Source organism: Streptomyces sp. CRCS-T-1 (assembly GCF_024442335.1).
Lineage (GTDB): Bacteria > Actinomycetota > Actinomycetes > Streptomycetales > Streptomycetaceae > Streptomyces > Streptomyces koelreuteriae.
In genome coordinates this window covers 6431239-6486262 of record NZ_CP101651.1, presented here as the reverse complement: position 1 = coordinate 6486262, position 55024 = coordinate 6431239, and the positions used below count along the sequence as shown (strand labels likewise).

The 55024-nt window shown below is 71.4% G+C and carries 56 protein-coding genes (2 of these 56 running past the window's edge); 24 read left to right on the top strand and 32 right to left on the bottom strand.

What is annotated here, in order from left to right; all coding sequences use genetic code 11:
* Window positions 1-2833, bottom strand: partial view of an excinuclease ABC subunit UvrA gene (gene uvrA, locus NNW99_RS29355; RefSeq protein WP_215122180.1) — the 5' portion only. It extends 158 nt beyond the left edge of the window; 2833 of the gene's 2991 nt are visible here — the first part of the coding sequence; it begins with the start codon at window positions 2831-2833; its stop codon lies beyond the left edge, outside the window.
* Window positions 2834-3056: 223 nt separating this feature from the next.
* Between uvrA and NNW99_RS29350 the strand changes: the two genes are divergently transcribed.
* The 5 genes from NNW99_RS29350 (at window position 3057) to NNW99_RS29330 (ending at window position 7254) form a co-directional block, all read left to right on the top strand.
* Window positions 3057-3746 (top strand): maleylpyruvate isomerase family mycothiol-dependent enzyme, encoded by a 690-nt coding sequence (locus NNW99_RS29350; RefSeq protein WP_215122179.1) that lies wholly within the window; start codon window positions 3057-3059, stop codon window positions 3744-3746.
* 35 nt (window positions 3747-3781) lie between these two features.
* The gene (locus NNW99_RS29345) at window positions 3782-4438 is read left to right on the top strand and encodes an MBL fold metallo-hydrolase (protein WP_215122178.1); all 657 of its coding nucleotides are present in this window, start codon (window positions 3782-3784) and stop codon (window positions 4436-4438) included.
* Between the two features lie 292 nt (window positions 4439-4730).
* A complete protein-coding gene (locus tag NNW99_RS29340) occupies window positions 4731-5603 on the top strand; it encodes an ABC transporter substrate-binding protein (protein WP_215122177.1) in 873 nt (290 codons plus the stop codon).
* Between the two features lie 2 nt (window positions 5604-5605).
* The gene (locus tag NNW99_RS29335) at window positions 5606-6505 is read left to right on the top strand and encodes an amino acid ABC transporter permease (RefSeq protein WP_370869212.1); all 900 of its coding nucleotides are present in this window, start codon (window positions 5606-5608) and stop codon (window positions 6503-6505) included.
* Window positions 6502-7254 (top strand): amino acid ABC transporter ATP-binding protein, encoded by a 753-nt coding sequence (locus NNW99_RS29330; protein ID WP_215122175.1) that lies wholly within the window; start codon window positions 6502-6504, stop codon window positions 7252-7254. Before NNW99_RS29335 ends, NNW99_RS29330 begins: the two co-directional genes overlap by 4 nt.
* Before the next feature lie 71 nt (window positions 7255-7325).
* Here the strand turns inward: NNW99_RS29330 and aroQ are convergent, their stop codons facing one another.
* Window positions 7326-7799, bottom strand: coding sequence for a type II 3-dehydroquinate dehydratase (aroQ, locus tag NNW99_RS29325; protein WP_215122174.1), 474 nt, complete (start codon window positions 7797-7799; stop codon window positions 7326-7328).
* A gap of 103 nt (window positions 7800-7902) precedes the next feature.
* Between aroQ and NNW99_RS29320 the strand changes: the two genes are divergently transcribed.
* Together NNW99_RS29320 and NNW99_RS29315 are read left to right on the top strand one after the other, a co-directional pair.
* Complete coding sequence (locus tag NNW99_RS29320) at window positions 7903-8949, top strand: S66 peptidase family protein (RefSeq protein WP_215122173.1); 1047 nt, start codon at window positions 7903-7905, stop codon at window positions 8947-8949.
* Between the two features lie 93 nt (window positions 8950-9042).
* Entirely contained in the window at window positions 9043-10365 is a 1323-nt protein-coding gene (locus tag NNW99_RS29315) for an MFS transporter (protein WP_215122172.1), read from the top strand.
* Here the strand turns inward: NNW99_RS29315 and NNW99_RS29310 are convergent.
* From NNW99_RS29310 to NNW99_RS29280, 7 genes are all read right to left on the bottom strand, one after another.
* Window positions 10355-11455, bottom strand: a complete 1101-nt coding sequence (locus NNW99_RS29310) for a calcium:proton antiporter (protein ID WP_215122171.1) — start codon at window positions 11453-11455, stop codon at window positions 10355-10357. The genes NNW99_RS29315 and NNW99_RS29310 overlap by 11 nt on opposite strands.
* 61 nt (window positions 11456-11516) lie before the next feature.
* On the bottom strand, window positions 11517-11819 hold the full coding sequence (locus NNW99_RS29305) for a hypothetical protein (RefSeq protein ID WP_215122170.1): 303 nt from the start codon (window positions 11817-11819) through the stop codon (window positions 11517-11519).
* Window positions 11820-11952: 133 nt separating this feature from the next.
* Window positions 11953-12954, bottom strand: a complete 1002-nt coding sequence (locus NNW99_RS29300; RefSeq protein ID WP_215122169.1) for a TerC/Alx family metal homeostasis membrane protein — start codon at window positions 12952-12954, stop codon at window positions 11953-11955.
* Window positions 12955-13178: 224 nt separating this feature from the next.
* Complete coding sequence (locus tag NNW99_RS29295) at window positions 13179-15197, bottom strand: TerD family protein (protein WP_215122168.1); 2019 nt, start codon at window positions 15195-15197, stop codon at window positions 13179-13181.
* 79 nt (window positions 15198-15276) lie between these two features.
* A complete protein-coding gene (locus NNW99_RS29290; protein ID WP_215122167.1) occupies window positions 15277-15855 on the bottom strand; it encodes a TerD family protein in 579 nt (192 codons plus the stop codon).
* A gap of 139 nt (window positions 15856-15994) precedes the next feature.
* On the bottom strand, window positions 15995-18142 hold the full coding sequence (uvrB, locus tag NNW99_RS29285) for an excinuclease ABC subunit UvrB (protein WP_215122166.1): 2148 nt from the start codon (window positions 18140-18142) through the stop codon (window positions 15995-15997).
* A 40-nt stretch (window positions 18143-18182) separates the two neighbouring features.
* Window positions 18183-19055, bottom strand: a complete 873-nt coding sequence (locus NNW99_RS29280) for an MHYT domain-containing protein (RefSeq protein WP_215122165.1) — start codon at window positions 19053-19055, stop codon at window positions 18183-18185.
* A 285-nt stretch (window positions 19056-19340) separates the two neighbouring features.
* Here NNW99_RS29280 and NNW99_RS29275 point away from each other — a divergent pair, with 285 nt between their 5' ends.
* Together NNW99_RS29275 and NNW99_RS29270 are read left to right on the top strand one after the other, a co-directional pair.
* Window positions 19341-20213: a glycerophosphodiester phosphodiesterase family protein gene (locus tag NNW99_RS29275; RefSeq protein WP_215122164.1), complete on the top strand. Its 873-nt coding sequence runs from the start codon at window positions 19341-19343 to the stop codon at window positions 20211-20213.
* A 47-nt stretch (window positions 20214-20260) separates the two neighbouring features.
* Window positions 20261-20815: a methylated-DNA--[protein]-cysteine S-methyltransferase gene (locus NNW99_RS29270; RefSeq protein WP_215122163.1), complete on the top strand. Its 555-nt coding sequence runs from the start codon at window positions 20261-20263 to the stop codon at window positions 20813-20815.
* A 60-nt stretch (window positions 20816-20875) separates the two neighbouring features.
* Here NNW99_RS29270 and NNW99_RS29265 read toward each other — a convergent pair whose 3' ends face one another.
* Window positions 20876-21304 carry a VOC family protein gene (locus NNW99_RS29265; RefSeq protein ID WP_215122162.1) on the bottom strand — a complete coding sequence of 143 codons (429 nt, stop codon included), beginning with the start codon at window positions 21302-21304 and terminating at the stop codon, window positions 20876-20878.
* A 97-nt stretch (window positions 21305-21401) separates the two neighbouring features.
* Between NNW99_RS29265 and NNW99_RS29260 the strand changes: the two genes are divergently transcribed.
* Both NNW99_RS29260 and NNW99_RS29255 read left to right on the top strand, forming a co-directional pair.
* Complete coding sequence (locus NNW99_RS29260) at window positions 21402-22310, top strand: pseudouridine-5'-phosphate glycosidase (RefSeq protein WP_215122161.1); 909 nt, start codon at window positions 21402-21404, stop codon at window positions 22308-22310.
* The gene (locus NNW99_RS29255) at window positions 22307-23260 is read left to right on the top strand and encodes a carbohydrate kinase family protein (protein WP_215122160.1); all 954 of its coding nucleotides are present in this window, start codon (window positions 22307-22309) and stop codon (window positions 23258-23260) included. The genes NNW99_RS29260 and NNW99_RS29255 overlap by 4 nt, the downstream gene beginning before the upstream one ends.
* A gap of 77 nt (window positions 23261-23337) precedes the next feature.
* On the opposite strand, the gene NNW99_RS29250 is transcribed toward NNW99_RS29255, so the two are convergent.
* Window positions 23338-24132 (bottom strand): methyltransferase domain-containing protein, encoded by a 795-nt coding sequence (locus NNW99_RS29250; protein ID WP_215122159.1) that lies wholly within the window; start codon window positions 24130-24132, stop codon window positions 23338-23340.
* 242 nt (window positions 24133-24374) lie between these two features.
* Here NNW99_RS29250 and NNW99_RS29245 point away from each other — a divergent pair, with 242 nt between their 5' ends.
* Window positions 24375-25502: a magnesium and cobalt transport protein CorA gene (locus NNW99_RS29245; RefSeq protein ID WP_215122158.1), complete on the top strand. Its 1128-nt coding sequence runs from the start codon at window positions 24375-24377 to the stop codon at window positions 25500-25502.
* A 21-nt stretch (window positions 25503-25523) separates the two neighbouring features.
* On the opposite strand, the gene NNW99_RS29240 is transcribed toward NNW99_RS29245, so the two are convergent.
* Entirely contained in the window at window positions 25524-25949 is a 426-nt protein-coding gene (locus NNW99_RS29240) for a CBS domain-containing protein (protein ID WP_215122157.1), read from the bottom strand.
* A 149-nt stretch (window positions 25950-26098) separates the two neighbouring features.
* Window positions 26099-26731: a uridine kinase gene (locus NNW99_RS29235; protein WP_215122156.1), complete on the bottom strand. Its 633-nt coding sequence runs from the start codon at window positions 26729-26731 to the stop codon at window positions 26099-26101.
* Between the two features lie 156 nt (window positions 26732-26887).
* Here NNW99_RS29235 and NNW99_RS29230 point away from each other — a divergent pair, with 156 nt between their 5' ends.
* From NNW99_RS29230 to NNW99_RS29220, 3 genes are all read left to right on the top strand, one after another.
* The gene (locus NNW99_RS29230) at window positions 26888-27586 is read left to right on the top strand and encodes a DUF2293 domain-containing protein (RefSeq protein ID WP_215122155.1); all 699 of its coding nucleotides are present in this window, start codon (window positions 26888-26890) and stop codon (window positions 27584-27586) included.
* Window positions 27587-27833: 247 nt separating this feature from the next.
* Window positions 27834-28313, top strand: coding sequence for a DUF1772 domain-containing protein (locus NNW99_RS29225; protein WP_215122154.1), 480 nt, complete (start codon window positions 27834-27836; stop codon window positions 28311-28313).
* 119 nt (window positions 28314-28432) lie between these two features.
* Window positions 28433-29923, top strand: coding sequence for a glutamate synthase subunit beta (locus NNW99_RS29220; RefSeq protein WP_215122153.1), 1491 nt, complete (start codon window positions 28433-28435; stop codon window positions 29921-29923).
* A 23-nt stretch (window positions 29924-29946) separates the two neighbouring features.
* Here NNW99_RS29220 and NNW99_RS29215 read toward each other — a convergent pair whose 3' ends face one another.
* Entirely contained in the window at window positions 29947-30453 is a 507-nt protein-coding gene (locus NNW99_RS29215; RefSeq protein ID WP_215122152.1) for a carboxymuconolactone decarboxylase family protein, read from the bottom strand.
* A 47-nt stretch (window positions 30454-30500) separates the two neighbouring features.
* On the opposite strand from NNW99_RS29215, the gene NNW99_RS29210 reads away from it, so the two are divergent.
* On the top strand, window positions 30501-31913 hold the full coding sequence (locus NNW99_RS29210) for a PLP-dependent aminotransferase family protein (RefSeq protein ID WP_215122151.1): 1413 nt from the start codon (window positions 30501-30503) through the stop codon (window positions 31911-31913).
* A gap of 24 nt (window positions 31914-31937) precedes the next feature.
* Here NNW99_RS29210 and NNW99_RS29205 read toward each other — a convergent pair whose 3' ends face one another.
* The 3 genes from NNW99_RS29205 to NNW99_RS29195 all read right to left on the bottom strand — a co-directional run bounded on the left by NNW99_RS29205 (window position 31938) and on the right by NNW99_RS29195 (window position 33965).
* A complete protein-coding gene (locus NNW99_RS29205; protein ID WP_215122150.1) occupies window positions 31938-32750 on the bottom strand; it encodes an SAM-dependent methyltransferase in 813 nt (270 codons plus the stop codon).
* A gap of 99 nt (window positions 32751-32849) precedes the next feature.
* Window positions 32850-33104 (bottom strand): DUF397 domain-containing protein, encoded by a 255-nt coding sequence (locus NNW99_RS29200; protein ID WP_184596785.1) that lies wholly within the window; start codon window positions 33102-33104, stop codon window positions 32850-32852.
* Window positions 33105-33965 (bottom strand): helix-turn-helix transcriptional regulator, encoded by an 861-nt coding sequence (locus tag NNW99_RS29195; RefSeq protein ID WP_215122149.1) that lies wholly within the window; start codon window positions 33963-33965, stop codon window positions 33105-33107.
* A 245-nt stretch (window positions 33966-34210) separates the two neighbouring features.
* Here NNW99_RS29195 and NNW99_RS29190 point away from each other — a divergent pair, with 245 nt between their 5' ends.
* From NNW99_RS29190 to NNW99_RS29180, 3 genes are all read left to right on the top strand, one after another.
* Window positions 34211-34885, top strand: coding sequence for an ATP-binding protein (locus NNW99_RS29190; protein ID WP_370869167.1), 675 nt, complete (start codon window positions 34211-34213; stop codon window positions 34883-34885).
* On the top strand, window positions 34882-35316 hold the full coding sequence (locus tag NNW99_RS29185) for a hypothetical protein (protein ID WP_215122147.1): 435 nt from the start codon (window positions 34882-34884) through the stop codon (window positions 35314-35316). Before NNW99_RS29190 ends, NNW99_RS29185 begins: the two co-directional genes overlap by 4 nt.
* 525 nt (window positions 35317-35841) lie before the next feature.
* Window positions 35842-37869 carry an ABC transporter ATP-binding protein gene (locus tag NNW99_RS29180; RefSeq protein WP_215122146.1) on the top strand — a complete coding sequence of 676 codons (2028 nt, stop codon included), beginning with the start codon at window positions 35842-35844 and terminating at the stop codon, window positions 37867-37869.
* Between the two features lie 24 nt (window positions 37870-37893).
* Here NNW99_RS29180 and NNW99_RS29175 read toward each other — a convergent pair whose 3' ends face one another.
* The 4 genes from NNW99_RS29175 to NNW99_RS29160 all read right to left on the bottom strand — a co-directional run bounded on the left by NNW99_RS29175 (window position 37894) and on the right by NNW99_RS29160 (window position 42310).
* Window positions 37894-38076, bottom strand: a complete 183-nt coding sequence (locus NNW99_RS29175; protein ID WP_189728827.1) for a hypothetical protein — start codon at window positions 38074-38076, stop codon at window positions 37894-37896.
* Between the two features lie 158 nt (window positions 38077-38234).
* On the bottom strand, window positions 38235-38924 hold the full coding sequence (locus NNW99_RS29170; RefSeq protein WP_215122145.1) for a DUF899 domain-containing protein: 690 nt from the start codon (window positions 38922-38924) through the stop codon (window positions 38235-38237).
* A gap of 100 nt (window positions 38925-39024) precedes the next feature.
* Window positions 39025-40389 carry an amidohydrolase gene (locus NNW99_RS29165; protein ID WP_215122144.1) on the bottom strand — a complete coding sequence of 455 codons (1365 nt, stop codon included), beginning with the start codon at window positions 40387-40389 and terminating at the stop codon, window positions 39025-39027.
* Between the two features lie 22 nt (window positions 40390-40411).
* Window positions 40412-42310, bottom strand: coding sequence for an FUSC family protein (locus tag NNW99_RS29160; RefSeq protein ID WP_215122143.1), 1899 nt, complete (start codon window positions 42308-42310; stop codon window positions 40412-40414).
* Window positions 42311-42682: 372 nt separating this feature from the next.
* Here NNW99_RS29160 and NNW99_RS29155 point away from each other — a divergent pair, with 372 nt between their 5' ends.
* The gene (locus NNW99_RS29155) at window positions 42683-43096 is read left to right on the top strand and encodes a RidA family protein (protein WP_215122142.1); all 414 of its coding nucleotides are present in this window, start codon (window positions 42683-42685) and stop codon (window positions 43094-43096) included.
* 10 nt (window positions 43097-43106) lie between these two features.
* Entirely contained in the window at window positions 43107-43712 is a 606-nt protein-coding gene (locus NNW99_RS29150) for a gamma carbonic anhydrase family protein (protein WP_215122141.1), read from the top strand.
* A gap of 1 nt (window position 43713) precedes the next feature.
* On the opposite strand, the gene NNW99_RS29145 is transcribed toward NNW99_RS29150, so the two are convergent.
* Both NNW99_RS29145 and NNW99_RS29140 read right to left on the bottom strand, forming a co-directional pair.
* Window positions 43714-44436 carry an aspartate/glutamate racemase family protein gene (locus tag NNW99_RS29145; protein WP_215122140.1) on the bottom strand — a complete coding sequence of 241 codons (723 nt, stop codon included), beginning with the start codon at window positions 44434-44436 and terminating at the stop codon, window positions 43714-43716.
* A gap of 5 nt (window positions 44437-44441) precedes the next feature.
* Window positions 44442-45905 carry an NCS1 family nucleobase:cation symporter-1 gene (locus NNW99_RS29140; protein ID WP_215122139.1) on the bottom strand — a complete coding sequence of 488 codons (1464 nt, stop codon included), beginning with the start codon at window positions 45903-45905 and terminating at the stop codon, window positions 44442-44444.
* Window positions 45906-46076: 171 nt separating this feature from the next.
* On the opposite strand from NNW99_RS29140, the gene NNW99_RS29135 reads away from it, so the two are divergent.
* Window positions 46077-46733, top strand: a complete 657-nt coding sequence (locus NNW99_RS29135; RefSeq protein ID WP_215122138.1) for a GntR family transcriptional regulator — start codon at window positions 46077-46079, stop codon at window positions 46731-46733.
* A 4-nt stretch (window positions 46734-46737) separates the two neighbouring features.
* On the opposite strand, the gene NNW99_RS29130 is transcribed toward NNW99_RS29135, so the two are convergent.
* From NNW99_RS29130 to NNW99_RS29120, 3 genes are read right to left on the bottom strand one after another with little or no spacing between them, the layout of a single operon-like run.
* Window positions 46738-47439 carry a uracil-DNA glycosylase gene (locus NNW99_RS29130; RefSeq protein ID WP_215122137.1) on the bottom strand — a complete coding sequence of 234 codons (702 nt, stop codon included), beginning with the start codon at window positions 47437-47439 and terminating at the stop codon, window positions 46738-46740.
* Window positions 47439-48809, bottom strand: a complete 1371-nt coding sequence (locus tag NNW99_RS29125) for an MFS transporter (RefSeq protein ID WP_215122136.1) — start codon at window positions 48807-48809, stop codon at window positions 47439-47441. The genes NNW99_RS29130 and NNW99_RS29125 overlap by 1 nt, the downstream gene beginning before the upstream one ends.
* The gene (locus NNW99_RS29120; RefSeq protein ID WP_215122135.1) at window positions 48806-49477 is read right to left on the bottom strand and encodes a helix-turn-helix transcriptional regulator; all 672 of its coding nucleotides are present in this window, start codon (window positions 49475-49477) and stop codon (window positions 48806-48808) included. The genes NNW99_RS29125 and NNW99_RS29120 overlap by 4 nt, the downstream gene beginning before the upstream one ends.
* 124 nt (window positions 49478-49601) lie before the next feature.
* On the opposite strand from NNW99_RS29120, the gene NNW99_RS29115 reads away from it, so the two are divergent.
* A complete protein-coding gene (locus NNW99_RS29115; RefSeq protein ID WP_251057973.1) occupies window positions 49602-50162 on the top strand; it encodes an RNA-binding S4 domain-containing protein in 561 nt (186 codons plus the stop codon).
* 166 nt (window positions 50163-50328) lie between these two features.
* On the opposite strand, the gene NNW99_RS29110 is transcribed toward NNW99_RS29115, so the two are convergent.
* From NNW99_RS29110 to NNW99_RS29100, 3 genes are all read right to left on the bottom strand, one after another.
* Entirely contained in the window at window positions 50329-50787 is a 459-nt protein-coding gene (locus NNW99_RS29110; protein WP_215122134.1) for a DoxX family protein, read from the bottom strand.
* A gap of 95 nt (window positions 50788-50882) precedes the next feature.
* Window positions 50883-51953, bottom strand: coding sequence for a protein kinase family protein (locus NNW99_RS29105; RefSeq protein ID WP_255986534.1), 1071 nt, complete (start codon window positions 51951-51953; stop codon window positions 50883-50885).
* An 11-nt stretch (window positions 51954-51964) separates the two neighbouring features.
* Window positions 51965-52642: a bifunctional 2-polyprenyl-6-hydroxyphenol methylase/3-demethylubiquinol 3-O-methyltransferase UbiG gene (locus NNW99_RS29100; protein WP_251057972.1), complete on the bottom strand. Its 678-nt coding sequence runs from the start codon at window positions 52640-52642 to the stop codon at window positions 51965-51967.
* A 160-nt stretch (window positions 52643-52802) separates the two neighbouring features.
* Between NNW99_RS29100 and NNW99_RS29095 the strand changes: the two genes are divergently transcribed.
* A complete protein-coding gene (locus tag NNW99_RS29095) occupies window positions 52803-53066 on the top strand; it encodes a DUF6343 family protein (protein ID WP_215122132.1) in 264 nt (87 codons plus the stop codon).
* A gap of 46 nt (window positions 53067-53112) precedes the next feature.
* On the opposite strand, the gene NNW99_RS29090 is transcribed toward NNW99_RS29095, so the two are convergent.
* The 3 genes from NNW99_RS29090 to NNW99_RS29080 form a co-directional block, all read right to left on the bottom strand.
* Window positions 53113-53493, bottom strand: a complete 381-nt coding sequence (locus NNW99_RS29090) for a M48 family metallopeptidase (protein WP_189728861.1) — start codon at window positions 53491-53493, stop codon at window positions 53113-53115.
* Window positions 53494-53618: 125 nt separating this feature from the next.
* A complete protein-coding gene (gene coaE, locus NNW99_RS29085; protein ID WP_215122131.1) occupies window positions 53619-54236 on the bottom strand; it encodes a dephospho-CoA kinase in 618 nt (205 codons plus the stop codon).
* Between the two features lie 107 nt (window positions 54237-54343).
* A protein-coding gene (locus NNW99_RS29080) for a PAC2 family protein (protein WP_215122130.1) crosses the window boundary here: on the bottom strand, window positions 54344-55024 show its 3' portion. It continues 258 nt past the right edge of the window; only the last 681 of its 939 coding nucleotides appear in the window; its start codon lies off the right edge, out of view; its stop codon occupies window positions 54344-54346.

The following is a 55024-nucleotide window of genomic DNA, read 5'->3' as shown; positions in this document are numbered from 1 at the left end:
CGAGGACCTCCCGGAGGAACTTGCCGGTGTGGCTGGTCGGGATGCCGGCGACCTGCTCGGGCGTGCCCTCGGCGACGACCAGGCCGCCGCCCGCTCCGCCCTCGGGGCCCATGTCGACGATCCAGTCGGCGGTCTTGATCACGTCGAGGTTGTGCTCGATGACGATGACCGTGTTGCCCTTGTCGACCAGCCCGGACAGGACCGTCAGCAGCTTGCTGATGTCCTCGAAGTGCAGACCGGTGGTCGGCTCGTCCAGGACGTAGACCGTGCGGCCGGTGGAGCGGCGCTGGAGCTCGCTGGCGAGCTTGACGCGCTGGGCCTCACCGCCGGACAGGGTGGTCGCGGACTGGCCGAGCCGGACGTAGCCGAGGCCGACGTCCTTCAGGGTCTTCATGTGGCGGGCGATCGAGGGGACCGCCTCGAAGAACTCCGTGGCCTCCTCGATCGGCATGTTCAGGACGTCGGCGATGGACTTGCCCTTGTAGTGGACCTCCAGGGTCTCCCGGTTGTACCGGGCGCCGTGGCAGACCTCGCACGGGACGTACACGTCCGGGAGGAAGTTCATCTCGATCTTGATGGTGCCGTCGCCCGAGCAGTTCTCGCAGCGGCCGCCCTTGACGTTGAAGGAGAAGCGGCCGGGCAGGTAGCCGCGGACCTTCGCCTCGGTGGTCTCGGCGAACAGCTTGCGGATGTGGTCGAAGACGCCGGTGTACGTGGCCGGGTTGGAGCGCGGGGTGCGGCCGATGGGCGACTGGTCGACGTGGACGACCTTGTCGACGAGGTCGTCGCCGTCCACGCGCGTGTGCCGCCCGGGGACGCTCTTCGCGCCGTTCAGCTCACGGGCCAGGTGTGTGTACAGGATGTCGTTGACCAGCGTCGACTTGCCGGAGCCGGACACGCCGGTGACGGCGGTGAGCACACCCAGAGGGAAGGACACGTCGATGTCCTGGAGGTTGTTCTCCCGGGCGCCGTGCACCGTGAGCTGCCGGGACGGGTCCAGCGGACGCCGGATGTCCGGCAGCGGGATGGCCTTCTTGCCCGACAGATACAGGCCGGTCTGGGACTCGGCGTTGGCGAGCAGTTCCTTCAGGGAGCCGCTGTGGACGACCTTGCCGCCGTGCTCACCGGCGCCGGGGCCGATGTCGACGATCCAGTCGGCGGTCTTGATGGTGTCCTCGTCGTGCTCGACGACGATGAGCGTGTTGCCCATGTCGCGCAGCCGGACCAGGGTCTCGATCAGGCGGTGGTTGTCGCGCTGGTGCAGACCGATGGACGGTTCGTCGAGGACGTACAGGACGCCGACGAGGCCGGAGCCGATCTGGGTGGCCAGGCGGATGCGCTGGGCCTCGCCGCCGGAGAGGGTGCCGGCCGCGCGGTTCAGCGAGAGGTAGTCCAGGCCGACGTCGACCAGGAACCGCAGCCGTTCGTTGACCTCCTTCAGCACGCGCTCGGCGATCTTCTTGTCGCGGGCGGTGAGCTTGAGCTCGCCCAGGAAGTCCGCGCAGTCGCTGATCGACATCGCGGAGACCTCGGCGATGGACTTGTCCATGACCGTGACCGCGAGGACGATCGGCTTCAGGCGCGTGCCCTCACAGGTGGGGCAGGGCACCTCGCGCATATAGCCCTCGAAGCGCTCACGGCTGGAGTCGCTCTCGGCCTCGCTGTGCCGGCGCTTGACGAAGGGGATGGCGCCCTCGAAGGCCGTGGTGTACCGGCGCTCGCGCCCGTAGCGGTTGCGGTAGCGGACCTCGACCTGGGTCTTGTGGCCGTGGAGCAGGGCCTTCTTGGCGCGCTGCGGCAGGCCCGCGAAGGGGATGTCCGTCCGGAAGCCCAGCGCGTCGGCCAGGGCGCCGATGAGGCGGCCGAAGTAGTCCTTGGTGTGGCCGTGCGACCAGGGGTGGATGGCGCCCTCGTCGAGGCTCTTGTCCTCGTCCGGGACGATCAGCTCCGCGTCGACCTCCATGCGCGTGCCGATGCCGGAGCAGTCCGGGCAGGCGCCGAAGGGCGAGTTGAAGGAGAAGGAGCGGGGCTCCAGCTCCTCGAAGGACAGGTCGTCGTACGGGCAGTACAGGTGCTCCGAGTACATGCGCTCGCGCTCGGGGTCGTCCTCGGGGAGGTCGACGAAGTCGAGCACGACCATGCCGCCGGACAGGCCGAGCGCGGTCTCCACGGAGTCGGTGAGGCGGCGCTTGGCGCCCTCCTTGACCGTGAGGCGGTCGACGACCACCTCGATGGTGTGCTTCTCCTGCTTCTTCAGCGTGGGCGGGTTCGACAGCTGGATCGTCTCGCCGTCCACGCGGGCGCGGGAGTAGCCCTTGGTCTGGAGCTCGGCGAAGAGATCGACGAATTCGCCCTTGCGCTCGCGCACCAGCGGCGACAGCACCTGGAAGCGGCTGCCGTCGGGCAGCTCCAGGACCTTGTCGACGATGGCCTGCGGCGACTGGCGGGAGATCGGGCGGCTGCACTCGGGGCAGTGCGGCTTACCGATGCGCGCGAAGAGCAGCCGCAAGTAGTCGTAGACCTCGGTGATGGTGCCGACCGTGGAGCGCGGGTTGCGCGAGGTCGACTTCTGGTCGATGGAGACCGCCGGGGAGAGGCCCTCGATGAAGTCGACGTCCGGCTTGTCCATCTGGCCGAGGAACTGCCGGGCGTAGGAGGAGAGCGACTCCACGTAGCGCCGCTGCCCCTCGGCGAAGATGGTGTCGAAGGCCAGCGAGGACTTGCCCGACCCCGACAGGCCCGTGAAGACGATGAGCGAGTCGCGCGGGAGGTCGAGCGAGACGTTCTTGAGGTTGTGCTCGCGCGCTCCACGAACGATGAGACGGTCGGCCACGCCGGTCCGCACCTTTCTTGAGAGAAGTGACAGGGGCGGGGCCCCCGTCTTTTCTCAGACTAGGGGGAGCCACTGACAACGCCGGTCGGATTCACGGGTTGCCAACAAACCCCGGCTCTCCAGCATGCCCGACATCACGTCCGACCCTATAGCACGTGCATTCGATTTACGGCACTCGTTCACCACCTTCACCCGAAGGTGTGGCGGGGCTAGGGTCAGCACCATGATTGATCACGGTCATGACCTGGCATCTGTACAGGACGCCACGGAACGGCTGCTCATCGCAGTCGGCAAACTGGACAACGCGTCTGTGACGCAGCCGTCACGGCTTCCCGGCTGGACCCGTGGCCATGTCATCGCCCACCTCGCCCGCAACGCGGACGCCCTCGTGAACGTCCTCGAGGGGCGTCCCATGTACGTCTCCGGCGAGGCCCGGGACGCCGACATCGAGCGGGACGCCCCGCGCGCCCTCGACGTCCAGCTCGCCGACCTGCGCGAGAGCGCGGCCCGCTTCCAGGGGACCGGGGCCGCTCCGGCGGACTGGTCGCGCACGGTGGAGCTGCGGGGCGGGGTCACGGACTCCGCGTCCCGGGTGCCGTTCCGGCGCTGGGTGGAGGTGGAGCTGCACCACGTGGACCTGGGGATCGGGTACGAGCTGGAGGATCTGCCGGCGGAGTTCACCGAGCGGGAGATCGTTTTCCTGGCCGACCGGTTCGCCGGGCATCCCGACGTACCGCCCACACGCGTCACGGACGGCACGCGCGCGTGGAGCACGGGACGGGAGGCCGGCGACGGACCCGAGGTGACCGTCACCGGTCCCCCGGCCGATCTGCTGGGCTGGCTCGCCGGACGCCGAGCCGGATCCGCGCTGGAGACGGCCGGCGGCCCGCTTCCGGCGCTGCCCCCGCTCTAGGACCCGGGCCGCTCCCCCGCTATAGGCTGGCGGACATGACGTACAGCGGAGAGGTGACGGTCGGCGGGCCCGCCGACGTGCACGAGCTCAAGGACCTGATGATCACCAAGATCGCGGTCGGCCCGATGAACAACAACGCCTATCTGCTGCGCTGCAGGGCCACGGACGAGCAGTTGCTGATCGACGCCGCGAACGAGGCGGAGACCCTGCTCGGCATGATCGGTGGCGACGGCATCGCGTCCGTCGTCACCACCCACCAGCACGGCGACCACTGGCAGGCGCTCGCCGAGGTCGTGGCCGCCACCGGCGCCCGCACGTACGCGGGCCGGGACGACGCCGACGGCATCCCCGTACGGACCGATGTCCTGGTCGACGACGGCGACACCGTCCGGGTGGGGCGCGTGGAACTCACCGCGCGCCACCTGGTCGGGCACACGCCCGGCTCGATCGCCCTCGTCTACGACGACCCGCACGGGCATCCCCATGTGTTCACCGGGGACTGCCTGTTCCCCGGCGGTGTGGGCAACACCCACAAGGACCCCGAGGCGTTCGCCAGCCTCCTCCACGATGTGGAGACCAGGATCTTCGACGTCCTCCCGGACGAGACCTGGGTCTACCCGGGGCACGGCAACGACACGACGCTGGGCACGGAGCGCCCGCAGCTTCCGGAGTGGCACGCGCGCGGGTGGTGACCGCTCACGCGGGGCGCATGCGTGGCGGGTGGTGAGCCGCGCACGCGCCCCGTGTGAATCGTTCGCACACGCCGGTGCCGTACATGCGCTCCCCTCGCCCCTGGTCGGGCGGTCAACTGGGAGGAGCCCCGCGCAGGATGACGGCTCCTGGGCGGATGGGCCGCCGGCCTGTCGATCCCCGCCCTCGGCCGGCGGCCCCGGCTGTTCACAAGATTGCAACACCCGTTCCCACCATGCGGAACATGTCGTCGTGACCTCGACAAACGGGTCCGTCGGCTGCCAATCTCCCGCCATGCATCCTGCCCCGCGTGCCCTGCGCCGCGCTGCCGCCGTCGTCGTCCTCCTCGCCGCCGCCGTGAGCTGTGCCCCGCAGCCGGAGGCATCGGACCGGCCGTCGGCGTCCGGCGGAAACACCTGTGAGAAGGGCAAGTTGGCCACCGAGAACTCGGGCAGGCTGACCATCGCGACCGACGAACCCGCCTACGAGCCCTGGTTCAAGGATGACGACCCGGCCGGCGGCAAGGGCTTCGAGTCGGCGGTCGCGTACGCCGTCGCCGAGCATCTCGGGTACGGCAAGGACAAGGTCACCTGGCAGACCGTTCCCTTCAACAAGGCCTTCGCGCCCGGCGAGAAGACCTTCGACTTCGACATCAACCAGGTGTCCGTCAGCGAGGAGCGCAGGAAGGCCGTGGACTTCTCCTCCGGCTACTACGACGTGCGCCAGACCGTCGTCGCGCTGAAGGGCTCCAAGGCCGCGAAGGCGAAGAGCATCGCCGACCTGAAGGACGTGAAGCTGGGCGCCCAGGTCGGCACCACCAGCCTCGACTACATCGACGACGTGGTGAAGCCGAATCAGGCGGCGGCCGTCTACGCCAAGAACGACCAGGCCAAGTCCGCGCTGAAGAACGGCCAGGTCGGCGCCATCGTCGTGGACCTGCCGACGGCCTTCTACATCACCGGGGCCGAGATCACGGACGCGAGGATCGTCGGCCAGTTCGAGAACCAGGGCGGCACGCCGGAGCAGTTCGGTCTCGTGCTCGACAAGGGCAGCGCGCTCACCCCCTGCGTCTCGCGGGCCGTGGACGCGCTGCGCGAGGACGGCACGCTCGCCGAGCTCGAGCAGAAGTGGCTGTCGGACGCCGTCGACGCTCCGGTGCTCAAGTGACGGTGGACAAGGCGCAGGCGGCGGAGGGCTCCGCCGAGCGCGAGGAGCAGGACGGCGGCTACGTCCCCTCGCAGCGGCGCCTGGACCGTGAGCGCTACAAGCGGGCCCGGGCCCGGCGTGCCACCGCGATCGGCGCGCTCTCGACCCTGGTCACCGGAGTGGTTCTCTACCTGGTCGTCGTCAACGCCCCGGGCTGGCCGCGCACCAAGGAGACCTTCTTCGACTGGGGGTACGCGCGCGAGGCGTTCCCGAAGGTCCTCGAAGGGCTGTGGCTGAACGTCCGGCTGCTGCTGATCTGCGGTGCCGCGGTGCTCGTCCTCGGCATGCTGATCGCCGTCGCACGGACGCTGCGCGGCCCGGTGTTCTTCCCGCTGCGCTTCCTGGCCGCCGCCTACACGGACTTCTTCCGGGGGCTGCCGCTCATCATCAACCTGATGATCGTGGTCCTCGGCCTTCCCGCGCTGCGGCTCCAGGGAGTGACCGTCGACCCGGTGCTCCTCGGCGGCACCGCGCTCACCCTGACGTACTCGGCGTACGTCGCCGAGGTGTTCCGCGCCGGCATCGAGTCCGTGCACCCCTCGCAGCGCGCCGCGGCCCGCTCGCTCGGGCTCAGCAACCGGCAGGCGCTGCGCCACGTGGTGCTGCCGCAGGCGGTACGCCGCCAGGTGCCGCCGCTGCTGAACGACCTGGTGTCGCTCCAGAAGGACACCGGGCTGGTCTCGATCGGCGGTGCGGTGGACGCCGTACGGGCCGCCGACATCATCGTGGGCCGCAGCCTCAACTACACGCCGTACATCGTCGCGGGGCTGGTCTTCGTCGCGCTGACCATCCCCATGACCCGCTTCACGGACTGGGTGACGGCACGGATGGACCGCCGGCGGGCCCAGGGAGGAACCACATGAGCGAGACGCCCGTGCTGCGCATGGAGTCCGTCCGCAAGACCTTCGGCGGCTCGGTCGTCCTGCGGGACGTCGACCTGGAGGTCGCCCCGCACACGGTGACCGCGTTGATCGGCGCCTCCGGCTCCGGCAAGTCCACGCTGCTGCGGTGCGCGAACCTGCTGGAAGAGATCGACGACGGGGCGATCTGGCTGGACGAGGAGGAGATCACCGACCCGCGCGTCGACCAGGACGCCGTGCGCCGCCGGATCGGCGTGGTCTTCCAGTCGTACAACCTCTTTCCGCACATGACGGTGCTGGAGAACATCACGCTCGCTCCGCGCCGGGTGCACGGCCTGCCCCGCGCCAAGGCCGAGGCACGCGCGCGTGAGCTGCTGGAGCGGCTGGGGCTGGACGGCAAGGCGGGCGAGTACCCGGACCGGCTGAGCGGCGGCCAGCAGCAGCGGGTGGCGATCGTGCGCGCCCTGGCCGTACGCCCCCGGCTCCTTCTGCTGGATGAGATCACCGCGGCCCTCGATCCCGAGCTGGTGGGCGAGGTCCTCACCGTCGTCCGCGATCTGAAGGGCGAGGGCATGACCATGGTGCTGGCCACGCACGAGATGGGCTTCGCGCGGGAGGTCGCCGACCAGGTGTGCTTCCTGGAGGGCGGCGTGGTGCTGGAACGCGGCACCGCCGAGCAGGTCTTCGGGGAACCGCGGCAGGAGCGCACGCGGCGCTTCCTGCGGCGGATCGTGGAGGCGGGGCGGCTATAGGCGGGGCGAGCCCTGTGTAAGGGGCGCTTGCCATGGCCGTCGGGGCTTACCTCGCGCAACGCGGGCAGGGTCTAGGCGTCCGCCTGCCCCGCCCCCGCCAGCGCCGCGACGCGCTCCACCCCGAACACATAGCCCTGCACCCCGCAGCCCGCGATGACCCCGTCGGCGCGCAGCGAGACGTAGGAGTGGTGCCGGAACGACTCGCGCTTGTGGATGTTGGAGATGTGGACCTCCAACACCGGCAGGTCGTCACAGGTGTTGAGGGCGTCCAGGATGGCGACGGAGGTGTGCGAGTAGGCACCCGGGTTGATCACGATGCCGCAGTGGTTCAGCCGCGCCTCGTGGATCCAGTCCACCAGCTCGCCCTCGTGGTTGGACTGGCGGAAGTCGACCGTGCCGCCGTGCGCGGCCGCCGCCTTGGCGCAGAGGGCCTCCACGTCGGCGAGTGTGTCCGAGCCGTAGATCTCCGGCTGACGCTGGCCGAGCAGGTTCAGATTGGGGCCGTTGAGGATCATGATCGGGGCGTGGGCCAGGGTGCGGGGCACGGTTCCTCCGGTCCGTTCAGGGTCGGGCGGCCCGTGACGGACCGCTGCTCGGACCCGGTTTATCACGGTGCGCCGACAGCGCGCCGGGCCGTAGCCTCCCGGCATGACGAGCCTTGCCTATCCGCCCAAGCCCTCGCCCGGTGACCGTATCGCCGTGATCTCCCCCTCCTCCGGCCTGCCGGGGCTCTTCCCGCTCCCCTACGAGCTGGGGCTGGAGCGGCTGCGCAAGGAGTTCGGGCTGGAGCCGGTGGAGTATCCGGCGACGCGCAGGATGGGCTCGACGCCCCGGGAGCGGGCCGACGACATCCACGCCGCCTTCGCCGACCCGGACATCAAGGCGGTCATCGCGTCGATCGGCGGGGACGACCAGATCACCGTGCTGCCGCTGCTGGACCGGGAGTTGATCCGGGCGAACCCGAAGCCCTTCTTCGGGATGAGCGACAACACCAACCTGCTCGCGTTCCTGCGCAACAGCGGCATCGTCGGCTACCACGGCGGGAGCGTCATGGTCGAGCTGGGCCGTCCCGGTGCCCTGCACCCGCAGACCGCCGACTCCCTGCGGGCGGCCCTGTTCACCTCCGGCCCGTACGAGCTGCAGCCCGCCGAACGGTGGCGTGACCTCGACCGGGACTGGGCGGATCCGGCGACCTTCGACGCCGAGCCGGAGACCCGGCCCGGGACCGGCTGGACCTGGTTCAACGCCGACCGGGTGGTGGAGGGCCGCAGTTGGGGCGGGTGCCTGGAGATCCTCGGGTGGCTGCTGATGGCCGACCGCGAGATCGCGCGCGACCCGTCCGAGTACGACGGCGGGGTGCTGCTGCTGGAGACCTCGGAGGACATGCCGAGCGCCGCGGAGGTCTTCAGCACCCTGCGCAACATGGGCGAGCGCGGGCTGCTCCAGCGCTTCCCGGCGCTGCTGATGGGCCGTCCGAAGACCTGGTTCTTCGAACGTCCCAACACCCCGGAGGAGGCCGCTCGTTACGCCTCCGACCAGCGCGAGGCCGTCCTGCGCGCCATGCGGGCCTACGCTCCCGACACCACGATCGTCTTCGACGTGGACTTCGGGCACACCGATCCGCAACTGGTGATCCCGTACGGGGGAATCGTGCGCGTGGACGGACCGGAGAGGCGCATCACGGTCACCTACTGAAGGACCCCGAGCCCCCGCGCGCCCCCGTAACCGGCCGTCACCGTGGGTAGTTGACGCGGCATGCACGACGTACGCTCCGTAAGGGCACCCTCCATGCCGCGCCTCGCGGCCGCCTCGCTCGCCGGCACGGCCATCGAGTTCTACGACTTCTTCGTCTACGGGACCGCGGCGGCCCTCATCCTGGGGCCGCTGTTCTTCCCGACCTTCTCGCCGGTGGCCGGGACACTGGCCGCCTTCGCCACGTTCGGCGTGGGCTTCGTGGCGCGTCCGCTGGGGTCGGTGCTGTTCGGCCACATCGGGGACCGGCGCGGGCGACGGCCGGTCCTCGTCGCCTCCCTGCTGCTCACCGGCGCCTCCACGGTCGCGGTCGGCTGTGTGCCCACGTACGACACGATCGGTGTGCTCGCTCCCCTGCTGCTCCTGGTGCTGCGCTTCCTGCAGGGGCTTGGGCTCGGCGGGGAGTGGGGCGGGGCGGTGCTGCTGACGGTGGAGCACGCGCCCGCCGAGCGACGGGGGCTGTGGTCGAGCTTCCCGCAGGTCGGGCCCGCCGTGGGGTTCCTGCTCGCCAACGGTGTGGTGCTGGGGTTGTCGGCGACGCTGTCCGAGGCGCAGTTCGCCGCGTGGGGATGGCGGGTGCCGTTCTGGGCGGCGGGCGTGCTGGCGCTCGTGGGGCTGTGGCTGCGCTCGTCACTCCCCGAGAGCCCCAGCTTCCTCGAACTCGACGACCACGCGCGCGTGCCGATCGCCGAGGTCCTGCGCGACCACTGGCGCCTCCTCCTGCTGACCGGCGGAGCCCTCGCGATCGGCTACGCGATCTTCTACGCCGTGACGACCTGGTCCCTCGCGTACGGCACGGAACGGCTCGGGGTGAGCCGCACCGTCATGCTGACCTGCATCATGGGCGCGGTGCTCGTGAAGGGCGCGCTCACGCCGCTGGTGGCGATGCTCGGGGACCGCTACGGCAGACGCCCCATGTGCCTGGCCGGGTGTGCGGCGGCCGCCCTGTGGATGTTCCCGATGGTCGCGTTCCTGGCCACCGGCAGGCCGCTGCCGATGTTCCTCGGCTTCCTGGGGGCGATGCTCTCGTTCATCACGATGTTCGCCGTGATCGCCGCGTATCTGCCGGAGCTGTACGAGCCGCGGGTGCGCTGCACCGGCGCCGCCGTCGGCTACAACCTCGGCGGCGTCCTCGGGGGCGCGCTCACGCCGATCGTGGCGACCGCGCTCGCCGAGCAGGGCGGGCGGGTGCCCTGGGGCGTGGCCGCGTATCTGACGGCGATCGCGCTGGTCAGCCTGGGGTGCTTCGCGCTGCTGCCGGAGACGCGGCCGGTGCCCGGGGAGGCGGGGGCGAAGGCTGAGGTGGAGGCGGAGGCCGAAGCTGGGGCGGGGTCCGGGGCTGGGGCGCCTACGGGTTGATCGCCAGTTCCAGGTACGCCGCGAACAGCACCAGATGGACCCCGCCCTGGAGCGGTGTGGCCCGGCCCGGGACCACCGTCAGGGAGGCCACCACCACGGTCAGCGCGAGCAGCACCATGTGCGTGGCGCCGAGGCCGAGCACCAGCGGGCCGGACAGCCACACGGACGCGAGCGCGACGGCGGGGATGGTCAGGCCGATGCTGGCCATGGCCGAGCCGAGGGCGAGGTTCAGGCTGGTCTGCACACGGTCGCGGCGTGCGGAGCGCATCGCGGCGATGGTCTCCGGGAGCAGCACCAGCAGCGCGATGATCACGCCGACCACGGCCTGGTGCAGCCCGGCGGCCTCCACCCCGGACTCGATGGTGGGCGACACACCCTTGGCCAGGCCGACCACACCGATCAGCGCCAGGCCCAGCAGTCCCAGGCTGATCATGGCGGTGCGGGCGGTCGGCGCCGCGGCGTGCTCCTCGGCGGTGATCACATCGCCCTGCCGGGTGATCGGCAGGAAGTAGTCCCGGTGCCGCACGGTCTGCGTCGCGACGAACAGGCCGTACAGGATCAGCGAGGAGACCGCCGCGAAGGTCAGCTGGACGGTGGAGAACTCCGGGCCCGGTTTGCTCGTGGTGAACGTCGGCAGCACCAGGCTGAGCGTGGCCAGGGTCGCGACGGTCGCGAGTGCGGCGCCGGTGCCCTCGGGGTTGAAGACGGCCGTGCCGTGCCGCAGTGAGGCGACCAGGAGGCACAGGCCGACGATGCCGTTGCAGGTGATCATCACGGCTGCGAAGACCGTGTCGCGGGCCAGTGTCGCGCTCTTGTCCCCGCCGTCGACCATCAGGGTGACGATGAGGGCGACCTCGATGATCGTGACGGCGACGGCGAGAACGAGGGAGCCGAACGGCTCACCGACCCGGTGCGCCACCACCTCGGCATGGTGGACGGCGGACAGAACAGCTCCCGCCAGGACCAGGGTCACCAGCGCGACGACAGCCGCCGGCAGATCGCGCCCCCAGGTGAGGACCAGCAGCACGGCCGCGAGCACGGGCACCAAGGTCGTCCACTGTGCCGTGAGCGGCCTGCGCCGAGCGATCATGCAGTGATCGTCGCAGAGGTCCGGGGGCCCCGCACTCCGGTCGCGCGGGGCCCGGGCCGGGCTACTTGAGCTCGCTCGCGTCCAGCAGGTCGCAGTTGGTGTAGACACGCTCGCCGATGCAGAGCGCGCCCAGCTTCTCCGCCATCCTGCCGGTCTCGGGGTCGTCGCTGTTGCGCATGGCCTCCTCGTGCGACTCGAACTCGATCAGCGCCAGATAGCGGCGGGGGTTGTCACGGTCCTTCAGGAGGATGCGGTGCGTGGGGCCGCCCGTCCGGCCGGCGAAGCGCTGCCCCGCCTCCTCGAACACCTGCTCCATCTCGTCCAAGTGCTCGGTCTCGAAGTCGATGATCTGCACGAACTTCATGGCACCTCCAGCCGGCCACGGCGCCCCCGGACCGGGGAACACGCTCAGGAACCAAGCAAGCACCGGGACCGGTGGTCGGCAATTCGCCGGCCACCGGTCCCGGTGATGGTTGTTCCTAAGTCGTCCGACGCGGTCAGACGTCGATGCTGTCCTTCGGAGCGTTTCCGCTCTCCCCCTGTGCCGCCTCGGCCGCCGCCTGCTTCTTGGAAGCTCGCAGACTGGTGATCGTGGTGACGATCAGGACGGAGCAGATCACGCCGAGCGAGACCGGAATGCTGATCTCGGGGACATGCACCCCGGACTCGTGCAGCGCGTGCAGCACCAGCTTCACGCCGATGAAGCCCAGGATGATCGACAGGCCGTAGCTCAGGTGGACCAGCTTCTTCAGCAGGCCGCCGATGAGGAAGTACAGCTGACGCAGACCCATCAGGGCGAACGCGTTGGCCGTGAAGACGATGTACGGGTCCTGCGTCAGGCCGAAGATCGCGGGGATGGAGTCGAGGGCGAACAGGACGTCGGTGGTGCCGATCGCGAGCATCACGACCAGCATCGGGGTCATGACCCGCTTGCCGTTCTCCTCGATCCACAGCTTGGTGCCGTGATAGCGGTCGGCCACACCGAAGCGGCGCTCGGCCGCCTTGAGCAGCTTGTTCTCCTCGAACTCCTCGTCCTCCTCGTCGGCCCGGGCCTCCTGGATGAGCTTCCAGGCGGTGTAGATGAGGAAGGCGCCGAAGATGTAGAACACCCACGCGAAGCTGGCGAGGATCGCCGCGCCGGCCGCGATGAAGATGGCCCGCAGGACCAGGGCGATGAGAACACCGATCAGGAGAACGCGCTGCTGGTACTGCGAGGGCACCGCGAACTTCGCCATGATCAGGACGAAGACGAAGAGGTTGTCGACGCTCAGCGACTTCTCGGTGATGAAGCCCGCGAAGAATTCACCGGCGGGCTGGCCGCCGCCGAACACCAGCAGACCGAGCCCGAAGAGCGCGGCCAGCACGATCCAGACGATCGTCCAGATCCCGGCTTCCTTGATCGACACGTCGTGCGGTTTGCGGCCGATGAAGAAGTCGACCGCGATCAGGGCGGCGAGACCCACGATCGTCAGGACCCATAGGGTCACGGAAACATCCACTGCGCCTCCGGCAGTCGTTAACGGCAAATGTCAGCGTCGTCGCTGCCGGAGGTCTCTTCCACCCAAGGATGGGCCGACGCCCCGGGATCTGGCCTGATCCGTATTGACGGGCACGTCGCAGCAGACAGGGAGTACTCCCCTCCGTGCCGACAACAGTACCTTCATCACCAAGAAAAGGTAAAGCGGTTGGCAAAAGAAGGATCAAAATCCCAGGTCAGGAGGCTTTACATGTACTTGGTGCGGGCGGCTGCGACCTGGCTGAGCACCTGCTGGAGGACCTGGCTGCCGGTCGGCACGAGCGAGGGCTCGTACGTCCAGGCGTGACCGACCCACGGGTCGGCGAGGTGGTCGTCGGGCACCGGCGTCAGTCGCAGTAGCGAACGCCACAGCGGGTCGAGCAAAGGCCCGTATCCGGAGGACTCCTCCCGGTCGGCGACCATCATCAGGTGGACGCCGAAGGCGGGGCCCTCGTCGGCGAGGTAGCGCAGCTGGTTCACGGCACGATCGTCGAAGCCGTGCGGGAAGTCGTTGACGATCAGCAACTGCTGCGAGGTGTCGAAGCCGGGCGGCAGGGAGTCGGCGGCGCCTCCCCGCACCGCCATCTGCACCAGGTCGACCCGCTGGGTGAGCCGCCCCAGCACGTCCGCCACCCCCGCGGCGCCGAGCGCGGGCGTGGCCGCGAGCACACCGCTCTGCACGAGAGGCGCCAGCGGCTGCGCCCCCGAGCCGGCCGGGTCGATGACATGGACCGTGAACTCGCCCGCCGGGTAGACGGCGAGCAGCCGGGCCGCGTGCGCGACCGCCGTGTCCATGGCGAGACGCCCCAGGGCATGTGAGTCGGCGAACGAACCGTCCGACGATCCGGTCCGGCCGCTGTCGATCCACAGACCGCGCTCCAGCGGCAGCCGGACCAGCATCGGAATGCGGATCCGGTCGGCCTCGGGGAGATGGAGGTCGCCCAGGCGCAGCGCCATGGGGATCTCCATCGGCGGCCGGTAGGCGTGCCACACGGGGTTGTCCCAACGGGCGTACGCCGGGGGCAGGGCCGGTTCGACGACGCCGACCTCGGCCGTGAGCTGGGAGAGGTCCCGGTCGAGGGCCTCCCTGGCCTGGGCGACGAGCTGTGCGTGCCGGGCGCGGGCCGCCTCACGAGCGGCGTCACCCTGTCCGCCGATCCGGCTGCGCGGGTCGGACAGCACCTGCTCGATCTCCTTGTCCATCCGGGACTCGGCGAAGTCGACGGCACTGCGGTAGGCGGCGGTGGTGCGGGCCAGGTCCTCGAACATGCCCCACACCTGGTTGTAGAGCCGCTCCTCCATGGACCAGCCGGTCGCGTCGCCCGCCACGGGCTGGGCGGGCTGCCCGGGCGCGGCGGGGGGTGCGGTGGGCGGAGGCGGGGGCGGAGCGGTGTTCTGGCGGCCGGGGTGGCTGTAGTCGATCGGGCCGCCCGCCGCGGGCGCGGACTGCTGGGTGACGGAGGACGGGTCCGGCGCGGCGCCGGGGTACGCCGACGGCTGCGGTCCGGACTGTCCCGGCCCGCCCGGCGTCTGCCCGCCGTACGGGGACATCGGTGGGACCGGCCCTGGCTGAGGTGCGGTGCCGCCCTGGTCCGGGCCCAGGGCCGGGGCGGCTGTCCGGCGGGAACGGTCGCCGTCCGCGGTGCGCGGCGGCGGTGCCTGCACCGAGCGGGCCACGCCTTGGGACACCGCCTCGTCGATGTTGCCCGCGAGCTGCCGGGCCTCGGGCAGCCCCTGGTCGGTGAGGAGTTCGGCGAGGCCGCCGGCATAGCCCTGGCCGACCGCGCGCACCTTCCAGGCGCCCTGCCTGCGGTAGAGCTCCAGGGCGACCACGGCCGACTCGGAGTCCAGGCCGGTGAGGGTGTAGCTGGCGATCTCGCCGCCGTCGAGGCCGGTGACGGCGACGAACGGGGCGGCGACGGCGCCGAAGCGGACCGGGCCCGCCCCACCGGCGGGCAGGGCGAGCAGAACGCCGACACGGTGGACGGCCTCCGGCAGGGCGTCCAGGTCCACCGCGAGGCGGTGGTCGGCGGCGGCCTGCCGGGAGACCTCGAGACCGGGCTGGGTGGGTGCGCCCGGGTGGGCCACCCATTCCACGCCGCGGATCCTGCCGGTCTCGTCGCTGAGCGCGGCCGCGGCCACGACCGGAGTACCGGCCGAGACCCGGATCTCGAGACGGGCCTGGGAGAGCGGGTGGTTCTGCCCCCGCACCAGCTCGGCCGTCATCGCCTTCGTCCCCCTGTGTCGTTGTGTGGTGTCGTGTGCCGCTCGCCGGCCCGCCCCCGAGCGGTTGCCCCTGCTGTCCTTAGAGGACGGGCAGAATCGTCGGCATGAGGTCCTGGAAGGTACGGCCGTTGGCCGGGTTGCCCAGGGCCGTCATCGACCAGCCCGAGCCCGAGCGGTGCACCTTGGCCATGATCTGGGCCGTGTACTGGCCGCCGCCGGCCAGTGTGTAGCGGGCGAGCTCCTGGCCGTTGGTCTCGTCGACCAGGCGGCAGAACGCGTTCTGCACCTCCTGGAACGTCTGGCCCGTGAAGGAGTTCACCGTGAAGACGATCTGGTCGATGTGGACCGGGACCCGGGAGAGGTCGACGAGGATGGCCTCGTCGTCGCCGCCCTGGCCGACACCGCCGACGAGGTTGTCGCCGGTGTGGCGCACCGAGCCGTCGTCGCTCACCAGGTGGCGGAAGAAGACGACGTCGACCGGCTGCTTGTCCGCGAACAGCACGGCGGAGGCGTCGAGGTCGACCTCGCGCGTCCGGGAGCCGAACAGGCCGCGCCGGGGAGCCGCCTGCCAGCCGAGACCCATCCGCACCGCGGTCAGGCTGCCGCCGTCGTTCTTCTGCAGACTGATGGCCTGACCCTTGGTCATGTTGACGGTCACGCGCTGATTCCCCTCTCGAACGTCCCCTGTTGCCGCGCATTCGCGGTTGACCAGAACCCTACGCAGCGGCACTGACAGTGACGTACCCCGATCGGCGCTTTGTGTCGGTCTTGCAACACTGCGCGTACGCGGTCCGCTGTCAGGCCAGGCCCGCCTCCTTCATCTGGCGCAGTTCCTTCTTCATCTCGGAGACCTCGTCGCGCAGCCGGGCCGCGATCTCGAACTGGAGGTCCGCAGCGGCGGCCCGCATGCGCGTGGTGAGCTCCTCGATCTGCTCGGCGAGTTCGGCCGCGGGGCGGTCGGTCGGCACCGTCTCCTTGGCCTTGCCCTTGCCCTTGGCGGGCTTGGCCCCGTCCGCGGCCTTGCCGCCCAGGGAGGGCACGGGCGCCTTGGCACCTCCGCCGTCCTTGCGCCCCTTGCGGTAGCCCGAGCCGAGCAGCTGCTCGGTGTCGATGTCCTCGCGGGCGATCTGGGCGACGATGTCGTTGATCTTCTTACGGAGGGGCTGGGGGTCGATGCCCTGTTCCGTGTTGTACGCGATCTGCTTCTCCCGGCGCCGGTTGGTCTCGTCGATGGCCTTCTCCATCGCCGGGGTGATCTTGTCGGCGTACATGTGGACCTGGCCCGAGACGTTGCGCGCGGCGCGGCCGATGGTCTGGATCAGGGAGGTGCCGGAGCGCAGGAAGCCCTCCTTGTCGGCGTCCAGGATCGCCACCAGGGACACCTCGGGCAGGTCGAGGCCCTCCCTCAGGAGGTTGATGCCGACGAGCACGTCGTACTCGCCGGAGCGCAGCTCGCGCAGCAGCTCGACGCGGCGCAGGGTGTCGACGTCGCTGTGCAGATAGCGCACCTGGATGCCCAGCTCCAGGAAGTAGTCCGTGAGGTCCTCGGCCATCTTCTTGGTGAGCGTGGTGACCAGGACGCGCTCGTCCTTGTCGGTGCGGGTCCGGATCTCGTGGACCAGGTCGTCGATCTGGCCCTCGGTGGGCTTGACGACGACCTCGGGGTCGATCAGGCCGGTGGGGCGGATGATCTGCTCGACGACGCCGTCGCCGCGGGAGAGCTCGTAGTTTCCGGGGGTCGCCGACAGGTAGACCGTCTGGTCGACGCGCTCCTGGAACTCCTCCCACTTCAGGGGGCGGTTGTCCAGGGCGGAGGGCAGCCGGAAGCCGTGGTCGACGAGAGTGCGCTTGCGGGAGGCGTCGCCCTCGTACATGGCGCCGATCTGGGGCACCGTGACGTGCGACTCGTCGATGACGAGGAGGAAGTCGTCCGGGAAGTAGTCGAGCAGGGTGTTGGGCGGGGAGCCGGGCAGGCGGCCGTCGAAGTGCATCGAGTAGTTCTCGACGCCGGAGCAGGAGCCGATCTGGCGGAGCATCTCGATGTCGTACGTGGTGCGCATCCTGAGGCGCTGGGCCTCCAGGAGCTTGCCCTGCTTCTCCAGTTCCGCGAGGCGCTCGCCCAGCTCCTTCTCGATGTCGTTGACCGCCCGCTCCAGGCGCTCGGGCCCCGCGACGTAGTGGGAGGCCGGGAAGACGTACAGCTGCTGGTCGTCGCTGATGATCTCGCCGGTGAGCGGGTGGAGGGTGGAGAGCGCCTCGATCTCGTCGCCGAACATCTCGATGCGGACGGCCAGCTCCTCGTAGACCGGGAAGATCTCGATGGTGTCGCCGCGGACGCGGAAGGTGCCGCGGGTGAAGGCCATGTCGTTGCGCGTGTACTGGATGTCGACGAAGCGGCGCAGCAGCTCGTCCCGGTCGAACTCGTCGCCGACCCTGAGGGGGACCATGCGGTCCACGTACTCCTGCGGTGTACCGAGGCCGTAGATGCAGGAGACCGAGGCGACCACCACGACGTCGCGGCGGGTGAGCAGCGAATTGGTCGCGGAGTGGCGCAGGCGCTCGACCTCCTCGTTGATCGAGGAGTCCTTCTCGATGTAGGTGTCCGACTGCGGGACGTACGCCTCGGGCTGGTAGTAGTCGTAGTACGAGACGAAGTACTCGACGGCGTTGTTCGGGAGCAGCTCGCGGAACTCGTTCGCCAGCTGGGCGGCCAGTGTCTTGTTCGGCGCCATTACGAGGGTGGGGCGCTGGAGCTTCTCGATCATCCACGCGGTGGTGGCGGACTTGCCGGTGCCGGTCGCGCCGAGCAGGACGACGTCCTTCTCGCCTGCCTGGACGCGCCGGGCGAGATCGGCGATGGCCGCCGGCTGGTCGCCGTTCGGCTGGTAGGGGCTGACGACCTCGAAGGGCGCCACCGTGCGTTCGATCTGGGAAACGGGCCGCATGGGATCCACCGTACGACCCCGCACTGACAACGGGCTCCGATCAGCGATTCTGCGGGGCCCGGGAGCGGCCGCGCTCCACGGGGCGGCGGGGGCGGAACCGCAGTCGGTGCGCGGAGTGGTGGACGGCCGTGTGGGCGTGGGCCGGGATGCCGGGCTTCTGCTCGGCGGGTGCGACGGCGGGCTTCCCCATGACCATCAGCGGGTCGAACATCACCACGACGCCCGCGAGCAGGAGGAAGGCGAGCGGGCCGATCAGCATCGGCGCGAGCAGGGCCGCCGGCGACTCTCCCGAGGTGGGCGTCGCGGTGCCGTGGAGGTGGACGTCGAGGGCGGCCATGCCGGTGTAGTGCATGCCGCTGACGGCGAGCCCCATGACGAGGCTGGCGCCCACGCTCCACAGGAATCCCCGGACCTGGCCGGCCGCCCACAGGGCTGCGGTGGCGGCGCACATGGCGATCGCGACGGAGATGCCGACGGTGAGGGTGTTGTACTCCAGCTTCCCGTCCAGGCGCATGCTGGCCATACCGAGGTAGTGCATCGACGCTATGCCCAGACCGGTGATGGTGCCCCCGGTGAAAAGGGCCGTTCCCCGAGCGCCCTTGTAGCCCACGATGAAGACCCCGACGCCCACCATGACGATGGCCACGGCGAGGCTCGCGAAGGTCATCGCCTTGTCGTAGTGGATCGGTGTCTCCTGGACCGTGAACCCCATCATGGCGACGAAGTGCATGGTCCATATGCCGGAGCCGATGGCGGCCGAGCCGAGGGCGAGCCAGCCGGGGCGCCACGACTGGGCGACGAGCATGGATCTGGTGGTGCACCGCAGCCCCAGGGCGCCGCCGAGGCAGGCCATGAGGTAGGCCACCAGGGGTGTGACCAGGCCGTAGCTGAATCCGTCGACCGTGCCCTGCATGCGCGGCTGCCCTTCCCGCCCTTTGCGTCCCGGAACTCCTGATGTGCCCCCTCCCAGGACCGCACGAGCGGTCAGGGTTGACGCAGAGAGTATGACTCCCACCGGAATGGTCGAACGACTTTCCGGCAAAGAAACACGGCCTTGCCTCAGTTGTGCGGCACCAGTGACCGGAGTTGGGTCATCTGCGTTCAACCTGTGGCCATCCTGCACCCCTCTCGCGTTGACCCTCTGCTGTCACAGTTGATCTGTCTGTGATGTCGCCGAACGCTCACGCGAGGAGTACGCATGCACGCGCGCGCTGTTGCCGCCTCCACCACCGCACTCCTGGGGACCGCCGCTCTCCTCGTCCCCGTCTCCCCCGCCGGGGCCGCCGACGCCGAGCCGGCGCCGCTGGTCATCGCCCACCGGGGCGCTTCCGCGTACGCGCCCGAGAACACGCTGGCCGCCGTCGACAAGGCGGCCGAGCTGGGCATCGCCTGGGTGGAGAACGACGTCCAGCAGACCAGTGACGGCGAGCTCGTCGTCGTCCACGACGACAACCTGCGGCGCACCACGGACGTCGAGGAGGTCTTCCCCGGGCGGGCCCCCTGGAAGGTGAAGGACTTCACCGCCGCCGAGATCGCCCGTCTCGACGCGGGCAGTTGGTTCGGCCCCGACCACGCGGGCGCGCGCGTGCCGACGCTGGAACAGTTCGTGGACCGCGTCGAGCGGCACCACCAGAAGCTTCTCCTGGAGATCAAGAACCCGGAGCTGTATCCGGGCATAGAGCGCCAGACGCTCAAGGTGCTCAGCAACGAAGGCTGGCTCGACACCTCGCATCTGGCGGGCCGGCTGATCGTGCAGAGCTTCAGCGCGGACAGCGTCCGGACGGTGCACGAGCTGAAGCCCGGTGTGAAGACCGGCTTCCTGGGGACGCCGCCGGTGTCGGAGCTGTCCGCCTACGCCGGCTTCGCCGACCAGATCAACCCGTCGCACGGCTCGCTCTCCACGGCGTACGTCTCCGCCGTGCAGGCGTTCGACGGGCCGCACGGCACGCCCATGGAGGTCTTCACCTGGACGGTCGACGACGCGGCCACCGCCCAGCGCGTCGCCCGCTACGGCGTCGACGGGATCATCGCGAACAAGCCGGATGTGGTGCGGGAGGCCGTGGGCGGGTGAGCCGTCGCCCCGGGGGCGTTGTCAGTGGTGGGTCGTACGGTGGGCGCATGGACAGCCATGGGCAGGTCGAGCAGCGGGTCGTGTGGGGCGTCGTCGACAGCGACATCGGTCCGCTGCTGCTGGCCGCGACCCGCGAGGGCCTGGTCAGCGTCGTGTTCCATGCCACGGACGCGGTGCGGGACCGGGCTCTCGAGCGGCTGGCGTCGCGCCTCGGCACCGAGCCCGTCGAGGATCCGGGCTCCCCGCTGCTGGCCGAGGCGATACGCCAGATCGAGGCGTACCTCGCGGGTGGGCGACGCGACTTCGACCTGCCGCTGGACTGGTCGCTGATCTCCGGCTTCAACCGCGAGGTCCTGCGCGAACTGGCCTCGGGCGTGCCCTACGGCACGGTCGTGGGGTACGGCGATCTGGCCGGGCGGGTCGGGCAGCCCGGCGCCGCGCAGGCCGTCGGGATGGCCATGGGCGCCAACCCACTGCCGGTGGTGGTGCCCTGCCACCGGGTCGTCGAGAGCGGCGGCGGCATCGGCGGCTTCGGGGGCGGTCTGGAGACCAAGCGGAAGCTGCTCGCCCTGGAAGGGGTGCTGCCCGAGCCTCTCTTCTGAGGTCCCGCCGAGGTCCGTTCTGAGGTCCCGCCGAGGTCCGCTCTGAGGTCCCGCGCCTGGTCAGTCGTAGTGCCGCGCCTCGAAGACGTTCCCGTCCGGGTCCCGGAAGTAGAAGCTGCGGGTGGCCTTGCCCCGGGCACCGAAGGAGTCGTAGGAGAGGTCCGACATCGGTACGGAGCGTTCTTCGAGCCGGCTGAGAAGGGCGTCGAAGTCGCCCCGGGGCAGGGACAGGCAGACGTGGTTGACGGGGTGGCCGGCGCTGTCGGCGGCGCCGGGCAGCATCGTCATGCGTTCCGCGAAGGTCCGCGGCATGAGGTCGAGGATGGTCTCGTCGTTGACGCGCACGGAGGGGAACGGCACCTTGCCCGCGGCGAACTCGGTGAGCCTGAGCGTCTCCAGGCCGACGGCCTTCTCGTAGAAGTCGGCGGCGGCGACCGGGTCGCGCACCCAGAGGACGACGTGGTCGAGACGTGCTGTGTGGTCCGTCATGCACTCCAGGCTCGTGACCTCCGTGACAGCCCGCAAGGGTTTGGCCCGGCGCGCCGCCCGCCAGAGATGAGGGAGGACCGACTGACAGGAGGCAGGCGTGGTGCTGGTGATGTCGGAAGAGGTGCGGGCGGCGCTCGAGGCGCGGCAGCCCGTGGTGGCCCTGGAGTCCACGATCATCGCCCACGGGCTGCCCCGGCCGCGCAACCTCCAGGTGGCCCTGGAACTGGAGACGGCCGTGCGGCAGGAGGGGGCGGTGCCCGCGACGATCGCCGTGCTGGACGGGCGGCCCCATGTCGGACTGGACAAGGAGCAGCTGGAGCGGGTCGCGAACGAGGACGGGATCCGCAAGCTGGGCCACCGTGATCTGCCGCTCGCGCTGTCCTCCGGGGCCAGCGGAGCGACCACGGTGTCGGCGACCGCGCTGCTGGCGGCGCTGGCGGGGGTCCGGGTGTTCGCGACCGGCGGGCTCGGCGGGGTGCACCGGGAGTGGACGGTGACGCAGGACGAGTCGGCCGATCTGGGGCTGCTGGCACGAACGCGGATCACCGTGGTGTGTGCCGGGGTGAAGTCGATCTTGGACGTGCCGGCGACCCTGCAGCGGCTGGAGACGCTGGGGGTCGCGGTGGCCGGGTACGGCACCGACCGGTTCCCCGGCTTCTATCTGTCCGACTCGGGGCATCCGGTGGACTGGACGCTGCGGACGCCGGAGCAGGTGGCGGGCGTCATGCGGGCCCAGGACGCGCTCGGCGAGCCGGAGTCGGCGCTGATCGTCGCCAACCCCGTCCCCGAGGAGGAACAGCTCGAACCGGAGCTGCACGCGCGTGTGCTCGCGGACGCGCTGCACGCGTGCCAGGAGGAGGGGGTCACCGGCCAGGCGGTCACGCCGTTCCTGCTCGACCATCTGGTGCGGCACACCGACGGGGCCTCGCTGAGCGCCAACCTGGCGGCGGTCCGCGGCAATGTGCGCCTGGCGGCGCGGATCGCGGCGGCCTGGGCCCGGGGGTGACCGGGACCGGGGCCGGCCGCCCCGCGGGTCGTGGAGAGCCGTCCGTGCAGGGCGCGGCGCTGTTGGTCGTCGGGGATGTCATCACCGATGTCGTCGCGCGGCACCGGGGGCCGCTCGCGGCGGGCACGGACACGGTCGCCTCGATCCGGACGGTACCGGGCGGGGCGGGCGCCAATGTGGCGTGCTGGGCGGCGCACCGGGGTGAGTCGGAGGTGCGGCTGTTCGGGCGCGTGGGCGCGGACGCGGCTGCCTGGCACGAGCGTGAACTCGCGGCCCACGGCGTGCGCCCGCTGCTCGTCGTCGACCAGCGGGCGCCGACCGGCATGGTGATCTGCCTGGTGGACCGGGACGCTTCGGCGGAGCGGACGTTCCTCACCGACAGCGGGGCGTCGTCACGGCTCGAACCCGCCGACTGGTCGGACGCGCTGCTCGACGGGGTGGCCCGGTTGCATCTGTCGGGCTATCTGCTGTTCTCCGAGGCGGGTCGCGCCCTGGTGACGGTGGCGCTGAAGGCCGCACGCGCGCGTGGCGTGCCGGTGAGTCTGGACCCGGCGTCGGCCGGTTTCCTCACAGGGCTGGGCGTCGAGCGCTTCCTGGCGCTCGTCGAGGACGTGGACGTACTGCTGCCCAGCCGGGACGAGGCGTGCCTGCTGACGGGGTTGGCGGACCCTGCCGACGCGGCGGCCGAGCTGAGCCTGCGCATCCCGCTGGTCGTGGCCAAGCAGGGGCGCGAGGGAGCACTCGTGGCCCGTTCGGGGAAGGTGTGCGCCCGCGTTCCCGCCGTGCGAGCGACGCCGCGGGACACCACCGGCGCCGGTGATGCCTTCACCGGCACGTTCCTCGGCGCCCTGCTCGCGGGCGCCGGGCCGGAAGAGGCGGCGGTGGAGGGCTGCCGGGCGGGTGCGCGGGCGGTGGAGCGGGTGGGCGGGAGGCCGCCCCTGCCCGGCTGATACAGGGCGGGCCGGCCCTGTCCGGCTGCGGGCCGCCCCTGTCCGGCTGCTGGACCGGCTCCTACGCCGTCCCCTGGCTACCGCTTGCGTCCCCACGCCGAGATCATCGGTGGTGTCGTGAGGTCGAGGGCGCCGGACGTGACGTTCATGAGGTGGCGCTGGATGTCCTGGTCCGTGGCGAGGCCCGCGGTGACCAGCTGGTCGCGGATCTGGCGCATCGTGGCGGACTCCAGGGCCGCACAGGCCGGGGAGGCGATGGGGAAGTAGGCGTCGGCCTGGACGCGGGTCAGGCCGACCTCCCGGAGCAGGCGCGGGAGGGTGCGGCCCGAGGGGAGGTCGGTCCCGCGGTCGGCGAGCAGTTTGCGGAAACTGTGCCGCAGCCGGTTCGCGAGCTGCTGCTCGGGGCCGTACTCGTCGGGGCAGAGCAGGGGCTGCAGGGCGGGGTCGACGTCCTCGACGAGGAGGCGCCCGCCGGGGCGCAGGGAGTCGGCCATGGACCGCAACGCCCGTTTCCGGTCGGTGACGTGGACGAGGGCGAGGCGGGCGTGCACCAGGTCGAAGCCCTCCCCCGGCGGGTCCTGGGCGCCGAGTCGGTGGACCCGGACCTCTACGCGCGGCAGGGCGCTCCGGGCGAGCCGTGAGGTGTCGCTGTCGGTCGCGACGACACGTCCGGTCGGACCGACCTTCTTCGCCAGCCAGGACACCACGGACGGACCGCCGGCGCCGACCTCCCAGCACCGCCAGCCGGATCCCGCGCCGAGAGCTTCGAGATGCCGGAACGTCGTGGGGTCGAAGAGCGCGGCGAAGGCGCTGAAGTGCTCCGCCGCCTCGGTCTGCCGGTTGTCGAGGACATACCCATCGGTTCGCGTCATGCTGCGATCATCCCATTTGTCTTACTTGTTCTTGATTGTCGACGCTCCGGAAAGGAGAACCGCACCCGTACCGGCCCGCGTCGATGTCTAGGAGCGACGGCACCGGCGAGTCGTTCGTCCACAGCCGGGAACAAAGCGGAATGGGTCGTTTCCACAGGCTTACCCGCAGCTCACGTGGGCCTGGCAGACTGGCGCGCCAAGGCGCAGGAACGGCGCGAGGAGTTCCACGCAAGGAGAACCGGATGTCCATGGCAGGGAATCTGCGGAAGGTCACGAGCCTCGGCGGGGTCGGTGGCCTTCGCAAGGTGGCTCGGCTGGCCAGGCGGCGCCCGCGCGTCGACCTGAGTCACCCGGCCCGCTCCCCGCTGGGCTCCTCGGTGGTGAACTGCGTGACGTACCGGGACGGCGTCCGCACCCCCGTGCGCGGCGATCTGGTGGATGTCGTGGAGCGGGTGCGCAAGAGCCGGGAGGGCTTCGTCTGGCTCGGGTTGCACGAGCCGACCGACCAGGAGTTCGCGGGCATCGCCGAGCTCTTCGACCTGCACCCGCTGGCCGTCGAGGACGCCGTCGAGGCCCACCAGCGCCCCAAGCTGGAGCGGTACGGCGAGACACTCTTCGCGGTGTTCAAGACGGTCTGCTACGTCGAGCACGAGGAGCTGACGGCCACGAGCGAGGTGGTGAACACCGGCGAGATCATGGTGTTCGTCGGCGGGGACTTCGTGATCACGGTCCGGCACGGCCGGCACGGCTCGCTCGGTCCGCTGCGCGAGGAGCTGGAGTCCGATCCCGGCCAGCTGGCCAAGGGCCCCTCCGCGGTGCTGCACGCGATCGCGGACCACGTGGTGGACGACTACCTGACGGTCACGGACTCGGTGCAGGCCGACATCGACCAGGTCGAGACGGATGTCTTCGCGGAGACCGGCGCCCGAGCCGACCCGGGGCGCATCTACCAGCTCAAGCGTGAACTGCTCGAGCTGAAGCGGGCCGTGGTGCCGCTCAGCCGCCCGCTGGAGGATCTCGCCACCCGTCCGATCCGAGCGGTCGACCCGGAGATACAGGCGTACTTCCGCGACGTCTCGGACCATCTGCTGCGGGCGAAGGAGCAGATCGCCGCCTTCGACGAACTGCTCAACTCCATCCTGCAGGCGCACCTGGCGCAGGTCACGGTCGCGCAGAACGAGGACATGCGGAAGATCACGGCGTGGGCCGCGATCATCGCCGTGCCGACGATGGTCTGCGGCGTGTACGGCATGAACTTCGAGCACATGCCGGAGCTGCACTGGCGGTACGGCTACGGCATGGTCCTCGGCGTCATATCCGTCGCGTGCGTGACGCTGTACCGGGCGTTCCGGCGCAGCGGCTGGCTCTGACGCGGGGAGTCACCCGGCGGATCAGCGTGTGGTGGTGGAGTAGACGCTCTCGGCCCAGGAGGCGATCTGGTCGTCCGCCAGATGCCGGGCCAGGTCGGCTTCGCTGATCATGCCGACCAGGCGCTTGTCCTGGATCACGGGCAGCCTGCGGATCTGGTGCTCCCGCATCTCACGGAGCACTTCGCCGACATCGGCGTTCGCGTCGATCCAGCGCGGGGTGCCCTTGGCCATCTCACCCGCGGTGATCCTGGCGGGGTCGTGCCCCATAGCGACGCAGCCTACGACGATGTCGCGGTCGGTGAGGATGCCGCAGAGCCGCTCGTTCTCGTCGCTGATGGGCAGGGCGCCGACGTTCAGTTCGCGCATGAGCTGGGCGGCGCGGTCGAGGGTTTCGTGAGCGGGGATCCACTGGGCGCCGCGGTGCATGATGTCTCCGGCGGTGGTCATGGAGTACCTCCCGTTGCCGGACGGCCGGCGCGGCGCGGGACGCACCGCGAGTCCCGACGCCCTTCATTCTCGCCGCGCCACCGGATGCCCGCACACGGAACCCGTCTGACACGGAACGCACCCGTGACCGCCGCACGGGGAGCAGCCGCTCAACCGCTCCACGCCGGATGGCGCGGATCGTCGGCCCGTACCAGGACGTCCGCCGTGCCGGCCGGGTCCGTCTCGTGCTCGTAGCGCTCGAAGGCCGGGAGGGTCCAGTGCTCGTCCTCGGGCGTGCGGCGGCGCAGGGCGCCCGGGGAGAGCAGGACGTGAACACTCAGATCGAAGGGGAACCAGTGCCGAAGGAGGAAGGGTCCGTGCATCAACAGGGCGCCGCCGGGCGGGAGTTCGACGTAGGGACTGCGTGTGGCCCGGTCGGCGGCCGGGTCCCACAGGTCGGGCAGGACACGGCCGTCACCGCCGGTTTCGAGAGGGCCGAACACCTCACGCCAGAGGGCGCCGGTGTCGTACCAGCCGTTGTAATAGGCCTCCACGTCCCGGTGGCCGTACTCCAGCCGCACCGAGGCAGGGCGCAGAAATCCCTCCGTGCCCACGACGAGCGACGAGCGGCCGCGTATGCGCAGCGCCTCGGAGACCCGCCGGGCGAGATCCCCGGGGCGGGCGGCCGGGGCGCCGTCGAAGGCGACGCGCGGCCAGGGAGCGCCGTCGGCGGGCTTCAGGTCGAGGAGGCGCTCGGCGAGCAGGTCGCCGAGCCGGTCCCAGGTGATCGCTTCGAGTCGCACACGGCCCATGATGCGTCAGGCCGGGGCAGGAATTGTCACGCCCGCGGGCTCCTCGGACGCCGGGGAGGGACATTCCGCGGGGAGGCCGCGTCGAGAGGGCCGGGGTCGGTCGTGGCGGGCGTAGTGCGTCCCGTCGTCAGGGGGAATGAACCACGTATGGTCCCCCGCGCGATGCTTCCGCCCCTCACCGGGCTCCTCGTCTTCCAGCCTCTCAAGGGCCGGTACTGCGCCGAGTGCCGGCGTGGGCCGCTGCCGCTGCTCACCCTGGAGGACCGGGCCCCGCGCTGCCTCGACTGCGCCGACCTCGGGCATCTGGTGTTCCTGCCGAGCGGCGACACCGCGCTGACGCGCAGATCGCGGGAGGAGAGCACGCTGTCGGCGGTGGTCGTACGGTTCAACCGGCGCAAGAGCCGTTACGAACGGCAGGGCGTCCTGGTCGAGGAGGCGGCGCTGGCGCGGGCCGAGCGGCGGTGTCTCGCGGACGCCGAGGCACGGCGGCGGCGCCGGGTGCGGGACGCGGGGCGGCGGGCGGCTCAGGACGAGCTCTTCGCCCAGGCCTTCGCGGCGGAGATACGGCGTCTGTATCCCGGATGCCCCGCCGACCGGGCACACGCCATCGCGGCACACGCCTCGGAGCGGGGCAGCGGGCGGGTGGGCCGCAGTGCGGCAGGGCGGGCGCTGACCGAGGCGGCCGTGACCTCGGCGGTCGTGGCGTCCGTGCGGCATCTGGACACGCCGTACGACCGGCTGCTGATGAGCGGCGTGCCGAGACATGAGGCGCGGCGGCGGATCGCGGCGGCGGTGCAGACGGTGCTCGGGGGGTGGGCCGAGGCGGGGCTCGGTTCCGCCGGGTGATCCGGCCGGGCGTCGGCCGGCAGGCCGGGTGATCCGGCCCGGCTTCGGCCGACAGCCCCGTGTGGACTGGCCGGGCTTTGGCCGACAGCCCCGTGTGGACTGGCCGACACGGCCGTTCGAGGGATCGTGGACGTTCGCTTATGGCCCCGCGCCGTTCGGCCATGGTCACGGTGCTCGTACGGGAATTCACTTGTGGTGAGGAAGGGCGCCGGGCAGGATCCCGGCTCGACGGGCGGGAGAGGCTGACATGATCGACGGGCCGTACTTCGTGCTGACGGTGCTGGGTGTGCTCGGGACCGGCCTGGTGGCGGGGGTGTTCTGCGGCTTCTCGACCTTCGTCATGCGGGGCCTCGCCACGCTGCCGCCCGCGCAGGGAGTCGCCGCGATGAACGCGATCAACGTGGCCGCGGTGACGCCGCCCTTCATGGTCGTGTTCCTCGGGTCGGCGGTGCTGTGCGCGGTGATCGCCGTGGTGACGTTCGTGCTGTGGCCGGAGGAGGGGACGGTGGAGCTGCTGGTGGGCAGCGCGCTGTATCTGGTCGGCTCGTTCGGGCTCACCATGGTCGCGAACGTGCCGCGCAACGACGCGCTGGCCAAGCTGGAGCCGGGCACGTCGGAGGCGGCCGCGTACTGGCCGGCGTATGTGCGCGAGTGGACGATGTGGAACCACGTCCGCACGGTCGCCTCGGCCGGGGCGGCGCTCGCGTACGTGCTGGCGCTCACCTGACGGCGCCCACCCGACAACCGCGGCGACGGGCACCGGTCCGGAGGCGGACGTATCGTGGCCGGAGGAGTACCGCCCGACGACGCACGGCCTGTCGAGACGCGCACGCAAGGGAGACGGCCATGGCCGATCCCAAGGGTTTCATGACCACCCCCCGCCAGGACTGGCCGCGGCGGCCGGTCGAGGAACGGGTGCGGGACTGGGACGAGGTCTATGTGCCCGGGGCGCTGTTGCCGATCATCAGCAAGCAGGCCGACCGCTGCATGGACTGCGGCATCCCGTTCTGCCATGACGCCTGCCCGCTGGGCAATCTGATCCCCGAGTGGAACGACCTGGTGTCCAGGGAGGACTGGCGGGCGGCCGCCGACCGGCTGCACGCCACGAACAACTTCCCGGAGTTCACCGGGCGGCTGTGCCCGGCGCCGTGCGAGGCGGGGTGTGTGCTGGCGATCAACCAGCCGGCCGTCACCATCAAGAACGTCGAGTGCGCGATCGCCGACCGGGTGTGGGAGGAGGGCTTCGCTCCGCCGAGGCCGCCGGAGCGGCTGTCCGGCAAGACGGTCGCGGTGATCGGTTCGGGGCCCACCGGGCTGGCCGCGGCCCAGCAGCTGACCCGGGCCGGGCACACGGTCGCGGTGTACGAGCGGGACGACCGGCCCGGCGGGCTGATGCGGTACGGCATCCCCGAGTTCAAGATGGAGAAGCACCATCTGGAGCGTCGGCTGGAGCAGATGCGGGCCGAGGGGACCAAGTTCCGTACCTCGATGTCGGTCGGTCAGGACATCGGTGCCGATGAGCTGCGGACCCGCTACGACGCCGTGGTGCTCGCCATGGGCGCGACCGCGTGGCGCGAACTCACCGTGCCGGGGCGGGAGCTGACGGGGGTTCACCAGGCGATGGAGTATCTGCCGCTCTCCAACCGGGTCTGCGCGGGCGATCTGGAGACGTCACCCCTGTCCGCCGCCGGGAAGCACGTCGTCATCGTCGGCGGCGGCGACACCGGGGCGGACTGCCTGGGCACGGCCGTCCGGGAGGGTGCCGCATCGGTGACGCAACTGGACATCTACGCGCTGCCGGAGGCGCAGCGCGACGAGGACGCCGAGCCCTGGCCGACGTATCCGATACGGATCTACCGGCTGTCCGCCGCGCACGAGGAGGCCCGTGATCTGCGGACCGCTCCGGTCGCCGACGCGGACGCGCGGCTGTTCGCGGCGTCCACGCTGCGCTTCGACGGGGACGCCGCGGGGCATGTGCGGTCGCTGCACCTGGTCGAGGTGGACGCGCGGCGCCGCCCGGTGGACGGCACCGGGCGGACGCTCCCCGCCGACCTCGTGCTGCTCGCCCTCGGCTTCTCCGGGCCCGGCCGGCAGGACGGGCTCGTCGACCAGCTGGGGCTGGCGATGGAACCCCGGGGGACCGTCGCGCGGGACGCCGGTTTCGCCACGAACGTGCCCGGTGTGTTCGTCGCGGGCGACGCCGCCCGGGGGCAGTCGCTCATCGTCTGGGCGATCGCCGAGGGGCGGGCCGTGGCAGCCGCGGTGGACCGTCATCTGACGGGCAGTTCGCGGCTGCCGTCACCGATCGGGCCGTACGACCGGCCCATGGTGGTCTAGAGGGAAGCCCGCTCAAGAAGTGGTCACCGCTCGTCCGTGCCCGCCACCTTCGCCGTGGACAGCGCCACCCGGTTCCAGGTGTTGATCGTGCAGATCACGGCGAGGACCTGGGCCAGTTCCCGTTCCTCGAAGAGGGACGCGGCCCGCGCGTAGACGTCGTCCGGGACGCCGGCGTCGGCGACGAGGGTCATCGCCTCCGTGAGGGCGAGGGCCGCCTGCTCCCGCTCGGTGAAGAAGTGGCGGGCCTCGCGCCAGACGGCGACCATGTGCAGCCGGTCCTCGCTCTCGCCTGCCTTGCGGGCGTCGTTGGTGTGCATGTGGAGGCAGTACGCGCAGTGGTTGAGGTGGGAGGCGCGGATCTGGATCAGTTCGACAAGGGCCGGGTCGAGGCCCTCACGGGCGGCGGCGTCGAAGGCGATGAGGGCCCGGAAGGCCTTCGGGGCGGACTTGGCGAACTCCAGCCGGGCCGTTCCCGTCGAGTGCGCCCGCGTCGTGTTCGTGGTGGTGTCGGTGGTCGTGTTCGTCGTCATGTCCCTCAACCTATGAGCCGCAAAGACCCGCTGTAGGGTGCACTTCCATGGCGAATTCGTGGGTCAATTCCGCGGAACGGATCGGGTCCGACCTGCATCTGGAGCTGTCCGGGCCGGGCGGTCGGCGCACGGCGCTGACCCGGGCGCTGCGCGAGGCCGTACGCGACGGGCGGCTCGCTCCGGGCACGCGGCTGCCGCCGTACCGCTCGCTCGCGGCGGACCTCGGTGTCGCCCGCAACACGGTGGCCGACGCGTACGCGGAACTCGTCGCGGAGGGCTGGCTCACCGCCCGTCAGGGCTCGGGCACCCGGGTCGCCGAGCGCGCGGAGCCGCTGCGTCCCGCCGCTCGCGTGCCGAAGAAGGCACCTCCCCGCGCTCGTGGACCCCGGCACAACCTGCTGCAGGGCACGCCGGACATCTCGGCGTTCCCGCGCGCGGCCTGGCTGGCCTCCTACCGCAGGGCGCTCCAGCAGGCGCCCAACGAGGTGTTCGGCCCGGGCGACCCCGCCGGACGGACCGAACTGCGGGAGGCGCTCACCGAGTACCTGGCCCGTGCGCGGGGCGTGCGGACCGATCCGGGACGGATCGTGATCTGCTCCGGCTTCGCGCACGCGCTGCGCCTGCTGTTCGGAGGCGGCGTCCTGCGCGGGCCACTGGCGGTCGAGGCGTACGGGCTGGGATTCCACCGGGAGGTCCTCGCGGGCGCCGGGGTGCGTACCGTGCCGCTCCCGCTCGACGAACACGGCGCCCAGGTAGACCGGTTGGGGCGCGAGCGTGGTGCGCTGCTCACGCCGGCGCACCAGTTCCCGACCGGCGGGCCGCTGCACCCCGAGCGCCGGGCCGCCGTGATCGACTGGGCACGCGCGCGTGGCGGGCTGGTCCTGGAGGACGACTACGACGGCGAGTTCCGCTACGACCGCCGGCCGGTCGGCGCCGTCCAGGGGCTCGACCCCGAGCGCGTGATCCACATCGGCTCGGTCAGCAAGAGCCTGTCACCGGCGGTACGGCTGGGCTGGATGGTGCTTCCGGAGCGGTATGTCGGGGACGTACTCGCCGTGAAGGGCGAGCGCGAGGCGTGGGTGAGCGTCCTCGACCAGCTGAGCCTCGCCGACTTCATCGTCTCCGGGTCGTACGACCGTCATGTGCGGCGGATGCGGCAGCGGTACCGGAGCCGCCGGGACCGGCTCGTCGCGGCCCTGGCCGAGCACGCGCCGCAGGTCGAGGTCACGGGCGTCGCGGCCGGGCTGCACGCGGTGCTGCGGCTGCCGCCCGGCACCGAGGCATCCGCGGTCAAGGCCGCCGCCTGGCGGGGCGTCGCCCTCGACGGCCTCGGCGCGTTCCGGCACCCGGACACGGACATGGCGGTCAGCGACGGCCTCGTCGTGGGATACGCGACTCCCTCCGAGCATGCCTACGGGCCGGCCCTGGAGGCGCTGTGCGGTGCGCTGCCGCCGCCATGACCGGCCCGTCAGGGTCCTCGAGGGCTACGGCTTGCGCGCCACCGCCCCGTAGCCGGGAATCACCCCGTCGTCCTGCCCTGGGACGGGCTCGCCCAGCTCGGGGTGCCAGTGGTGGGGCACCTCGACGCCGGGGTCGACGAGGTCGAGGCCGTCGAAGAAGCGGGTGAACTCCTCGCGGGAGCGCAGGGCCAGGGTGACTCCGGCGGCGCGGAGCTTCTCGGTCGCCGCCCTGGACTCCTCCGGGGTGAAGTCGGCCGTGGCGTGGGTGATCACCAGGTAACTGCCGGAGGGCAGTTCGGCGAGCAGCCGGCGGACCAGCTCGTGCCCGCCGTCCTCGTCGGAGACGAAGTGCAGCAGCGCGATGAGCGACAGCGCGACGGGCCGGGAGAAGTCCAGGACCTTCCGCGCGCCCTCCAGGATGGCGTCCGGGTCGCGGACGTCGGCCTGGAGGTACTCGGTGGCGCCCTTGTCCGTGCCGCGCAGCAGGGCCGCCGCGTGGGCCAGGACGATGGGGTCGTTGTCGCAGTAGACGACCCGGGCGTCGGGGGCGATCTCCTGGGCGACCTGGTGGAGGTTGGGCTCGGTCGGTATGCCGGTGCCGATGTCCAGGAACTGCCGTACGCCGTTCTGAGCCAGCCAGCGCGTGGCCCGGTGCATGAAGGCGCGGTTGACGCGCGCCATCACCGGCACCCTCGGGTCGAGGGCCAGCATCTGACGGCCCATCTCCTCGTCGACCGGGTAGTTGTCCTTGCCGCCGAGATACCAGTCGTACATCCGCGCGGGGTGGGGTCTGGTCGTGTCGATCTGGACGGACGTCGTGGGGTCCTGCCCGGTCATGAGGCACTCCGTAAGGCGCGAAGGGTGGTCAATTCAACACCAGCGTCGATAAGTTCAGCATCAGCGTCAGGCAGTGGAGCGGCAGCAAGGGCAACGACGTCAGGACAGCAGGAAGTCCGCCTTCCCCGCCTTCGCGCCCTCGATGAAGGCCGTCATCTCGTCGGTGGTGTAGATCAGCGCCGGTCCGTCGGGGTCGGTGGACTGTCGGACGGCGATCCGGCCGTCGGCGAGCTTCATCGCCTCCAGGCAGTTCCCGCCGTTCCCGCCGCTCCACGGTTTGTGCCAGCCTTCGCTGCCCAAGTCACGCGCGGGCATGCCGTTGTAGACCTGTTTGCGCGGCTTGATGCGATCCATTCACAGCTCCTTGCGGAGGTCCCGGAGGATCTCCTTCGTGCGATGTGCCGTAGCGGCCTGCGCCGCCATGCGGTCCATGACCTCGAGGTGGGTCGCCACCTCGGCGCGCGCGTCGAGATAGACCGCGCCGGTCAGGTACTCGCTGTAGACCATGTCCGGCAGTTCGGGCATGGCGAATCGGAACAGCACGAACGGCCCGTACGTGCCCGGGTGCGGCCCGTTGGCGAACGGGGCGACCTGGAGTGTCACGTTGGGCAGCTTCGTGGCTTCGAGCAGTCTGTCGATCTGGGCGCGCATCACCTCCGGGCCGCCGACCGGGCGCCGCAGGGCGGTCTCGTCCATCACGACCCACAGCCGTGGCGCGTCCTCGCGGGTGAGCAGGTCCTGGCGCTGCATGCGCAGGGCGACATGGCGTTCGATATCGTCGGGCCGGGTCTGGCCGATGGCGCCGGAGCGGAGCACTCCGCGCGCGTAGTCCTCGGTCTGCAACAGGCCGGGGACGAAATGGGGTTCGTAACTGCGGATGACGCCGGCCGCGCCCTCCAGGCTCACGTACATCGAGAACCAGCCGGGCAGGATGTCGTGGAAACGCTGCCACCAGCCGGGCTTGTTCGCGTCCTCTGCCAGTTGGACGAAGGCGTCGGCCTCTTCCTCGGAGATCCCGTAGGCCTTCAGGAGCAGTTGCAGGTACGGGATCTTGAGCGCGACCTCGGCCATCTCCATACGACGGACCGTGGCGGGGGCGACGCGGAGGATGCGGGCGGCCTCCTCGCGCTTCATCCCGGCGCGTTCCCGCAGGTCCAACAGGCGTCGGCCGAGGACGACCTGGCCGACCGTCGGCGCGGACCGCGGTTCGCTCACGCTCCACCTCCACGAAGAGTCCTGAGAAGCCGGCCACGAAAAGAACGCTGACAGCCCTGCGGCGCCATGCGAAGACCCTTACGAAGAGCCGATCCGAACTGACGTTTCGAACGAACCTTCGACGATCTCAACTGGCGCCGCGCGGAGTGCTGTTGCGATGCAGTGTGCCACGGCCTTCCAGGCCGTCACAGCGCACTCTGCAATTTTCAGAGTGACACTTGCCAAGTGTTCACGCCGGGGCGATAGTGGCAAGCGTGATTCCGTCCGCGCCCTTAGGAACAGACGCCGCCGCAGGCCCACTCGGCCTCGGTACCGCCGGAGTCGGCCCCGCCGGGGTCGCTGCCGAGCGCCGGTTCCGTTTCGAGCTGGCCGCACATCCGGGTTCCCCCGCACAGGCCAGACGCCTGACGCGGGCCCGGCTGACCGGCTGGTCGGTGTGCGAGGACACGTGCGACAGCGCGGCCCTGGTGGTCTCCGAGCTGGTCACCAACGCCATCGTGCACACGGCGAGCACCCACATAGTGTGCGAGTTGCACGACGGCGACGACCTGGTGCGGATAGCGGTGCGTGACGAGGGCTGCGCCCCGGGCCAGCCCCACGCGGCCGGCCGGACGCGGCCCGAGGAGGAGCACGGGAGGGGACTGCTCCTCGTCGACGCCCTCTGCGAGGCCTGGGGTGCCCATGAGCACGACCTCGGGCTGCTGGTCTGGGCCGAGCTGCCGCGCACGGCCGACACCTCGGGCGACCCGTCCGAGCCCCGGAGTGACCTGGGCTGGGGCGCCCGCCCTAAGCCGGGTCCGTCCGACGACTCGGGCGACGGGGACGGAGACCACCGGACAGGTCACACCCGGACAGGTCACGCCAGAGGCGTGCCGGAGGTTCCAGCCCAGAGGCGACGCCCAGGGCAGGGAGCGGCATGACGTCCGCGCACGGTGGCCGCGTACTGAACCTGGACACCCTCGCCCGCCTCCGGCGCGGGCTGCGTACGCCGGGTCCTGCTCTGCGCCTGCCCGTGCCCGACGGCATGACCGCGCCGCTCGGCTGCGACGCGGTCGCGGTTCCCGTCCGTGTCGGCCGGCTGGTCATGCCCCGGCTGCCCCGCGCGGGCTGCGTCTACGCCGACGGGACGCACTGGTGGTGGCTGGTGCCCGCCGACTCCGACCACGCCCTGGAGTGGCCGGCCCCCGCGCGGTACGCCACCGGCGCGATCGTCCCCGACGCCCCCGAACTCCCCCGGCTGATCCACCGCCCGGACGGCAAGCTTCCGTACACCCCGCCGATACCGCTGTACCTGGCCCTGTGCCGGGTGACGGGGACAGCTCCGGCCTGGTCGCGGCCGGTCAGCGCGTAGGGCCTGTCGAGCAGGGCTCGGCCGAGCACCGCTCGTTCGGCACGCGGCACTCATCAAGCACCGCCGGGCCCGACGCGCGGCACTCGTCGAGCACGGCCCGGCCGACGCACGGTACCCATCAAGCACGGCCCTACCGACGCACGGTACCCATCAAGCACGGCCCTACCGACGCACAGGACCTCTCGCACACAGACCGGCTGGCACTCAGAGCCGGCCGAACCCGACCCGCCGCCACACGCCCCACCCGGCCTGGCTCCCCCGCGCGCAGACCCACCAAGCACGCCCCAGCCACCACGCACCCCCACCCCTGCCTCCCCCCCTCCGGCGCGTAAGACCCCCGAGCACGTCCAGGCCAAGGCATCCGCACCACCCCCACGACCCCGCGCCGCCCCACAACTCCCCGGGTCCGGTCGTGCGCCCGCGCGCATCCGGCGCCCCGGGCTGCGCCCTGCCCGGGCGGGCTCCGCCCCCGCGATAGTGGCCGTTGGTTCACGAGCGGGACCTGAGCGGGGAGGTCGGTCGACGGTGGGGAAGAAGCGGACCGCGCCGGAGGTGTCCGAGTCGGAGCGGCTGCTCTTCGGCGGGCCGCTGCGCTACGACATGGGCTGGAGCCAGCACGCCGACGCGTTCCTGGAACTGAACTTCCGCGCGATGATCACCCGGTTGCCGTCCCTGCTGGCGTCCAGCCTCCGGCTCGCCCGGCAGGCCGACCGGAGCGCCACGCGGATCGTGCTGGCCTGCGAGGCGGGCCGGGGCGTCGCACAGGCGGTGAGCCTGCTCGCGGTCAACAGCGTCCTGGCCCGGCTGATGGGCGGCGGGCCGCTCGACGACCGGCTGCGCGGTGCCGTCCCCGCGCTGGTCACGGTGGCCCTCGTGATGCTGCTCGCGGCACTGCTGCGGGCCGCGAGCACCTACGCCACCGGCCGTCTGGAGCCCAAGGTGGAGCGGGTGGCGACCGAGCGGTACCTGGAGCGGGCCGCGACCGTGGAACTGGCCGCGATCGAGGACCACGCCTTCCACAAGCTGCTGGACACCGCGCAGTACGGCGCCGCCTCCGCCCGTCGGATGATCATGTACGGGACGCGTGTGATCAACGCGATGATCTCCCTGGTCGCGGCGGCCGGCGTACTGACCGTGCTGCATCCGGCGCTGCTGCCGCTGCTGGTGACGATGACGCTGCCGAGTGCCTGGAGCGCGCTGACCGTGGCCCGGCGGCGTTATGAGTCCTTCAATGCCTGGGTGCAGCATGCCCGCGCGGGCCGACTGCTGGGCAATCTGCTGATCGAGCCCGAGGCGGCCCCGGAGATCCGGGTGCACGGCGTGGGCGCCTTCCTGCTGCGGCACTTCCGCGCGATGTCGGAGACGGCCGAGGCCGAGCAGGCCCGTCTGGCCGGGCTCGCCGCCCGTACCGGCCTGATCGCGGCGGCGTGGACGGGCCTGGCGACGGTGGCGACGTACGCGACGCTCGGCGGACTGCTGCTGGCGGGTTCGATGGCGCTGTCGGTGGCGGGTACGGCCGTGATCGCGATCCGGACCGGCTCGCAGAGCCTCGACACACTCGTGGTGGAGGTCAACGCGCTGCACGAGGAGGCGCTCTTCGTCGGCGACCTGCACCGGCTGTACACGGAGGCGGCGCAGCGCGCGATCCCGTCGGGCGGAAGGGAACTGCCGGAGGACCCGCGCGAGATCCGCTTCGAGAACGTCACGTTCCGCTACCCCGGCGAGTCGGCCCGCCCCGCTCTCGACAATGTGACGCTCGCCCTCCCCCTGGGCCGGATCGTGGCGCTGGTCGGCGAGAACGGCTCCGGCAAGACGACCCTGGTCAAGCTGCTCGCCGGGCTGTACACCCCGGAGCGGGGGCGGATCCTGTGGGACGGTGTGGACGCGGCGACCGCCGACCGGCATCTGCTGGCCGAGCGGATCGCGATGGTGGCGCAGGACTTCAAGCGGTGGCCGTTCACGGCCCGGGTGAACGTCGCCCTGGGGCGTACGTCGGCGCCCGTGTGCGAGGAGCGGCTGGCCGCGTCGATCGCGGAGGCCGGGGCGGAGGCGGTGGTCGCGGATCTGCCACGCGGCCTCGACACCCTGCTCGCCCGCAATTTCAGCGGCGGGCACGAACTGTCGGGCGGCCAGTGGCAGCGGCTGGGCATCGCCCGGGCGGCCTATCGCAAGGGCCGCATCCTGATCGTGGACGAGCCGACGGCGGCCCTGGACGCTCGCGCCGAGCTGGAGGTCTTCGAGCGGATCCGCGCCCTGGCCGACAGCGGCCAGACGGTCGTACTGATCACGCACCGGCTGGCGTCCGTACGCCATGCCGATCTGGTGCATGTCCTGGACCAGGGCCGGCTCGTGGAGTCCGGGACGCCGGACGAGCTGCTGGCCACCGGCGGGCTCTACGCCGAGCTGTACGCGCTCCAGGCGGAGCAGTTCACCAAGCCGCCCACGGCGGCCACCCCGCACACAACGACCACGCCGCCCACGACGGCCACCCCGCCCGCGACGGCCCCGCCGATCGCTTCGGCCGCGAAGGTGCCGGCCCCGAAGGCGGGCTGAGCCACGCCTTGCCCGGGCCGTCCGTCAGGCCGTGGCGTCGGCGCTGTCGCCGCTGCGCACGATCACCAGGAACATGTCCGTCGCGAGGTCCATGACAACCTCGGCGGGCAGGCCCTCCAGACGCCGTGCCTGCGCGAACTCCTCCGCAGGCCAGGAGCCACGCGGCCCACCGGCGGGAAAGCGCTCGAGCACCGTTCGCCCGTTCACCACCCTGCACCTCCATGTAGCGCTGTACTCGTAGAGTTAAACGCCAACCATGGGGTGAACGGCTCGCGAAGTGACGGTTCTGAGACGTAGTTGACACTCGTTCACCGCCAAGTGTGACCAACCTCTCAGCCTCTTGGCGGATGTGTTCACTTTGCGTGTCAATCGTCGTACTCGTCGTGATAGCGGACGCGCTCGCTTCCCGCAGGCGCCCCAAGAGCCGACGCCCGCCCCTTGGGCTCCTCCCACGCCTCCTGCCTGCCCAGCGCGGTGAGGTCGAGCAGACTGGTGGTCGAGCCGAGGCCGTCGAGGCCGCGCTCGTACGTCGAGTAGGTGTGGAAGATCCGGTCGCGGTCCCGCAGGAAGCAGCTCAGGCCGGGGCGCTCGGAGAACTCTCCCTCATGGTCGAGCGTCACCTCGAAGTCGCGGTTGAAGTCGCTGCCGTGCGAGGAGTACCAGGGCACCGTCCAGCCCATTCGGGCCTTGAAGGGCAGGATCTTCGGGAAGGGCGCCCGGGAGACGGCCGCGAACGACGTGCCACGGGCCTTGAGATGGGCGAGATGCCCTATTTGATCCAGGAATCCCGAGCAACTGCGGCAGCCGGCGTCCCACTCGGGCGCGAACATGAAGTGGTAGACGACGAGCTGGTGCCGCCCCTCGAACAGGTCGAGCAGGGTGGCCTTGCCGTCCCCGCCCTCGAAGACGTACTCCTCGTCGACCTCCACCATGGGCAGTCCGCGCCGCTCGGCGCTCAGCGCGTCCCGCGCGCGGGTGGCGGCCTTCTCCTTGAGCAGCAGTTCCGCACGCGCCGCGCGCCACCGGTCGCGCGAGACGATCTCCGGAAACGACATGAACCCCTCCTGTACCCCTCCTGTGGCAACGGTCCGTCCGGGGTGGTGACCGGTGGGAGGGGCGGAACTCATCGCCGGCTCGCGAAGTTTTTCCTGGGACTCAGGTGTCGTACTCCTGGATGCGCCGGCCGTGGCCGCGGTCCACGAGCGCGGGCAGGCGCTCCTCCAATTCCCCCGCCACCGCAGGCACATCGATGGTCAGCAGCTCCCGGTCGCGCATCAGGATCCGTCCGTCGACGATCGTGGTGCGGACGTCGGCCGAGCGGGCGCTGTGCACGAGCGTGGCCGCGAGGTCGTGGACGGGCCGGGTGTGCGGGCCGGTGAGATCGACCAGGACGATGTCCGCCCTGCGGCCCGGCGCGATGCTGCCGACGCTGTCCCCCAGCCCCACGGCACGGGCGCTCTGCAGGGTGGCGTGGTGCAGGGCCTGGCGGGAGGTGAGCCAGCGGGGGTCGCCCTCGGTCTGCTTCTGGACGAGTGAGGTGAGGGCCATGGACTCCCACACGTCGAGGGAGTTGTTGGAGGCGGCGCCGTCGGTGGCAAGTCCGACGTCGACGCCGATGTCGCGCAGGGCGCGGACCGGTGTGGTGTCGGGCCAGGCGAACTTGAGATAGCCGCGGGGCGCGGTGGCGACGGCCGTACGACCGCCCGCCCGCTCCAGGACGGGCAGGTCGCGGTCGGTGATGCCGGTGCCGTGGGCGAGGAGCACGTCCGTGTCGAGGATGCCGGTGCGGGCCAGGACCTCGATGGGGGTGACGCCGTGGCGGGCGAGGCTGGTGTCCGTCTGGCCCCGGTTCTCCGCGGCGTGGAGATGCACGGGCAGGCCGTGCGCGCGGGCGAGATCGGCGGTGGCGGCGAGGTCGGTGTCGTCGACGGTGTAGGGGGCGTGGGGCGCGAGCGCGGTGGTGATACGGCCGTCCGCCGAGCCGCGGTGCCGCAGCGCGAAGTCCAGTGACCGCTCCCCGCCCTCGGGGCCCTGGGAGGAGAAATAGGCCTCGCCGAGCAGTGCCCGCATGCCGCACTCGGCGACCACGGCGGCGACCTCGTCCATGGCGAAGTAGTGGTCGGCGAAGCAGGTGACGCCGGCGCGGATCATCTCGGCGCAGGCGAGGCGCGCACCCAGCTCGATGTCCTTCGCCGTCAGGTTGGACTCGACGGGCCAAATGACGTCGTTGAACCACTCCTCGGTGGGCAGGTCCTCGGCGAGTCCGCGCAGGGCGACCATCGGCGCGTGCGTGTGACAGTTGATCAGGCCGGGCAGGGCGACCTGGCCACGGGCGTCGAGGCGCTCGGCGGCGGCCAGGTCCCGGGCCTGGGCGGTGCTCGTGACGGCCTCGACGATCCCGTTCCGTACGACGATCGCGGCGTCCTCCTCGAAGCCGATCCGCTCCTGGTCGTCGTGGACGAGGACGGCACAGGCGCTGATGATCAGATCGGCGGGGCTGTCCGTGGCAGCAGGCGTCATCACGCCAAGGTACGACGGGGCGCTATCCGGCGAGGGGTGTCCGGGGCAGTCGCAGCCCCACCCGTTCCCCGGGTCCGGTGAGTTCGTCGAGGACCTCCGTGAGGCGTTCGGTGTGGCGGGGGCCGATCCGGCCCGTGTCGTCGAGGTGCACGGCGCAGGCGGTGGTGGTGTCGACGAGGCGTTCGAGGAGGTCGGCCACCTCGTCCGCGCCCTCGGTGTGCCGGGCGAGGGCGGGCAGTTCGTGCGCGGACAGGGAGATGGCCGTGCGGGCCTCGGCGAGGGTGCGGTAGGCCTCGCGGCGCAGGGTCCAGCGGGTGGCGCGGTGGTCGGAGGGGGTGCCGGAGCCGCCGATGCGTGGGGCGTCGGCCTCGTCGAGGACATGGGTGAGGTAGGCGAACGCGGCCCGGATCGCCGCCGCCAGCCGGGCGCGTACTCCCCCGCCGCGCTGGCCGGGCATCGGCAGATGCCCGACGATCAGCACGATCGCGCAGGCCAGCAGTGTTTCGCCGATCCGGCCCGCGGAGGCCTGCGCCTCGCCGCCGACCATGACCAGGGCGAGGACGAGGACGGTGACGACGGCGGTCTGGGCGGCGAAGTGCCGGGTGGCGACGGGTATCAGCGCCCCGCTGAGGGCGACGAGCGCGATCAGCCCGTCCGGGCGGGGCAGGACGGCGGCGAACCCGGCGAAGAGGAGAGCGCCGAGGACGGTCCCGGCGGCCCGGTTCAGCACCCGTGAGGCCAGGGGCCCGAGGTCGGGCTTGACGAGGAAGACGGCGGTGGCGGGCAGCCAGTACCAGTGCTCGTGCTCGCCGTACCACTGGGTCTGGTGCAGGGCCTGGGCGACCGCGGAACTGGCCCCGAAGCAGAGGGCGACGCGCAGTCCGTACTCGCGTCCGGCGGTGCCGAAGGCGGCGCGCAACCGGTCCCTGGCGGTACGGGGCCGGGTGTGCAGATCGCCGCCCCCGCCCTGGTCGAACACCTCGGCGGCCTGGAGCAGGGCGTCGTCGAGGGCGCGCAGGGCGGGCACCGAGCGGGAGGGAGCGGGCAGCGGCCCGGTGTGGGCGTTGTCGCGTACGGCGGCGGCGAGCCGCCGGGGGCCTTCGGAAGCCCGTTCGGATACGGCCTCTTCGGCCCAGGCCAGCGCGGTGGCGGCCTCGGCGAGGGGCAGCGCGGCGGCGTACTGCGCGTGCAGCCGCCGCTCGGTGGAGGAGGAGGCGTAGCGCCGCAGCCGGGGCCCGGCGAGGGCGTCCTGGGCGTGATCGAGGGCGGCGGTGAGCGCGGCACGGCGGCGGATGGCGTCCGGCCCGCCGACGGCGTCGAGCAGCTCGGCGACGGCGTCGTAGACACCGGCGACGGCCGCCCGCTCCCCGTCGAAGCGGAAGTCCCCGGCGAGGGAGCCGGGCGTGGGCAGCACGAGCCGGAGCACGAGCAGCCAGCCGGCCCCGGCGAGGAAGGCGAGCGCGCGCTGCCACCCCGACTCGGGCAGGGGCATCCCCGCGCCGATCGCCGCGCCGACGAGCAACTGTGTCCCGGAGGCGGAGGCGACGGGCCCCACGGCGCTCATCCCCCCGGCGATGAGCCCGACGGCCGTGAGGACCAGGGTCAGCACGACCGCGCCGGTCCCCTGCCCGGCATAGGTACCGATCACCAGGCCCAGGGCGCCGCCCAGCGCGGGCACCCCGAGCCGCTTGACCGAGACCCGCCGGCTCCCGGGCCGGTCGTTGATCCCGGCGAGCATGGCAGCGATGGCGGCGACGACACCGAGCGAGGTACGTCCCGTCGCCACTGCCACCAGCAGCAACGGCCCGGCGGACAGGGCCCCCCGCGTCACCGCGCTCCAGGGCACCGGCCCCCGCTGGGCGCGCAGGGCGTGCGCGAGCCAGGGCGGCAGCACGAGGGAAAAGCGGCGGGATCGGGACACTGGGCTCCTGTCGTCTCGTCGAGGGCAGGGGTGGGCCTTCGGGCGACGGTGGCCGGGCGGGGTGTGGCTGTCCACGGTAGGCGGGGTTCCTGGAAGAAAGGTTTCCGGAACGTGACGGAGTGCGGGAGAGCCGGGTTCATTATGAACGCAATCGCCAGGAGCGGGCCGACTCCACGGCCCGTGCGAAGAGCGCCTCCGCGTCGCTGACCACCCGGGCCAGTGGGTCAGATCCCGCCGTCGCCCCTTCTCGGCCCGAGCAGCGTAGAGGGACCGGCCGGATCGCGTGAACCGAAATACGGGTGCGGACGCGCACCGGGCCCCGCATGATCGGTCGGACAACCGCCCAGTCACCGCCCCAGATCGGAGCCCCGCGTGATCCGTCGCGTCACCGTCCCGAGCCTCTTCCCGCCGCCCACCTACTCCCACGCCTCCGTCGTCGAGGCCGGCACCCGGCTGGCGTTCCTCGCCGGGTCCGTGCCGCTCGACGCCGAGGGCAACCTCGTCGGACCCGGAGATCCCGTACTGCAGGCCGAGCAGGTGATCGCCAATCTGCGGGAGCAACTGCACGCCGTAGGCAGCGACCTGCCGCACGTCGTTTCGACCGAGGTGTACGTCGTGAGCGGTGAGACGGCCGTGCTGTCCGCCGTCTGGGAGGTCGTCGAGGCGTCCGGGCTCAGTGCCGGTCCGCACGCGTCGACGCTGATCGGCGTGGCGTGCCTCGGGTACACGGGGCAGCTGGTGGAGATTACGGCGACAGCCGTCGTGCCCGACGGGGCGCCGACCTGAGGAGAACTCCATGCTGATCGAGCACCGCGGGCGGCGCCCCGTCGTCCCCGAGTCCGCGTACGTCGCCCCGACGGCCGTCCTGTGCGGGGCCGTCGTCCTCGGGGAGCGCAGCCGGGTGCTGCACGGGGCGGTGCTCACCGCCGAGGACGGGGAGGTGCGGGTCGGCTCCGACGTCGTGGTGATGGAGAACGCGCTGGTGCGGGGGCGGGCCGGGCACCCCGCCGTGATCGGTGACGCCGTGCTCGTCGGCCCGCACGCCCATGTGAACGGGGCGACCCTGGAGGACGAGGTCTTCGTGGCCACCGGTGCCTGCGTCTTCCCGGGGGCCGTCGCGAGCACGGGCTCAGAGCTGCGGATCCACAGCGTGCTGCACGTCAACTCCGTACTGCCGCCCGGCACGGTCCTGCCCATCGGCTGGATCGCGGCGGGAGCGCCCCGGGCCCGGCTCTTCGCCCCCGGCGAGCACGACGAACTGTGGCAGATCCAGGAGGCGCTGGACTTCCCCGGCACGGTGTACGGCATCCCGCGCGGCACGTCGATGCGGGAGGTCATGGCCCGCCAGGTGGCGTTGTACGGGGCTCACCGCGACGACGTCACCCTCGACGGCCCGTCCTGAACTACCGCCGTTCGGGCCGCCCCCACACCCTCCGCTTCGGCAGCGCCGCCGCGTAGCTGCCCGTACGGCTCGTCGTCAGCCCGAGCGCCACCAGCGACTCGGCCAGTTTGACCGCCGCCGCGACCCCGTCGACGACCGGCAGGCCCAGCTTCTCCCCGACCGCCCGCTGCAAGCCGGTCATTCCGGCGCAGCCCAGCACCAGTACCTCCGCCCCGGCCGCGCAGGCCCGTTCGGCGGCGGCGAGGAACGCCGTCTCCGTGCGCTCGTCGTCGCCGAGGTCGAGCACGTTCAGGCCCGTGCCGACGACCGCGGCGCAGTTCCGCGCCACACCCGCCGTCTCCAGGCTGTCCTCGATCTGGCCGCGCGACCGCTCCAGGGTGGTGACGACGCCGTAGCGGCGGCCCAGCAGGCAGGCGAGATGCGCGGCGGCCTCGGTGATGTCGACGACGGGCACGTCCACCAGCTCCCGCACGCCCTCCCGCCCGTGCTCCCCGAATCCGGCCATGACCACGGCGTCGTACGGCGGTCCGTCGTAGGTCCGCAGCGTGTCCAGGACGGCCGCGGCGGACAGGTAGCTGTCGAGCCAGCCCTCCGCCGACTCGGGTCCCCAGGCTGGGGTCAGTCCGTTCACGGTGGTGCCCGGGCCTGCGGCGGCCCGGGCACCTCGTACGATCTCCTCGGTCATCTCCTGCGTGGTGTTGCAGTTGGTGACGACGATCCGCACGTCTCTCAGACCTCCACCGGCCGGGCGGACACGGCACGTTCACGTCGGCACAGGGCCGCGTACAACCCGGCCGCGAGGGCCGTGCCGATGAACCAGGAGTACGGCGCCACCTCGCTGAAGGTCTTCACCAGCGCGAGGACGGCGGCGACACCGGCCGCGGGCAGGAACGCCCACAGCGCCTTGGGGTTGACGCCCTTGCGGTAGTGGAAGCGGGAGCCGGGGGTCGCGTCGAACAGTTCGTCCACGTTCACCCGGCCGCGCTTGACCCAGTAGTAGTCGACCATGATCACGCCGAACAGCGGTCCGAGGAAGGCCCCGAGGCCGCCGAGGAAGTAGTTCACGACGGTCGGGTTGGAGAAGAGGTTCCAGGGGGTGACGAGCAGCGCCGCGACGGTGCTGATCATGCCGCCGACCTTGAAGGTGATCTTCTGCGGCCAGACGTTGGCGAGGTCGTACGCCGGTGAGACGAAGTTGGCGACGATGTTGACGCCCATGGTGGCGATGGCGAAGGTCAGCGCGCCCACCACGAGCACCCAGGTGTTGCCGATCTCGGCGACCAGGAAGGCGGGGTCGGTGATCTCCTTGCCGAAGACCTCGAAGGCGCCCGCGGTGACGATGACCGACACGATGACGAAGGCCGTGGAGTTGATGGGCAGGCCCCAGAAGTTGCCGCGCTTGACCGTCCGGTAGTCGGGCGAGAAGCGGGAGAAGTCGCAGAAGTTGAGCAGCAGCGTGCCGTACGTGGCGAGGACCAGGCCGATCGCGCCGAACCACTGACGCCACTGCTCGCCCACGGAGACCGGGTGCGGGGTCGAGGTGAGCGAGATCGTCCAGCCGGCCTTGGCCAGGATCCACACGGCCAGCGCGATCATCACGAGCCAGATCGCCGGACCGCAGAAGTCCTGGAACTTCCGGACCGATTCCATGCCCCGGCTGATGATCGCCGCCTGCACCAGCCACAGGGCGATGAAGGAGACCCAGCCGAGTGCGTCGAGGCCCAGGAAGGAGTTGTGCGTCCACGACTCCAGGCCCGGCCAGGCCGCGAGCAGCATCACGTTGACGGCGACGGAGGCCAGGTAGGTCTGGATGCCGTACCACATGATGGCGATCACGGCCCTGATCAGCGCCGGGATGTTGGCGCCCCAGACGCCGAACGCGATCCGGCTGACCACCGGGAAGGGGACGCCGTGGCGCTGCCCGATCTTCCCCATCCAGTTCATGCCGATGTAGATGATCACGAAGCCGACGAGCAGCGACGTGAAGATCTGCCAGACGTTCATGCCGAGGAAGAGCAGTCCGGCGGCGAAGGTGTAGTTGCCGAGGTTGTGGACGTCGGACATCCACATGGCGAAGAGGTCGAAGACCTTCCAGTTGCGCTTCTTCGCGGGCGCGAGGTCTTCGTTGGTGAGCCGGGGATCGGGGACGAACGCGGGGGTGCCGGTGGTCGCGGCACGGTCGGCGAGGGACACGGGGCCTCCATGAGCAAGGGGACGACGGAGGACTGCTCGATGGCAACGGTTCAATGGGCGCGCGTTTGGTATACCAAACTGCGCTCATGGTCTCCCCGTCAACCGTTCTGACCGATGTCGCTGTTGTTAACGCTCCGTAAAACACCCCTCGCCTCGGCGAAGATGGGCTGCATGACGAAGATCGAACCCCTGGGCGCAGTGCGCGAACGCGTCACCACCGAGCTGCGGCAGGAGATCATCGCGGGCAGCCTCCGCCCCGGCGACCGCCTGGTGGAACGCGAGCTGGCGGAGCGTTTCGGCGTCTCCCGCGTCCCGGTCCGGGAGGCGATCCGGGCCCTGGTCGCCGAGGGCTTCGTCCACTTCGAGACCCCGCGCCGCACGGTCGTACGCCGCCTCACCCCGACCGACGTCAAGGAACTGTTCGAACTGCGCGAGGCGCTGGAGGTCTATGCCGCCGGACTGGCCGCGTCCCGCGCGACGCCGGAGGATCTGGCCGAGGTCCAGGGACTGATCGACCGCGCCGCCGCCGCGACCGAGGCCGAGGACGCCGAGGCGATCACGGACGTCAACAGCCGTCTGCACGACCGCATCGTGGCGATGGCGGGCAACAGCCTGCTGACCGAGGCCCTGGAACCGGTCGCCGGCCGGCTGCGCTGGATGACCCGGCGCAACGAGGAGTGGCCCCAGCTCCTCGTCGAGCACCGCGAGTTGTACGAGGCGATCGCCTCGGGCGACCCGGACCGGGCCCGGGCGCACGCGCTCACGCACGTGCGGACCAACTACCGCTCCACGGTGCGGCATCTGTTCGGGGACGAAGAACTCCCGTAGAAGCTCATCCGTCCCGCAGCAGCCCCGCCGCCTCGGCGGCCGTCCGCAGGACGTCGCGCAGCATCTCCGGGGTGAGCCGGCCGGTAAAGGTGTTGCGCTGGCTGACGTGGAAGCAGCCGAAGAGTTCCAGACCGTCGAGGTCGTAGCGGACCCCGTGGCCGAAGGCGGGGCGCGGCCGGGGCACGGACCAGCCCGCCTCGACGAACGCCGGCAGCGCGGCCTGCCAGCCGAAGGCCCCGAGCACGACGACGGCCCGCAGGGTCGGACGCAGCAGCCCCAGTTCCCGCACGAGCCAGGGACGGCACGTGTCCCGCTCCTCCGGGGTGGGCTTGTTGGCGGGCGGTGCGCAGTGCACGGGCGAGGTGACGCGTACGCCGTACAGCTCCAGGCCGTCGTGGGCGTGCTCGGCGATGGGCTGGGAGGCGAGACCCACGTCGTACAGCGCCTCGTACAGGACGTCCCCGGAGCGGTCGCCGGTGAACATCCGCCCGGTGCGATTGCCGCCGTGGGCGGCGGGGGCGAGTCCTACGATCAGCAGCCGGGCGTCCTCCGGCCCGAACCCGGGCACCGGCCGGCCCCAGTACGTCCAGTCCGCGTACGCGGCCCGCTTGACCCGGGCCACCTCCTCGCGCCAGGAGACCAGCCTCGGACAGGCCCGGCAGGCCGCGATGCGCCGGTCGAGGAGGGGAAGGCCACTGGCGTCCATCACTCCACGGTAGAGGCGGAGCGGGTGGTGGTGACCTGCGCGACCCGCTCCTCTCCTCGGCGGGCCCACAGCAGCGCTCCGGCGAGCAGCACCGCACTCGTGAGGAACCACGGCAGCGGGCCCGGCCGCATCGCCCCGACCACCAGGCCGGTGAGCGCGCCGACCAGTTGCAGGGCGAGGGACTGCACGGACAGGGCGGTGGCGCGGCCGGCGCTGGAGACGCGGCGGTGCAGCAGATCGTTCTGGTTCGGGGTCACCGCGCCGACGCCGACGTAGAAGACACAGAAGCCGGTGACCGCGACGGTGACGGCGAGCAGGTGGGTGGAGGAGGCGGTGACCGCGAGCAGCAGCAGGCCGGCCACGCCTGTTCCGAGACAGATCAGCACGGCCCGCTCCCCGCCGCCCGCGACCCGGGCGGTGAACGGGGCGAGATGGCTGCCGACACCGCAGCAGACGAAGCCCACGCAGGCGAGCGCGGCATAGGCCAGTGCCCCGGAGCCGCTCGCCCCGGTCACCTCGACGGTACGGCCGGGTATCAGCAACTCGACGACGCCCAGGGCGCCTCCGGCGGCGGCCGCGCTGAGCATGAGCCGACGGACCAGCGCGTCCCGTCCGCCCAGCCGCAGCCCGTCCAGGACGGTGACCGGGACGCCGCGCAGCACGGAACGCAGGGTGACCCGGGGCCGCGGCGGCTCCCGCAGGACGGCCAGTACGTACACGACGAGCACGATCCTGACGGCGGCTCCCAGCAGCAGGGGCACGGACAGGGGCAGCACCACCCCGGACGTCGCCTCACTCAGCCCGGCACCGAGGCCGGTGCCCGCGCCGAGCAGCCAGGGCAGGGCCCCGCCGAGCAGCAGACCGGCCGCGAGGGCGGCGGAGGTCGCGGTGCCGCCCCGGGCCAGTCCCGTCCGCAGCTCGGCGTCGGGTCCCGCGCTCGCCTGGACGGTGTCGACGTACCAGGCCTCGGCGCTACCGCTGGCCAGCGCGCGGGACATCCCCATGAGGACCATGCCGACGGCGAGCACCCAGACGGTGGTGCCGAGACCGACCAGACAGCAGGCGACCATGTTGAGCGCACCGGCCGTGGCCAGGACCGGCCGCCGCCCGAGGACGTCGGAGAGACCGCCCGTGGGCAGCTCCAGCGCGGCCACGGTCAGCGAGTGGGCGGCGAAGAGCCCCGCGATCGCGGCCAGGGACATCCCGCGCTCACCGAGCAGCAGGACCATCGAGGCGAGGCCGAGGCCCGGCGGCAGCCATAACAGGGCGCAGATGGCGGCATAGCGGCGGCGAACGATCCGTATGCCGGGTGCCTCGTCCGCGCGGTGGGTCTTGTCCGCGCGGTGCGCTTTGTCGGTGCGGTGCGTCATGAGGTGCCCTTGTGGCCGGTGCCCTCACGATTGGCGCCCTCGCTGTCGGCGCCCTCGCCCTCGGGTGCGTCGCCGTCCTCGGGGTCGCGCGGGGCGAGCGGCAGGCCGGCGGTGAGGAGCACGACGTGCTCGGCGCGCGGGTCGTCGGCGTCCCGGGCGGTCAGCTCCTCCAGCTTCCCGGCGACCGTTTCCCAGAGTTCGTTGAGCGAGCCGGGCGTCAGCCGGGGCATGAGGTCGCTGATCCCGGACGCCTCCACCCACTCCTGGCCGAGCCGCCCGCCGGCCATGTCCGCCTCGTGCCGGGCGAGGGACGACTCCAGGTGCTCCAGCTGCCGCCGTCGCGCCAGGCTGACGAAGGCCCGGCCCGCCGCGGAGGACTCCATCGCCTCGTTGCTCCAGGACGTCACGGTGTGCAGCGCCCGCCAGCGCCGCTCCCGCCCGTCACGATGCTCGGCCTCGGCGATGAAGGCGTACTTCGCCAGCACCCGCAGGTGGTAACTGGCCGACGCCGACGACTCCCCCGTCCGCGTGGCGAGCTCACTGGCCGTGGCGGGCCCGTCCTGCCGCAGCAGCCCGAGCAGCCGGATACGCAGGGGGTGGGTGAGGGCCTTCAGGGCGGCGGTGTCGTGCTCGGGGTCGAGTACGCGGTTGTGCTCGTCGCTGTCCATGCCGGGGAGCGTAGGCCGCCACCCGCATTCAGCAAAAGACATTTTGCAAAACTTGTTTTGTAGATGCTGGCCGAAGGACGATTCCCCGCCCGATTGGACCACTCCGAGGACTAAGGTCGGGGACATGGCTTCACAAGGCACGGCGAACGACTCCGGCGACGCGGAGGCGAAGGGACTCGACGCGGCGGCCCTCGACCCGAAGGTCGCCGAGGCGATCGCCTCCGCCGACGCGGCCGGGCCGCAGAGCGGCGAGACCGTCCGCGTCGACAGCTGGATCTGGTCCGTGCGGCTCGTCAAGACCCGTTCCATGGGAGCCACCGCCTGCCGCGGCGGGCACGTCCGCGTCAACGGCGACCGCGTGAAGCCCGCACACGCCGTGCGCGTCGGCGACGAAGTGCGCCTGCGGCACGAGGGCCGGGAGCGAGTCGTCGTCGTCAAACGGCTGATCCGCAAGCGGGTCGGCGCCCCCGTGGCCGCCCAGTGCTACATCGACAACTCCCCTCCGCCCCCGCCCCGCGACGCCGTCGCCCCGGCCGGCATCCGCGACCGCGGCGCGGGCCGCCCGACCAAGCGAGACCGCCGCGAAATGGAACGCCTGCGCAGCGGCCTGCCCGGCCCCGGCGACGGCGGCGGCAGCGGTCTGGGCAGCGACATCAGCAAGGAGATCGGCAAAACCACGCCGTGAGCGGACCGTCGCGACGGATAAGGGTGAAGACCATGGACCCGATGGCCCCGGCCGGGGAGTGCCACAACAGCCGTAGAGCACGGCACCGCCGCGCGTCGGCGCCCGGGACGAGCCCCTCGGCCCGCCCGGACGCCCCCGGCATCGCACTCGACACGGTGTCACCCGGTCACGCCCGGCGCCCCAGCAGTCGCAGCAGATCCGCGTTGTGCCCCCGCCGCGCCCAGGCTATGAGGGCGAGCGGCACGATCAGGATAAGCGGCGTCGCCGCGTACTGCCCGTCGAACACGGCTATCTGCACGATGAACGCGCCCACCATCAACGCGCTCAGCGCGATCGCCGCCACCGACTGGAGCACCGGGATCAACAGCGCCACCGCTCCTGCCAGTTCGAGCACCCCGATGATGTACATCCCCGCACTGCCCCAGCCGAGCTTCTCGAAGGACTCGGCGGCCGAGGGGTGGGCGATCAGCTTGGGCAGGGCGCTCGGGATCGCGTAGAAGAGGGCGAGCAGCACCTGCAGACCACGCAGGGCGATCCGGGCGCGCCGCCCGCGAGCGGTCGCGGACTCGGCGACGACCCCGGCGGGAGCGGAGGCGGGGGTGGCGGGAGCGGTGGTCTCAGACATGAAGGTCTCCTGTGGGAAGCGGTCCGTGGTGGTGTCGAAGAGGTAGACCGCCGCTCGCCCTCGAACTCATCGCCGTCCAGCGGAAGTTCTGGCAGTCACGGGCAGAGCTGCCGGAGCCTCTCCGCCGGATAGGGCGTCGTCCTGCTCACCCCCTGGACTCGCCGGTAGAAGTCCGTCATCACGGCAGCGACAGGGGCGTTGCGGCTGAGGATCTCCGCCATCCCGGGCGGCGAGCCGGTGGGTCGTCGCCCTTCGGCCCATGCCTGTATCAGTGCCTCACGATCCTCACGTGCCTCCCAGTCACCCGTGTACAAGGTGGTGATCAGCCAGTTCACCAGGTAACTGGCCGTGTAGCAGCGGTCGTAGGTGCTGTGCCGGTCATAGAAGTCGGCCTCGGCGCGCGAGAGGTCGAAGCGGCTGGACAGGGCGAGGCCGTAGTCGGCGAAGTACAGGCGCCGGCCGTCGGTCAGGATGTTCTCGAAGTGGGCGTCGAAGTGGAGCAGTCCACGGCTGTTCATGAAGGACGTACCGACCCTCAGTTCCTTCTCCACCAGGGAACACGCCCGGTCGAGCGCCTCGCCACCGGCTCGCGCCTGAGCCGTCAGCCAGGCGTGGAGCGTCTGGGGGACGTACTCCAGGAACAGTGCGACACTCGCCGAGGACTGTCGCAGCGCCTCGATGCGCCGCCGTACTTCCGCGCTCCCTCCCCAGTAGTCCACGGCCTTGTCGACATCGGTGAGTTCCTCCGTCAGGACCGGCGCCTCGTCCGGCAGGACGCGCCAGTGGTACATCAGGGGAACGCCCTGGAACTGCCCGGAGAGCACCCAGTTCGTGGTCATGGTGTGGACGGCGACCTCGCGCCACGCCCCGAACCCGGGCCCGCCGACGCCGTACTGGCAGACCATCGGCAGCCCGAACACATTGGCCGTGGACCGGATGTGTTCCGGTCTCCGCTCCAGGTCTGTCAGGGGCACCCGCTTCACGAAGACCGGCGTACCGGACACGTCCAGCCGGGCCGACTTTCCCCCGATGCCGGTGCCCAGCGGTGTGGCCGTGTCGAGCAGTCGGCGCAGTTCGGCGTCCCCGCACAGTGCCAGGGACGTCGAGACGGTGTCGTAGCCGGTCAGACGCCAGGCCGTCTCCGACCCGTTCACTGTCGCACGCACCCCGGGGCCGCCTACGCCCGCACCGCTCTCACCCATGTCCCGTCGTCCGTCAGATACCGGTCCACCTTCAGCCCCGCCTCCGCCAGCGCTTCCTCGAACTGTTCCTTGGTCAGCGGCCGGGCCCGGAACGTCTGTGTCCAGACCGCGTCCGGGAACTCGTACTCCGCGCGCACCGAGTTGACCCCGTCGCCGACCGGCTCCGCCGACACGATCCGTACGGTGAAGCCGCTCGGGTCCACGCGCTCGCGCGGCAGGTTCGTGTGATAGTCCGCGCCCTCCCGCTGGATCAGCACGGGGCCGCCCTCCGCGACATGGCGCGCACAGGAGCGCAGCAGGCCTCGCCGCACCTCCGCGTCCCCCGCGTGCACGAGGAACGAGGCGAGCAGCACCACGTCGAAGGTCTCGCCCAGGTCCAGATCCTCGATGGGGCTACATATCGTCCGCGCCCCGCGCACGCGCTCCAGCATCTCGGCGGACTCGTCCACCGCGGTGACCGTGAACCCGCGCTCCAGCAGTGCATGGGTCATGCGGCCGACCCCGCTGCCCAGATCCAGGATGTGCGCGCCCTTGGGCACCGCCCCGGCGATGATGTTCGGTTCCTCCCCGACGGGCAGTCGTGAGTAGAGCTCCACCGCGCAGCCGTCCGGGGTGATGGCCCCGGGCCCTGTCCCTTCGTACCCCTCACGCAATTTCATCTCCATGCCCGTCCAACGGGCCACGCCCGCACGCCAGTTCCTCTCCCGGCCGCCTTCACCCGACCGGGTGAACGATGTCCCGCACGGGCCCCAGCTCCCCTGGTGGTCCGTGTTCGCGGCGGGGAGTACGTTGCAAGCAGGAGCGGAGATCGCGATGCGTACAGGCAGTGAACCGGCGACCGCGCGCAGTGCCCTGCGGGCGCGCTTCTGGCTGAGCGTGTGGGGGCTGGTCTGGGCGCTCTTCGGCACGGTCGCGTTCACCCTCGCCGGGCGGACCGGCTGGGCCATCGCCTGCGGTGTGCTGCTGCTGGTCGTCACGATCGACCTGGTCGTCGTCCTCAGGCACATCCGCCAGGGCCCGCATTGGCAGCCGGGCCCCGACATCCCGCCCTACCGGCCACCCGAGGACCACCCCTGAGGCGGACGAGGCAGACGAAGCGGATGAGACAGAGAGGGACAGCCGCTCACGAGTCGAAGCGCGCGGCCTTCTGGAACTGCGGGTTCGGGTCCAGCGCCGCCGCCAGACGGAAATGGCGTTTCGCCTGGTCGGGGCGGTTCTGCCGCTCATAGGTGCGGGCGAGCGCGAAGTGCGCGAACGCGTTGTCCGGCTCCCGCTCCAGGACGATCGAGAACTCGAGCTCGGCCGGCCGCAGCTGCGCCGCCGCGAAGAAGGCACGCGCGCGCAGCAGTCGCGCGGCGGTGTTCTCCGGGTGCGCGGCGATGACTCCGTCGAGCAGCTTCACCGCGCCCCGCGGGTCCCGCGCGGCGAGCAGTTGCTCGGCGGCACGGAAGTCGATGACGTGCGTCTCCGGGGTACGTCCGGTGGAACCGCTGGTCTCGGGCACGGCAGAGTCCTTCCCTCACGGGAAAGGTTCAACGCCCCCTCGGGGTGCCGCTATTCCTGAGGGACCTCTCGTCACTCAAGGACCGGCCGCCACTGAGGGGCCGGCCGCCACTGAGGAGCCGGTCGTCACCGAGGGTCCGGCCGGGACGCGTGGGACCTGCGCGTCAGCTCGGCCCACACGTCCTTCACGCGGCGCTCCAGTTCCTCCAGCGGGACGTCGTTGTCGATGACGACGTCCGCGATCTCCCGGCGCTGCTCGCGCGTCGCCTGGGCGGCCATCCGCGCGTGCGCGTCCTCCTCGGTCATGCCGCGCAGCCGTACGAGCCGGTCGAGTTGGGTCTCGGGGGCCGCGTCGACGACGATGACGAGGTCGTACAGCGGTGCGAGGCCGTTCTCCGTGAGGAGCGGGACGTCGTGGACGACGACCGCGTCGTCGGCGGCGGCCTCCTCCAGCTCGCGGGAGCGGGCGCCCACCAGCGGGTGCACGATCGAGTTGAGGGTGGCGAGCTTCGCCGCGTCGGCGAAGACGATGGATCCCAGCTTGGGGCGGTCGAGGCCGCCGTCGGGGGCGAGCACCTGCTCGCCGAAGGCCTCCACGACCGCGGCGAGACCCGGGGTCCCCGGTGCGACGACCTCCCGCGCGATGCGGTCCGCGTCGATCAGCACGGCCCCGCACTCGACGAGCAGCCGTGACACCTCACTCTTGCCGGCACCGATGCCGCCGGTCAGGCCCACCTTCAACATGCCAGGAAGCCTAGACGCTCCGCTTGGAGGGCGGCTGGGGAGGCCGTGTGGAAAGTGCGGGCCGTACGGAGCCGGTCGCGCGGTTCCCCGCGCCCCTGCGGGGCGCGTCAGGCGTCGCCCTCTCGTTCCGCCAGGAAGCGTTCGAACTCCTTGCCGATCTCGTCGGCCGACGGGATGTCCACCGGCTCGGCGAGCATGTTGCCGCGGGTCTCGGCGCCCGCGACGGCGTCGTACTGGTGCTCAAGGCCCTCGACCAGGGCGGTGAGGTCCTCGTCGCCCTCGCGGATCTGCCGGTCGATCTCCGTCTGGGTGCGGTGGGCGTCGGAGCGCAGGGCGTGGGCGATACCGGGCAGCACCAGTCCGGTCGCCGCCGTGATGGCCTCCAGCACCGTCAGCGCCGCGTCCGGGTACGGGGAGCGGGCGATGTAGTGCGGGACGTGGGCGGCGACACCGAGGACGTCGTGCCCGGCCTGGAGCAGGCGGTACTCGATGAGGGACTCGGCGCTGCCGGGCACCTGCGCCTCCTCGAACGGGCTGCGGTGGCCCGGGACCAGGTCGGTGCGGTTGCCGTGCGGGGTGAGACCCACGGGCCGGGTGTGCGGGACGCCCATGGGGATGCCGTGGAAGTTCACGGACAGACGGACACCGAGCCGCTCCACGATCTGCTGCACGGCCGCGGCGAAGCGCTCCCACTCCACGTCGGGCTCGGGGCCGGACAGCAGCAGGAACGGCGCTCCGGTGGCGTCCTGCACGAGCCGCACCTCGATGGCGGGGTCCTCGTAGTCGCT

Bases quoted from the DNA above. Each gene is read 5' to 3' on its own strand.
- NNW99_RS29350 (WP_215122179.1), top strand. From the start codon at position 3,057: ATGATTGATCACGGTCATGACCTGGCATCTGTACAGGACGCCACGGAA.
- NNW99_RS29345 (WP_215122178.1), top strand. From the start codon at position 3,782: ATGACGTACAGCGGAGAGGTGACGGTCGGCGGGCCCGCCGACGTGCAC.
- NNW99_RS29340 (WP_215122177.1), top strand. From the start codon at position 4,731: ATGCATCCTGCCCCGCGTGCCCTGCGCCGCGCTGCCGCCGTCGTCGTC.
- NNW99_RS29330 (WP_215122175.1), top strand. From the start codon at position 6,502: ATGAGCGAGACGCCCGTGCTGCGCATGGAGTCCGTCCGCAAGACCTTC.
- NNW99_RS29320 (WP_215122173.1), top strand. From the start codon at position 7,903: ATGACGAGCCTTGCCTATCCGCCCAAGCCCTCGCCCGGTGACCGTATC.
- NNW99_RS29315 (WP_215122172.1), top strand. From the start codon at position 9,043: ATGCCGCGCCTCGCGGCCGCCTCGCTCGCCGGCACGGCCATCGAGTTC.
- NNW99_RS29310 (WP_215122171.1), bottom strand. From the start codon at position 11,455: ATGATCGCTCGGCGCAGGCCGCTCACGGCACAGTGGACGACCTTGGTG.
- NNW99_RS29305 (WP_215122170.1), bottom strand. From the start codon at position 11,819: ATGAAGTTCGTGCAGATCATCGACTTCGAGACCGAGCACTTGGACGAG.
- NNW99_RS29295 (WP_215122168.1), bottom strand. From the start codon at position 15,197: ATGACGGCCGAGCTGGTGCGGGGGCAGAACCACCCGCTCTCCCAGGCC.
- uvrB (WP_215122166.1), bottom strand. From the start codon at position 18,142: ATGCGGCCCGTTTCCCAGATCGAACGCACGGTGGCGCCCTTCGAGGTC.
- NNW99_RS29280 (WP_215122165.1), bottom strand. From the start codon at position 19,055: ATGCAGGGCACGGTCGACGGATTCAGCTACGGCCTGGTCACACCCCTG.
- NNW99_RS29275 (WP_215122164.1), top strand. From the start codon at position 19,341: ATGCACGCGCGCGCTGTTGCCGCCTCCACCACCGCACTCCTGGGGACC.
- NNW99_RS29270 (WP_215122163.1), top strand. From the start codon at position 20,261: ATGGACAGCCATGGGCAGGTCGAGCAGCGGGTCGTGTGGGGCGTCGTC.
- NNW99_RS29265 (WP_215122162.1), bottom strand. From the start codon at position 21,304: ATGACGGACCACACAGCACGTCTCGACCACGTCGTCCTCTGGGTGCGC.
- NNW99_RS29250 (WP_215122159.1), bottom strand. From the start codon at position 24,132: ATGACGCGAACCGATGGGTATGTCCTCGACAACCGGCAGACCGAGGCG.
- NNW99_RS29245 (WP_215122158.1), top strand. From the start codon at position 24,375: ATGTCCATGGCAGGGAATCTGCGGAAGGTCACGAGCCTCGGCGGGGTC.
- NNW99_RS29240 (WP_215122157.1), bottom strand. From the start codon at position 25,949: ATGACCACCGCCGGAGACATCATGCACCGCGGCGCCCAGTGGATCCCC.
- NNW99_RS29230 (WP_215122155.1), top strand. From the start codon at position 26,888: ATGGTCCCCCGCGCGATGCTTCCGCCCCTCACCGGGCTCCTCGTCTTC.
- NNW99_RS29225 (WP_215122154.1), top strand. From the start codon at position 27,834: ATGATCGACGGGCCGTACTTCGTGCTGACGGTGCTGGGTGTGCTCGGG.
- NNW99_RS29220 (WP_215122153.1), top strand. From the start codon at position 28,433: ATGGCCGATCCCAAGGGTTTCATGACCACCCCCCGCCAGGACTGGCCG.
- NNW99_RS29215 (WP_215122152.1), bottom strand. From the start codon at position 30,453: ATGACGACGAACACGACCACCGACACCACCACGAACACGACGCGGGCG.
- NNW99_RS29210 (WP_215122151.1), top strand. From the start codon at position 30,501: ATGGCGAATTCGTGGGTCAATTCCGCGGAACGGATCGGGTCCGACCTG.
- NNW99_RS29205 (WP_215122150.1), bottom strand. From the start codon at position 32,750: ATGACCGGGCAGGACCCCACGACGTCCGTCCAGATCGACACGACCAGA.
- NNW99_RS29200 (WP_184596785.1), bottom strand. From the start codon at position 33,104: ATGGATCGCATCAAGCCGCGCAAACAGGTCTACAACGGCATGCCCGCG.
- NNW99_RS29185 (WP_215122147.1), top strand. From the start codon at position 34,882: ATGACGTCCGCGCACGGTGGCCGCGTACTGAACCTGGACACCCTCGCC.
- NNW99_RS29170 (WP_215122145.1), bottom strand. From the start codon at position 38,924: ATGTCGTTTCCGGAGATCGTCTCGCGCGACCGGTGGCGCGCGGCGCGT.
- NNW99_RS29165 (WP_215122144.1), bottom strand. From the start codon at position 40,389: ATGACGCCTGCTGCCACGGACAGCCCCGCCGATCTGATCATCAGCGCC.
- NNW99_RS29150 (WP_215122141.1), top strand. From the start codon at position 43,107: ATGCTGATCGAGCACCGCGGGCGGCGCCCCGTCGTCCCCGAGTCCGCG.
- NNW99_RS29135 (WP_215122138.1), top strand. From the start codon at position 46,077: ATGACGAAGATCGAACCCCTGGGCGCAGTGCGCGAACGCGTCACCACC.
- NNW99_RS29130 (WP_215122137.1), bottom strand. From the start codon at position 47,439: ATGGACGCCAGTGGCCTTCCCCTCCTCGACCGGCGCATCGCGGCCTGC.
- NNW99_RS29125 (WP_215122136.1), bottom strand. From the start codon at position 48,809: ATGACGCACCGCACCGACAAAGCGCACCGCGCGGACAAGACCCACCGC.
- NNW99_RS29120 (WP_215122135.1), bottom strand. From the start codon at position 49,477: ATGGACAGCGACGAGCACAACCGCGTACTCGACCCCGAGCACGACACC.
- NNW99_RS29115 (WP_251057973.1), top strand. From the start codon at position 49,602: ATGGCTTCACAAGGCACGGCGAACGACTCCGGCGACGCGGAGGCGAAG.
- NNW99_RS29110 (WP_215122134.1), bottom strand. From the start codon at position 50,787: ATGTCTGAGACCACCGCTCCCGCCACCCCCGCCTCCGCTCCCGCCGGG.
- NNW99_RS29095 (WP_215122132.1), top strand. From the start codon at position 52,803: ATGCGTACAGGCAGTGAACCGGCGACCGCGCGCAGTGCCCTGCGGGCG.
- coaE (WP_215122131.1), bottom strand. From the start codon at position 54,236: ATGTTGAAGGTGGGCCTGACCGGCGGCATCGGTGCCGGCAAGAGTGAG.